This window comes from Priestia sp. VA7 (assembly GCF_055710015.1).
On sequence record NZ_JBVQPN010000003.1, the window covers coordinates 57,672 to 113,569 of the forward strand.

At 39.7% G+C, this 55,898-nt stretch carries 62 protein-coding genes (1 of these 62 only partly in view); 43 read left to right on the forward strand and 19 right to left on the reverse strand.

Annotated elements, in window-relative coordinates:
* Positions 1–40 precede the first annotated feature (40 nt).
* Both AC0C45_RS12695 and AC0C45_RS12700 read left to right on the forward strand, forming a co-directional pair.
* Positions 41–652 carry a transglutaminase-like domain-containing protein gene (locus AC0C45_RS12695; protein WP_257061782.1) on the forward strand — a complete coding sequence of 204 codons (612 nt, stop codon included), beginning with the start codon at positions 41–43 and terminating at the stop codon, positions 650–652.
* A gap of 128 nt (positions 653–780) precedes the next feature.
* On the forward strand, positions 781–915 hold the full coding sequence (locus AC0C45_RS12700; RefSeq protein ID WP_256656509.1) for a hypothetical protein: 135 nt from the start codon (positions 781–783) through the stop codon (positions 913–915).
* Positions 916–994: 79 nt separating this feature from the next.
* Here the strand turns inward: AC0C45_RS12700 and AC0C45_RS12705 are convergent, their stop codons facing one another.
* From AC0C45_RS12705 to AC0C45_RS12715, 3 genes are all read right to left on the reverse strand, one after another.
* Positions 995–1,435 (reverse strand): DUF5391 family protein, encoded by a 441-nt coding sequence (locus AC0C45_RS12705; RefSeq protein ID WP_034650129.1) that lies wholly within the window; start codon positions 1,433–1,435, stop codon positions 995–997.
* Positions 1,436–1,523: 88 nt separating this feature from the next.
* Entirely contained in the window at positions 1,524–1,709 is a 186-nt protein-coding gene (locus AC0C45_RS12710) for a hypothetical protein (protein ID WP_257061783.1), read from the reverse strand.
* A 153-nt stretch (positions 1,710–1,862) separates the two neighbouring features.
* Entirely contained in the window at positions 1,863–2,357 is a 495-nt protein-coding gene (locus AC0C45_RS12715; RefSeq protein WP_257062546.1) for a DUF2500 domain-containing protein, read from the reverse strand.
* 144 nt (positions 2,358–2,501) lie between these two features.
* On the opposite strand from AC0C45_RS12715, the gene AC0C45_RS12720 reads away from it, so the two are divergent.
* Entirely contained in the window at positions 2,502–3,467 is a 966-nt protein-coding gene (locus AC0C45_RS12720) for a 2-hydroxyacid dehydrogenase (protein WP_257061784.1), read from the forward strand.
* 116 nt (positions 3,468–3,583) lie between these two features.
* Here the strand turns inward: AC0C45_RS12720 and AC0C45_RS12725 are convergent, their stop codons facing one another.
* Positions 3,584–4,459, reverse strand: coding sequence for a Cof-type HAD-IIB family hydrolase (locus AC0C45_RS12725; RefSeq protein ID WP_016765012.1), 876 nt, complete (start codon positions 4,457–4,459; stop codon positions 3,584–3,586).
* Between the two features lie 164 nt (positions 4,460–4,623).
* Between AC0C45_RS12725 and AC0C45_RS12730 the strand changes: the two genes are divergently transcribed.
* Entirely contained in the window at positions 4,624–5,382 is a 759-nt protein-coding gene (locus AC0C45_RS12730; RefSeq protein WP_013084219.1) for a DeoR/GlpR family DNA-binding transcription regulator, read from the forward strand.
* A gap of 51 nt (positions 5,383–5,433) precedes the next feature.
* A complete protein-coding gene (locus AC0C45_RS12735) occupies positions 5,434–5,643 on the forward strand; it encodes a hypothetical protein (RefSeq protein ID WP_034650136.1) in 210 nt (69 codons plus the stop codon).
* A 38-nt stretch (positions 5,644–5,681) separates the two neighbouring features.
* Here the strand turns inward: AC0C45_RS12735 and AC0C45_RS12740 are convergent, their stop codons facing one another.
* Both AC0C45_RS12740 and AC0C45_RS12745 read right to left on the reverse strand, forming a co-directional pair.
* Complete coding sequence (locus AC0C45_RS12740; RefSeq protein ID WP_016765010.1) at positions 5,682–6,371, reverse strand: YoaK family protein; 690 nt, start codon at positions 6,369–6,371, stop codon at positions 5,682–5,684.
* A gap of 73 nt (positions 6,372–6,444) precedes the next feature.
* Positions 6,445–6,945 (reverse strand): GNAT family N-acetyltransferase, encoded by a 501-nt coding sequence (locus AC0C45_RS12745; protein ID WP_257061790.1) that lies wholly within the window; start codon positions 6,943–6,945, stop codon positions 6,445–6,447.
* A gap of 114 nt (positions 6,946–7,059) precedes the next feature.
* Here AC0C45_RS12745 and AC0C45_RS12750 point away from each other — a divergent pair, with 114 nt between their 5' ends.
* From AC0C45_RS12750 to AC0C45_RS12785, 8 genes are all read left to right on the forward strand, one after another.
* Complete coding sequence (locus tag AC0C45_RS12750) at positions 7,060–7,989, forward strand: hypothetical protein (protein ID WP_257061792.1); 930 nt, start codon at positions 7,060–7,062, stop codon at positions 7,987–7,989.
* A 104-nt stretch (positions 7,990–8,093) separates the two neighbouring features.
* Positions 8,094–8,723 (forward strand): CPBP family intramembrane glutamic endopeptidase, encoded by a 630-nt coding sequence (locus AC0C45_RS12755; RefSeq protein ID WP_237892668.1) that lies wholly within the window; start codon positions 8,094–8,096, stop codon positions 8,721–8,723.
* A 225-nt stretch (positions 8,724–8,948) separates the two neighbouring features.
* Complete coding sequence (locus AC0C45_RS12760; protein WP_013058211.1) at positions 8,949–9,644, forward strand: FadR/GntR family transcriptional regulator; 696 nt, start codon at positions 8,949–8,951, stop codon at positions 9,642–9,644.
* A gap of 283 nt (positions 9,645–9,927) precedes the next feature.
* Positions 9,928–11,487: a sodium:solute symporter family protein gene (locus AC0C45_RS12765; protein ID WP_257061794.1), complete on the forward strand. Its 1,560-nt coding sequence runs from the start codon at positions 9,928–9,930 to the stop codon at positions 11,485–11,487.
* Entirely contained in the window at positions 11,462–11,707 is a 246-nt protein-coding gene (locus AC0C45_RS12770; protein ID WP_029323294.1) for a hypothetical protein, read from the forward strand. The genes AC0C45_RS12765 and AC0C45_RS12770 overlap by 26 nt, the downstream gene beginning before the upstream one ends.
* A gap of 218 nt (positions 11,708–11,925) precedes the next feature.
* Positions 11,926–12,819, forward strand: coding sequence for a PEP/pyruvate-binding domain-containing protein (locus tag AC0C45_RS12775; protein ID WP_047931357.1), 894 nt, complete (start codon positions 11,926–11,928; stop codon positions 12,817–12,819).
* A gap of 22 nt (positions 12,820–12,841) precedes the next feature.
* Positions 12,842–14,476 carry a PEP-utilizing enzyme gene (locus AC0C45_RS12780; RefSeq protein ID WP_257061795.1) on the forward strand — a complete coding sequence of 545 codons (1,635 nt, stop codon included), beginning with the start codon at positions 12,842–12,844 and terminating at the stop codon, positions 14,474–14,476.
* Positions 14,463–15,785, forward strand: coding sequence for an MFS transporter (locus AC0C45_RS12785; RefSeq protein ID WP_236691095.1), 1,323 nt, complete (start codon positions 14,463–14,465; stop codon positions 15,783–15,785). Before AC0C45_RS12780 ends, AC0C45_RS12785 begins: the two co-directional genes overlap by 14 nt.
* Before the next feature lie 90 nt (positions 15,786–15,875).
* Here AC0C45_RS12785 and AC0C45_RS12790 read toward each other — a convergent pair whose 3' ends face one another.
* On the reverse strand, positions 15,876–16,343 hold the full coding sequence (locus tag AC0C45_RS12790) for a hypothetical protein (protein WP_047931359.1): 468 nt from the start codon (positions 16,341–16,343) through the stop codon (positions 15,876–15,878).
* A gap of 97 nt (positions 16,344–16,440) precedes the next feature.
* Positions 16,441–16,734: a spore germination protein gene (locus AC0C45_RS12795; protein ID WP_257061796.1), complete on the reverse strand. Its 294-nt coding sequence runs from the start codon at positions 16,732–16,734 to the stop codon at positions 16,441–16,443.
* Positions 16,735–16,970: 236 nt separating this feature from the next.
* Here AC0C45_RS12795 and AC0C45_RS12800 point away from each other — a divergent pair, with 236 nt between their 5' ends.
* From AC0C45_RS12800 to AC0C45_RS12820, 5 genes are all read left to right on the forward strand, one after another.
* Positions 16,971–17,456: a hypothetical protein gene (locus AC0C45_RS12800; protein ID WP_034650154.1), complete on the forward strand. Its 486-nt coding sequence runs from the start codon at positions 16,971–16,973 to the stop codon at positions 17,454–17,456.
* 79 nt (positions 17,457–17,535) lie between these two features.
* Entirely contained in the window at positions 17,536–18,018 is a 483-nt protein-coding gene (locus AC0C45_RS12805) for a GNAT family N-acetyltransferase (RefSeq protein WP_016765001.1), read from the forward strand.
* A gap of 2 nt (positions 18,019–18,020) precedes the next feature.
* Positions 18,021–19,100, forward strand: coding sequence for a DNA alkylation repair protein (locus tag AC0C45_RS12810; protein ID WP_472928176.1), 1,080 nt, complete (start codon positions 18,021–18,023; stop codon positions 19,098–19,100).
* 156 nt (positions 19,101–19,256) lie between these two features.
* Complete coding sequence (locus AC0C45_RS12815; protein ID WP_257061800.1) at positions 19,257–19,841, forward strand: hypothetical protein; 585 nt, start codon at positions 19,257–19,259, stop codon at positions 19,839–19,841.
* Positions 19,842–20,426: 585 nt separating this feature from the next.
* Positions 20,427–22,082, forward strand: a complete 1,656-nt coding sequence (locus AC0C45_RS12820) for a M14 family metallopeptidase (protein WP_237892664.1) — start codon at positions 20,427–20,429, stop codon at positions 22,080–22,082.
* 46 nt (positions 22,083–22,128) lie between these two features.
* On the opposite strand, the gene AC0C45_RS12825 is transcribed toward AC0C45_RS12820, so the two are convergent.
* Positions 22,129–23,058, reverse strand: coding sequence for an SDR family oxidoreductase (locus AC0C45_RS12825; RefSeq protein ID WP_047931362.1), 930 nt, complete (start codon positions 23,056–23,058; stop codon positions 22,129–22,131).
* Between the two features lie 103 nt (positions 23,059–23,161).
* On the opposite strand from AC0C45_RS12825, the gene AC0C45_RS12830 reads away from it, so the two are divergent.
* On the forward strand, positions 23,162–23,332 hold the full coding sequence (locus tag AC0C45_RS12830; protein ID WP_013084200.1) for a hypothetical protein: 171 nt from the start codon (positions 23,162–23,164) through the stop codon (positions 23,330–23,332).
* A gap of 47 nt (positions 23,333–23,379) precedes the next feature.
* Here AC0C45_RS12830 and AC0C45_RS12835 read toward each other — a convergent pair whose 3' ends face one another.
* Positions 23,380–23,535 (reverse strand): hypothetical protein, encoded by a 156-nt coding sequence (locus AC0C45_RS12835; RefSeq protein ID WP_169305194.1) that lies wholly within the window; start codon positions 23,533–23,535, stop codon positions 23,380–23,382.
* Positions 23,536–23,616: 81 nt separating this feature from the next.
* On the reverse strand, positions 23,617–23,955 hold the full coding sequence (locus tag AC0C45_RS12840; protein WP_257061802.1) for a YflT domain-containing protein: 339 nt from the start codon (positions 23,953–23,955) through the stop codon (positions 23,617–23,619).
* 234 nt (positions 23,956–24,189) lie between these two features.
* Here AC0C45_RS12840 and AC0C45_RS12845 point away from each other — a divergent pair, with 234 nt between their 5' ends.
* Complete coding sequence (locus AC0C45_RS12845) at positions 24,190–25,059, forward strand: SDR family oxidoreductase (protein ID WP_013058194.1); 870 nt, start codon at positions 24,190–24,192, stop codon at positions 25,057–25,059.
* A gap of 31 nt (positions 25,060–25,090) precedes the next feature.
* The gene (locus tag AC0C45_RS12850) at positions 25,091–25,315 is read left to right on the forward strand and encodes a hypothetical protein (RefSeq protein WP_047931364.1); all 225 of its coding nucleotides are present in this window, start codon (positions 25,091–25,093) and stop codon (positions 25,313–25,315) included.
* Positions 25,316–25,358: 43 nt separating this feature from the next.
* On the opposite strand, the gene AC0C45_RS12855 is transcribed toward AC0C45_RS12850, so the two are convergent.
* Complete coding sequence (locus AC0C45_RS12855) at positions 25,359–26,216, reverse strand: STAS domain-containing protein (RefSeq protein ID WP_472928177.1); 858 nt, start codon at positions 26,214–26,216, stop codon at positions 25,359–25,361.
* 164 nt (positions 26,217–26,380) lie between these two features.
* Between AC0C45_RS12855 and AC0C45_RS12860 the strand changes: the two genes are divergently transcribed.
* Entirely contained in the window at positions 26,381–27,322 is a 942-nt protein-coding gene (locus tag AC0C45_RS12860) for a magnesium transporter CorA family protein (protein WP_047931366.1), read from the forward strand.
* A 46-nt stretch (positions 27,323–27,368) separates the two neighbouring features.
* Here the strand turns inward: AC0C45_RS12860 and AC0C45_RS12865 are convergent, their stop codons facing one another.
* From AC0C45_RS12865 to AC0C45_RS12875, 3 genes are all read right to left on the reverse strand, one after another.
* The gene (locus AC0C45_RS12865) at positions 27,369–27,671 is read right to left on the reverse strand and encodes a hypothetical protein (RefSeq protein WP_016764991.1); all 303 of its coding nucleotides are present in this window, start codon (positions 27,669–27,671) and stop codon (positions 27,369–27,371) included.
* 17 nt (positions 27,672–27,688) lie between these two features.
* Entirely contained in the window at positions 27,689–27,991 is a 303-nt protein-coding gene (locus AC0C45_RS12870) for a hypothetical protein (RefSeq protein ID WP_016764990.1), read from the reverse strand.
* A gap of 133 nt (positions 27,992–28,124) precedes the next feature.
* Positions 28,125–29,336: an AGE family epimerase/isomerase gene (locus AC0C45_RS12875; protein WP_171776855.1), complete on the reverse strand. Its 1,212-nt coding sequence runs from the start codon at positions 29,334–29,336 to the stop codon at positions 28,125–28,127.
* Positions 29,337–29,683: 347 nt separating this feature from the next.
* Between AC0C45_RS12875 and AC0C45_RS12880 the strand changes: the two genes are divergently transcribed.
* Positions 29,684–31,018 carry an SH3 domain-containing protein gene (locus AC0C45_RS12880; protein ID WP_047931368.1) on the forward strand — a complete coding sequence of 445 codons (1,335 nt, stop codon included), beginning with the start codon at positions 29,684–29,686 and terminating at the stop codon, positions 31,016–31,018.
* Positions 31,019–31,411: 393 nt separating this feature from the next.
* On the opposite strand, the gene AC0C45_RS12885 is transcribed toward AC0C45_RS12880, so the two are convergent.
* A complete protein-coding gene (locus tag AC0C45_RS12885; RefSeq protein WP_047931369.1) occupies positions 31,412–31,627 on the reverse strand; it encodes a cold-shock protein in 216 nt (71 codons plus the stop codon).
* A 231-nt stretch (positions 31,628–31,858) separates the two neighbouring features.
* Here AC0C45_RS12885 and AC0C45_RS12890 point away from each other — a divergent pair, with 231 nt between their 5' ends.
* The 4 genes from AC0C45_RS12890 to AC0C45_RS12905 all read left to right on the forward strand — a co-directional run bounded on the left by AC0C45_RS12890 (position 31,859) and on the right by AC0C45_RS12905 (position 35,321).
* Positions 31,859–32,734, forward strand: a complete 876-nt coding sequence (locus tag AC0C45_RS12890) for an STAS domain-containing protein (RefSeq protein WP_047931370.1) — start codon at positions 31,859–31,861, stop codon at positions 32,732–32,734.
* Positions 32,735–33,103: 369 nt separating this feature from the next.
* Positions 33,104–34,258, forward strand: coding sequence for a ParM/StbA family protein (locus AC0C45_RS12895; RefSeq protein ID WP_257061805.1), 1,155 nt, complete (start codon positions 33,104–33,106; stop codon positions 34,256–34,258).
* A gap of 15 nt (positions 34,259–34,273) precedes the next feature.
* Complete coding sequence (locus tag AC0C45_RS12900; RefSeq protein ID WP_257061807.1) at positions 34,274–34,981, forward strand: hypothetical protein; 708 nt, start codon at positions 34,274–34,276, stop codon at positions 34,979–34,981.
* 184 nt (positions 34,982–35,165) lie between these two features.
* Positions 35,166–35,321, forward strand: coding sequence for a hypothetical protein (locus tag AC0C45_RS12905; RefSeq protein ID WP_162488940.1), 156 nt, complete (start codon positions 35,166–35,168; stop codon positions 35,319–35,321).
* A gap of 466 nt (positions 35,322–35,787) precedes the next feature.
* On the opposite strand, the gene AC0C45_RS12910 is transcribed toward AC0C45_RS12905, so the two are convergent.
* On the reverse strand, positions 35,788–36,315 hold the full coding sequence (locus AC0C45_RS12910) for a cupin domain-containing protein (protein ID WP_034650179.1): 528 nt from the start codon (positions 36,313–36,315) through the stop codon (positions 35,788–35,790).
* Positions 36,316–36,590: 275 nt separating this feature from the next.
* Between AC0C45_RS12910 and AC0C45_RS12915 the strand changes: the two genes are divergently transcribed.
* From AC0C45_RS12915 to AC0C45_RS12925, 3 genes are all read left to right on the forward strand, one after another.
* The gene (locus AC0C45_RS12915; protein WP_013058178.1) at positions 36,591–36,779 is read left to right on the forward strand and encodes a hypothetical protein; all 189 of its coding nucleotides are present in this window, start codon (positions 36,591–36,593) and stop codon (positions 36,777–36,779) included.
* 243 nt (positions 36,780–37,022) lie between these two features.
* Positions 37,023–37,199, forward strand: coding sequence for an aspartyl-phosphate phosphatase Spo0E family protein (locus tag AC0C45_RS12920; RefSeq protein WP_233334973.1), 177 nt, complete (start codon positions 37,023–37,025; stop codon positions 37,197–37,199).
* A 248-nt stretch (positions 37,200–37,447) separates the two neighbouring features.
* Positions 37,448–37,837, forward strand: a complete 390-nt coding sequence (locus tag AC0C45_RS12925; protein ID WP_016764980.1) for a MerR family transcriptional regulator — start codon at positions 37,448–37,450, stop codon at positions 37,835–37,837.
* 79 nt (positions 37,838–37,916) lie between these two features.
* On the opposite strand, the gene AC0C45_RS12930 is transcribed toward AC0C45_RS12925, so the two are convergent.
* Together AC0C45_RS12930 and AC0C45_RS12935 are read right to left on the reverse strand one after the other, a co-directional pair.
* The gene (locus tag AC0C45_RS12930) at positions 37,917–38,978 is read right to left on the reverse strand and encodes an NAD(P)-dependent alcohol dehydrogenase (RefSeq protein ID WP_280168618.1); all 1,062 of its coding nucleotides are present in this window, start codon (positions 38,976–38,978) and stop codon (positions 37,917–37,919) included.
* Between the two features lie 197 nt (positions 38,979–39,175).
* A complete protein-coding gene (locus tag AC0C45_RS12935) occupies positions 39,176–39,436 on the reverse strand; it encodes an HPr family phosphocarrier protein (protein WP_257061813.1) in 261 nt (86 codons plus the stop codon).
* 937 nt (positions 39,437–40,373) lie between these two features.
* Here AC0C45_RS12935 and iolE point away from each other — a divergent pair.
* From iolE to AC0C45_RS13000, 13 genes are all read left to right on the forward strand, one after another.
* Positions 40,374–41,267, forward strand: a complete 894-nt coding sequence (gene iolE, locus AC0C45_RS12940) for a myo-inosose-2 dehydratase (protein WP_237892658.1) — start codon at positions 40,374–40,376, stop codon at positions 41,265–41,267.
* A 20-nt stretch (positions 41,268–41,287) separates the two neighbouring features.
* The gene (locus AC0C45_RS12945) at positions 41,288–42,706 is read left to right on the forward strand and encodes a sugar porter family MFS transporter (RefSeq protein ID WP_045290907.1); all 1,419 of its coding nucleotides are present in this window, start codon (positions 41,288–41,290) and stop codon (positions 42,704–42,706) included.
* Between the two features lie 22 nt (positions 42,707–42,728).
* Positions 42,729–43,586: a 2-keto-myo-inositol isomerase gene (gene iolI / locus AC0C45_RS12950; RefSeq protein ID WP_221788059.1), complete on the forward strand. Its 858-nt coding sequence runs from the start codon at positions 42,729–42,731 to the stop codon at positions 43,584–43,586.
* A 46-nt stretch (positions 43,587–43,632) separates the two neighbouring features.
* Positions 43,633–44,472 (forward strand): class II fructose-1,6-bisphosphate aldolase, encoded by an 840-nt coding sequence (gene fba / locus AC0C45_RS12955; RefSeq protein ID WP_128820477.1) that lies wholly within the window; start codon positions 43,633–43,635, stop codon positions 44,470–44,472.
* 379 nt (positions 44,473–44,851) lie between these two features.
* Positions 44,852–45,607 (forward strand): DeoR/GlpR family DNA-binding transcription regulator, encoded by a 756-nt coding sequence (locus AC0C45_RS12960; protein WP_216875278.1) that lies wholly within the window; start codon positions 44,852–44,854, stop codon positions 45,605–45,607.
* A 595-nt stretch (positions 45,608–46,202) separates the two neighbouring features.
* The gene (iolD, locus tag AC0C45_RS12965; RefSeq protein WP_095379055.1) at positions 46,203–48,125 is read left to right on the forward strand and encodes a 3D-(3,5/4)-trihydroxycyclohexane-1,2-dione acylhydrolase (decyclizing); all 1,923 of its coding nucleotides are present in this window, start codon (positions 46,203–46,205) and stop codon (positions 48,123–48,125) included.
* 94 nt (positions 48,126–48,219) lie between these two features.
* A complete protein-coding gene (iolB, locus tag AC0C45_RS12970) occupies positions 48,220–49,038 on the forward strand; it encodes a 5-deoxy-glucuronate isomerase (RefSeq protein WP_128820153.1) in 819 nt (272 codons plus the stop codon).
* A 15-nt stretch (positions 49,039–49,053) separates the two neighbouring features.
* Complete coding sequence (iolC, locus tag AC0C45_RS12975) at positions 49,054–50,061, forward strand: 5-dehydro-2-deoxygluconokinase (RefSeq protein ID WP_095379058.1); 1,008 nt, start codon at positions 49,054–49,056, stop codon at positions 50,059–50,061.
* Positions 50,062–50,085: 24 nt separating this feature from the next.
* Positions 50,086–51,543: a CoA-acylating methylmalonate-semialdehyde dehydrogenase gene (locus AC0C45_RS12980; protein ID WP_472928178.1), complete on the forward strand. Its 1,458-nt coding sequence runs from the start codon at positions 50,086–50,088 to the stop codon at positions 51,541–51,543.
* 113 nt (positions 51,544–51,656) lie between these two features.
* The gene (locus AC0C45_RS12985) at positions 51,657–52,844 is read left to right on the forward strand and encodes an MFS transporter (RefSeq protein ID WP_472928179.1); all 1,188 of its coding nucleotides are present in this window, start codon (positions 51,657–51,659) and stop codon (positions 52,842–52,844) included.
* 64 nt (positions 52,845–52,908) lie between these two features.
* Positions 52,909–53,946 (forward strand): bifunctional inositol 2-dehydrogenase/D-chiro-inositol 1-dehydrogenase, encoded by a 1,038-nt coding sequence (iolG, locus tag AC0C45_RS12990; protein WP_095379063.1) that lies wholly within the window; start codon positions 52,909–52,911, stop codon positions 53,944–53,946.
* 102 nt (positions 53,947–54,048) lie between these two features.
* Positions 54,049–54,930 (forward strand): sugar phosphate isomerase/epimerase family protein, encoded by an 882-nt coding sequence (locus AC0C45_RS12995; protein ID WP_129703207.1) that lies wholly within the window; start codon positions 54,049–54,051, stop codon positions 54,928–54,930.
* 252 nt (positions 54,931–55,182) lie between these two features.
* Positions 55,183–55,898: the 5' portion of a LacI family DNA-binding transcriptional regulator gene (locus tag AC0C45_RS13000; RefSeq protein ID WP_257061827.1), read on the forward strand. It continues 334 nt past the right edge of the window; the window shows 716 of its 1,050 coding nt (coding positions 1–716); the start codon lies at positions 55,183–55,185; the stop codon falls past the right edge of the window.

Genomic DNA, 55,898 nt, shown 5'->3' on the forward strand with positions numbered 1-55,898 from the left:
TAAAAAAACATATGATGAATATAAGACGAGGAAAAAGTAAATGAAATTAATTTGTGAATCGTTGGAAAAAGAAGACTACACGCAAGAACTTCCAGAAGTGAACTTTACACATCCTTTGATTCAACAAAAGGTGCGTGAACTCAAAAGCGGCTTACCTCATTCTTCCCTAGCGTACATAAAAAAAGCATATGAGTTTGTGAGAGATGAAGTATCTCATTCCTGGGATATTCAAAGCAAAATCATCACGAAAACCGCTTCAGAGGCTTTAAAAGAAAAGGAAGGAATTTGTTACAGCAAGTGTAATCTATTAGCTGCTTTGCTGCGTGCAGAAGGGATTCCTGCAGGCTTTTGTTATCAAAGGCTGATACTTGGAGATACGATAGACACAGGCTACTGTATTCATGCTTTAAATGCAGTTTACATTAAAAGTAAAGATAGATGGATTCGATTGGATGCGAGAGGAAATAAAGAAGGAGTGCAGGCCGACTTTTCGCTAAAAAAAGAAAAACTGGCTTTTCCAGCGAATTCTATACGGGGTGAAATTGACTATCCAGTTATTTATACAAAACCTCATAAAAAAACAATGGACGTGTTGTCGCAGTATGAAGACTGCTTATATATGTATTTGCACTACTTGCCTACCGAGCTATAAAAAGAGGTTGCGACAAAAGTATGTTAGTTGAAACAAGATTAGAACGATGAATTGAGATTCTTGGTGGAGAATCCAACTCGTTGGAATTTTTTATTGAAAGGTTTCATGTATATGGCTGCTTCTAGCTGATGATTGGAGGGCAAGACGAAGACTCCTGCCGGGAAAACGGAACAGGTGAGACCCCGCAGGAGCGGAAACTACGAGGAGGCTCACCGGCCGCCCGCGGAAAGCGAAGTCTTGCACGGAAATCAACAGCGGTGTAACAAGCAGCTCAGCTCATCTCTCCAATTTGTTCGTATTTAAATGGAATGGACTTAGCTATGTCTCGCCTTGTTTACCATTTTAAACGCTTTCCTGTACGGTAGCTGACGGTCTTTTAAACGCAGCAACAAACCACACAATATTCGTGATCAGTAAGCCCAAACAAGAAATCATTACACCTATGATGGAAGCTGAGTTTCCTGAGAAGTCTTCTAATCCGAATAAAAACAGAGCCGGCATCAGTAATAGAGTACTAGCAGCGATTAAAAGGCCAATGCTGCAAAAAGCGGCCATGACAAATTTTAAGAAATGCATTCCCAACATATAAAAAGCTAAAGGCAATAGGTATAAAAATAGAACCATGCCAAGAGATAACCACATCCCAACTGAACCGAACGTGTTAACGTTGGGGCCAGAATCTGCTAAAGAAGAAAGCGAAGCAAGAACTATGATAGAGCAGAAAAATAGGGCGGAAAGCAAAGTGGTGATCGCCACACTATTTTTTGCTGTAGAATTGCGCACTGTTTTTAACCTCCTTTCCAAATAAAAAGTATATGGATTAATTTTATAATACAAAAGTTTGGGAATAACCATTTTTTTACAAAAACCTTTAATAGGGTGGATAATAATGAAGAGAAGCCGGGTTAAGATAATACACGTGTACATATTTTTTGTGTGGACCTGGATAGTGGGTTTCATGCCAGTATTGTGCCAGTATTGTTTGAATAGGGTGCGAATGAGGGGCTTCGCCGTAATGTCCGTAGTAGAGACCGCTGCCTGAATAAGGAGAATACATAAAATCACCTGCCTGTTTAAATGAATGTGTTACACGGTATGTTTTTGTATTGAATAACGTTCTTGTAGAATGTAAAAAGGGCACAAATAGGTCGTTTGCTGTATAAATGCCTCATTCCAGTAAAAAAGACCTCTAAAAGCAAGAGGTCATAAGCTAAGCATCTGTATGTTCTTCACTTGGATGTCTTTGAAAATCCAAAAAACGAGTTCCTTGAAACGTCAGCATTCCTTCATCGCCTTCTGCTAGCATGCCGTATTCGTGGCCTGAAACAGTAAATTCAGAGCGGTCGGTGCTTTCAAACTGAAAGGTTACGTAGTAAGTTGTAGACGTGTGAGAGTGATGATGTTCGTGAGCATGACCGCCATGGCGGTGGACGTTTGTCCGTTTGCCCGTAATTTTTGCTTTTACGGAAAGACGGGGAGACTGCTCATTTTTACTCCATGTGCCGATTCCTTTAAAAATAGAAAATAGAAAAATACCAATAACAATAACAATAACAAAAAATAGCATCACAAACGTAGGCATTCCGTTAAATAACGCGTCATCTGGAAAAAAAGCGCCTCCGCTTACGTCATCGGGCACATCACCTTCAAAAACAATGTCATCTCCGGACGGATCATCTTCAAATATCATTTCATCTTCAAACATCATTTCATCTTCAAACATTCGTATTCCCTCTTACTATAAATACATTTCCTGAATGGAAAAAGTTTCATCTTTATAGTAGTCTTATGATAGGATAGCTAGTTGCTATTCATACATATGAGTGAACAAGGAAAAGGAGAGATACACATGGGGAAATACAGAGTTGTTATGTCTGGAAAGACGTGGCCAAACGCTTACGAAAAGCTAGCGGAGCACTGCGATATTCAAATGTGGGAAGGAGAAGGAAAGATTCCGCAAGAAACGCTGCGCGACTGGCTTCGTAATGCTGACGGCTTTTTTAATATCGGCCACATCACAGTAGATGAAGAGCTGTTAGAAGCAGCACCGAACCTGCGCGTTATTTCTCAATCAGGCGTCGGGTATGACAGTGTAGATGTCGAAGCGTGTACCAAAAAAGGCGTGCCATTTAGTAATACGCCGGGCGTGCTAGTAGAAGCGACGGCTGATTTAACGTTTGGTCTCTTGCTGTCAGCAGCTCGACGCATTCATGAAGGCTATGAAAAAGTGAAACAAGGAAACTGGGAAACGGTATTTGGCGTTGATTTATTTGGAAAAACGCTTGGTATTGTTGGGATGGGCGATATTGGAAGCGCCGTTGCCAGACGCGCAAAGGCATCGGGTATGAACATCGTTTACCATAATCGAAGCCGCAAGCATGAAGCCGAAAAAGAGCTTGATGCCGTGTACCTTTCGTTTGAAGAGCTTCTTCACACAGCTGACTGTATCGTATGCTTAGTGCCCCTTTCAAATGAAAGCAAAGGCATGTTTGGAGAAGCGGAATTTAAAGCAATGAAAAACAGTGCGTATTTTGTAAACGCAGCGCGCGGAGGATTAGTGGATACGGAAGCACTGTACGAAGCGCTGAAACATGAAGAAATTGCGTATGCCGCACTGGACGTAACAGACCCAGAGCCGCTTCCGGCAGATCACAAGCTGCTGCAGCTTTCAAATGTGTTAGTAACACCGCATATTGGAAGCGCTACGTACGAAACGCGCAATCGCATGGCGGATTTAGCCGTACAGAACTTGCTGTTAGGCCTTGAGAAAAAGCCTTTAGTGACGTGTGTGAATGAAGAAGTGAACTACAAGTAAGGAAAGATTTTTTGTTAAAAGCCTTACAGCTTACTTTTTCGTTTCGCTGTTTATCTGGTTTGTTGGTATTTACCGCATGATCAGTTAAAAACGCTTGGCATACGCCAAGCGTTTTTTTAATGTGCTTCTAGCTGCGTTTCTAACACTTTTTCAATAACCGAAGCTACGCCGTTTTCATCGTTCGTTAATGTAACGTCATCTGCTAACGCTTTAATTTCTGCGTGCGCATTTGCCATAGCGATTCCTTTTCCAGCCGTTTGCAGCATCGATACGTCGTTAAAGCTGTCTCCAATGGCAATGGTATCGTGAAGAGAGCCGCCAAGCTCTTTTATAACGTAGGTTAATGCGTTTCCTTTTGACGCATCTTTGTGTTCGAGTTCAAAGTTATGATCAGCGGAAGAGACAAGCGTCATGTCGTGCTGCTTGCTAAAGTGATCCCAGCCTTTTTTTCGTTTTTCATCATCAAATGAAAAAGCTAATACGTTATAAAGCTCCGCGTTTGTATTTAAAATATCTTCATACGATGCAACAAAGGCAAATCCCGTTTGGCTATACTGCTTAGCGGCAGCGTGATGAAGTCTTTCTTCGTCAACATTTTTATTGGCGCTTTTTACTCTGTCAATTTCAATGGCCAGCAGCTCACGGCCTGAGTTTGGCGTATAAATCGCATGTTCAGCAAACACTTCATAATAAAATTCGTTTGCATCCAGCCACTGAAGCGCTTCTTTTACGTGGTGGGCATCAATTGGAACAGAATGTCTGAGCTGTCCGTTGGGGTCATGAATAGTCGCTCCGTTTGCGGCAATCACCCAAAGGTTGGAAAGCTCAGCTTTTTTTAAAATTTCCTCCACATCGAAATAAGCGCGCCCTGTAGCAACGACGACTTCAACTCCGTGTTTTTGCGCTTTTTTAATTGCTTCTGCATTAATTGTGCTAATTTCACTGCTGCTATTTAAAAGAGTACCATCTAAGTCTGTAAAAATCATCTTCATAAACTATCTCTCCCTTTGATTATCATTACTTGTTTTTGCGTGTTTTATCTTGTTTATCCTACAATAAACGAAAAAACACTGATAATCAAGCGTTTTTACATTGTTTTTACAAAAGAAACAAGTATAATAAAGTAAAAAGCAGAAAGAAAACAGGTGAACAAGCAATGTTAAAACAAGAAAGACGCAAACAAATTATGAATTTGCTTGAAAAAGAAGGCCGAATTGTTGCTACAACGCTTAGCCAAACGCTGAATGTTTCAGAAGATACAATCCGCAGAGATCTGCGGGAAATGGACGCGCTTGGTCTGCTGCAGCGCGTCCACGGAGGAGCACTGCCTCGTTCCACGTCTGCGGTTGATTACAAAGAGCGAAAACGTGAATTGATGGATGTTAAGCATTCACTTGCCGTTGCGGCGCTTCCGTTAATTAAAGACGGGCAGGTGCTCTTGATGGACGGAAGTACAACAAATATTCAGCTCGTCAAAGCTTTTCCAAAGAATTTGAAGGTTACCGTCATTACAAACAGTCCGTTAATTACCGTTGCACTAGCGGAACATGACTTTGTAGAAGTTGTTTCTCTTGGAGGAACGTTTCGAAAAGAATCAATGGTCACGGTAGGACAAAGCGTGGTTGATACGTTAAAACAAATTCGAGCGGATCTTTGTTTTTTAGGCGTATACGCAATCGATCCTAAAATCGGTATGAGCATTCCTTTGCTTGAAGAAATGCACATTAAAAGTCAAATGATTAAAAGTGCGAGTGAAGTAGCGGCTATTGTAACAGCTAAAAAACTCAATACGTCTTCAACGTACACGTTCAGTTCAGCAAACTCATTAGATTGGCTCATTACAGAAGAACATGTGAACGAAACCGTGTTAAATGCTTACCGCGAAATCGGCATTGAAGTAATCACAAATAAATAGTAGTTTTAGTAAGGAAGTATATGGTAATGTAGAGTAAAAGGAGCTTGAGCGATGAGCGAACAAATAGATGTTACGCAGGAATTAGCGAAGCTTCAGCAAAGAGTCGAACACCTAGAGGAAAGAGTGGAAAAAGCAGAGTCTAAGCAAGGTCCTTTGCGGTCATTATGGGAAGCCATACAATCGATTTTAATTGGACTATTCATTGTAGGGCCTGCAGCAGCAATCATTTTTGGCGTTTTAGCGGCACTGTCAGGAAAATAAAAGACCCGTTTCTTTATCGAAACGGGTCTTTATCATTATTATTTTTTTTCTGAATCAGAACGAAACTTCGTGCTGACAAAAATGATAATGGCTAACAAAATCACAATTGGCAGCCAAATAATTTCAAATTTATAAGCAGGCTCTGCAAGCGCGGCGATAACAGCACCAAAGCAGTAAAGCACAAGAGACAGGGCGCGAAGAATAGCATCGGTGTTAAACGTTTTGCGGTAGCGAGAACTGCGAAAACGTGCCGTTACGTCTTCAAAAAAGTTAGCAAGCGTGCCTGTCAATACAGTTGTGGAAATGCCGGCTACGCCAAGTTTTCGAGCCGCCGTTGTTTGAAGACCCATCGCTGAGCTTAATAAGAAAATAAATAAGTAAGTTACGTGTAAAGAAGGAGAAAACGAAGATAAAAGTGCAAAAACAAGTAAAATTAATCCTTCTATTCCAAGCGCGATCGTTACGGCTTTAGGCCAAAACGTTTTTTCTTTGTTTCCAACTAAAATTGCAGCTCCTACAACTCCTATAATGAAGCCTCCTAAAGCTGTCAGAGAGTGAAAAACAGTTGTTTCAAGCGAGTTTCCGATTGCTAATCCAAGCAGCACGATGTTTCCGGTCATGTTTGCAGTAAAGATATGGCCAAGGCTTAAGTAGCCAATCACATCGACGATACCCGCTGTGACACAAAGAACCAGCAGAATAATGTTTCGATAAGTAGAATTCGTCACGGTAAGTCATCCTTTCTTTTTATACCAACTAAACAGTTTACCGTGAAGAAAAAAATCTGTCGAGAGAGTTGTCTTACAAATTTTTAAGCGTTTCCCATCCAAAAGCCACTTCAGATAGAGATGTACCCTCAATAACAACCTCAGCACGATCGATTCTTTTTCCGCCAAGTGCTTCGTAAAACTGACAGGCGCCGTTTTGTTCAAAAGCCCATGTGAGCATCGTATGTATATGTTGGTTTGCTAACTCTTGCGCTATTTTATGCATAAGCGCTTTTCCAATTCCTTTTCGCTGATGCTCTGCGAGTAAATACATGGCATACAGTTCTCCTTTATAGAAAGGATGCTTGCTGGTTCTTTCTTTGCCATAAGAAGCAAAGCCTACGATTTGACCGTTTTCTTCTGCAACAAAAATAGAATTTGATTCCAGCTGCTTTTTCCAGACGGGCTTTCGCTTTTCAGCGCTCAATGAATCTAAAAAAGAATCCGGAACAAGTCCTTTATAAGTTGATTTCCAGCTTTCTACGTGTACATTTGCGATGCCTGCTTCATCGCCAATTCTGCCTTGACGTATCATATGCTCACCTCATTTTTTCTATATTTTAACATAATTTTAAAGCGGGCATCCCCGTTTTTTCGTTTTCTTTGTATATATATAGTAGCCATTTTACATAACAAAGGAGATGATATAATGAGTAAATTATTATTAAAAGATCAGCCGTTAATTGTACTGCCGGCGCTGGCAGTCAAAGTAGGAGTGAACGGAGCCCTGTTTCTTCAGCAGCTTCACTACTGGCTTGAAAAAAGCGTAAACGTGCAGAACGGATATACATGGGTATACAACACCAATCAGCAGTGGCTGCAGCAGTTTCCGTTTTGGTCGCTTTCAACGATTCAACGCATCATTTCAAAGCTTGAAAAAGAAGGGTTAATTATAAAAGGAAAGTACAACCGCTCTAAATTTAACAACACCGTTTGGTACCGGATTGATTATAAGAAACTAGAAGAGCTTATGCCAAGCGATGAGTTTGAAGAGCTCGAAGATGTCAATTTGACAGAAGGGGAGAGTCAAATTGAAGCAGCGGAGCCCGTCACAGTGAAGGCTTCATTAACAGAGACTACAGCAGAAAATACAAATCAAATAAAAAGAGAAGAAGCCGCGCATGACGCTTATGTACAAACGTTAGAAGCCGCTTTTATTGCTAGAAGAAACAGAGGGGTGTATCCTTCAGCTAGTGACTTGAAGCATATGTATGAAGTCGCCAAAAGCGAAATACCTATAGAAGAGGCGCTAGCTGGACTGCATGAAGCATTTGATCACTACGTGCCTAAATACAGCGGCGATACCATTCGAGCATTTGCCTACATTAAACAGCATCTTTTTCATAAGCATTATGTAACATCACAGCGCACGCTAGCGAGTCATCAGGCTGAAAAGCCGCTTTCCTACGCTAATAAAAAGCGCGTTGTTCGCAAGGAATTGACGCCGGATTGGCTAAAAGAAAATGAAGAGACAGAGCCTTCAGCTCCTGCTTTTAGAAATGATGCTCACTTTGAAGAAGAAAAGAAAAAGCTTGCTGAAAGTCTTCGTGAGCTGGAGCAGGAATTAAAAAATAATTGAAAATACCCCTGGACTTTTATAAGATAAAAGATAGTAAACCTTTTGAATACGAAAGGTTTACTAGGTAAAAGAAAAGCGGCTCTTAAAGAAGGTGCGCCATAAACGTGATAAAATTTTTGTTTTTGCTGTTTATGCCTACAATCTTTGTTTTTTTCGGTTTGTGGCTTATCCAAAATGTGTTGGTAACATTTGTGTGCTTTTACGGCTGGATGTTTATGATTTTATATGCAAATAATAAAATTAACTTGAAGGTAGCGCTTACAAAAAAATCTCTGTATGTGGGAACTCTGAGTGGAGTTCTAGGTGCCGCTGTGATAATTGGAAGCAGCCTGCTTTTTTCTGGTAAAATCTTTCATGTAGAAGATATGCAAGCGGTTTTGCAAATATGGGGATTTAGCGGATGGAAAGTGATCATTTTAGCCGTCATTTTGATTTTTATTAATCCTTATTTAGAAGAGATGTATTGGCGAGTCTATATACAGAATAAAGTGAAGAAGCACCTGTCCTTACCTGCTTCAAGTATTGTTACATCAAGCTTTTATACGCTTTATCACCTGTTTATTATTCTGCCCGTTTTTGCGTTTCCTTTTAATTGGATCTCGGCTGCAGCCGTTTTTTTAGCAGGTATAACGTGGGCGTGTATAAGGGAGCGATATGGTGTCGAAGCGGCAATTATTAGTCATGCGTTAGCGGACGCGGCGATTATGGTTGTATACGGATTATATGTAAGATAGTGGTATTATATCAAAAAACCATGAATCGCTATTCATTTATAACTTGTTTTCATGGTATAATAACAATAATAGTAAAATTTTATCAACACATTTGAATTGAAATAATGTATACTTGTAATACAAAGATTGAAGCGTTTACATAAATCGGAATACACACAGTTATACTGGAGCCGATGAACACTATAAAAAGAGAGAGAGATAATTACTTGGAGGAGGAATAGAAGTATGTTTGTACCTATTGAGCGTAAAAAAGTGTCTAGTCAAGTGCTTGATCAATTAAAAAAGATGATTAAAGAGAAAACGTTCCCGCCAGAGTCTCGTTTGCCGTCGGAACATGAGTTATCCAAAATGTTTGGAGTGAGCCGCGCACCAATTCGTGAAGCGCTAAGCGTTCTTTCTGCCAGCGGATTAATTGAATCACGACAAGGCGGAGGAAGCTACGTAAAACGTGTAAACTTAGTAGGCATGCTTGATCCAATGACGTTTGAAATGGTTGAAGCAGATCAAGTGCTTGAATTAATTGAAATGCGTATTATCATTGAGTCGCAGGCAGCAAGCTTAGCCGCGCTGCGCCGCACAGATGAAGAACTGATTGAAATTAAAGAATCGTTAGAAGCATTTAAAAAGACGGTTCATAACAGTGAAGAAATTGGACATGAAGCGGACTATCGTTTTCACCATGATATCGTGAAAGCAGCTCATAATTCATTCCTTCTTCATGCTGTAGAAGATTTAGGCCATTTGTATCGAAAAGCGCTTGCTTATTCGTTAAATAAAAGCCAAAAAGAAAATCGCAAGCAAACGGATGCCGACCATGAGCGCATTTTTGAAGCGATTAAAAATGGTGAGCCAGAAGAAGCAGCAGAAGCGGTTCGTGATCACTTAGAGCACGTTCGCCAAAAAGTAATGGTATCTCAATAATAAAAAAACGATAGCCTCAAGGGCTATCGTTTTTTTTATTTTTTTATTATTTCGTTCATGTAAGGAAATAAAACATGTTAAAAACGAAATTTTACGCTTAAGCCGGTACGAATGTGCCGGCTTTTTGTGTGTAAAAGGAGAAAACATCTAATTATACTCTTTAATAATCAGAAAATACAGTATTGTTAATAAATTTATGGCGTGGTATTTTATTAACAAATGTTACTTTTGTTTACATATTAATGTAAGTAAATATAACATTAAGAGGAAGGGGAGGGATAAGATGCTTTCATCAAGCGTGGGTTATTTGATTTTACTGATTTTTGGAGGAGGCTTTACGGCCGTTACAATCATGATGCAGCGCCGCCAAGGAAAGGAAATGACGGCTGAGCAGTTTAGTACAGCCGGAAGAAATGTAGGCGTTGGGCTGGGGAGTGCATCTATTATTGCTGCATGGACATGGGCCGCTACGTTAATGATGTCTTCTTCCACAGGCTATCAGTACGGAATTAGCGGACCGTATTGGTACGCAGCGGGAGCAAGCATTCAAATTTTGCTGTTTGCCATTGTCGCGATTAACCTGAAGAAAAAAGCACCGAACGCTCATACGTTTTTAGAATTTATTGCACAGCGTTTCGACGTGAAAAATCATCGTTTAATGCTTGGCTTTGCTCTTATGACAAATATTATTGTGACCGCGATGGTTATTTTAGGAGGAGCCATTGCTTTAAACTCTCTTACCGGGATGAATATTTTTGTTGCCGCTATTTTAATTCCTCTTACGTTTACAATCTACACCATGATTGGCGGTTTAAAAGCCTCATTTGTTGCTGATTATTTTAACACCGTTTTTATTTTCGTTATTTTATTTATTTTTGCTGCTGCCGTCTATTATAAGTTCGGCGTAACAAGCGTGTACGAAGGGTTGAAAAATCTGCCTCAGTCACAGCATATGCTTACGATGGCATCGGTGCCGGGCCTTTTGTTTGGGATGATTAATATTATCGGGAACTTCGGTACGGTCTTTGTGGATCAAGCTTACTGGCAGCGTGCTATTGCAAGTAAAAACAGCGCTGCTTCAAAAGCGTATATTTACGGCGGAATTGCCTGGTTTTCGATTCCCTTTGCCGTTGCCACTTTCCTAGGTGTAAGCGCGGCTGGGCTTGGAATTGCTGTAGATTCACCAGATTCTATTGCACCGGTTATGGCGTCACACGTGCTTGGAAATCTAGGTTCTATTTTGTTTTTAACGATGCTGTTTATGGCAGTAATGTCGACAGGAGCAGCTGAATTAACGGCGATTACCAATATTATCGTAACGGACATTTACCTGCGTTCTATCAATCCGAAAGCAAGCAGTAAAAAAATCTTAAGCACATCGCGAAAAGTGACGCTTGGCTTCGGGCTGGCGATGGGCGTGTTTTCCATTTTATTGTTTTATTTAGGAATTAGCCTTGGGTTTGTTTATATGGCCATGGGTATTTTCGTCAGCGGAGCCGTTATTCCCGTTACGCTTGGACTGATGTGGAAAAAAGCGACGAACACAGGTGCATTCTATGGTGCGCTGTTAGGAATGATCGGAGGCGTTGTCGCATGGAACACATCTGCTTACTTGATTAACGGTCACATTAACGTAGAAGCCCTTGGCGGACTGTATCCAATGCTTATTGGAAATTCTACCGTTTTTATCATCAGCGGGGTTATATCAATTGGACACGGCTTACTTGCTAAAAAAGAATTTGACTTTGATGAACTAAAAGATAAATTTAAAAGCTTTGATGAACATGGAGATGAACCATTAAGAGAGGAAGTGGCATATGGATCCACAACAACAGTTAAATAAAGACGCAAAGCTTTGTACGCGCTGGGCGCTTGGACTTACATTTTTGTTTGTCCTCTTGTTTCCAGGCGTGATGTTTTTAACGGGCTATCAATACACGCTTTCCTTTTTTAAAGGCTGGACGTATCTTGCGTTTGGCTGGCTGATTATCGCAGGGATTTGTATTATTGTGGGGCCTGTGGTGGAGTTCGTGAGGGAGAAGAAGGAGAGAGATACAGTTTAATTTGTCAAAACGATATGAATTTCAAATGTGTTAGTTATAAAAAAAATCACAAATCATATTCTAGTGAATATGATTTGTGATTTTTTTGTAAAGATATTTAAAATTATGTTAATTTTTGGTAAGATGGAATTAGTTCCATAAAATTACATTGTGGTTTTAAATGCATTTTCCTATCTTATTTGATTGTCTTTTGACATAAATGAAAGGAGGTGAAGTGATTGCACATCGTCTCTTTAGAAAAAGCATGTTATGCAGAACTTCAAGCAGTAGGTTCAAAAGCTTACAATCTCTCAAAAATGATTCAGCACGTTTCTCATATCCCTACAGGATTTGTTTTAACATCTCACGCATTGCTTTCCTTTTTAACGTTTAACCAAATAGAAATAAAAGCAGAAGGTAGCAGGGACATAGAAAAGAAGATTCAAAACGGCACGTTTCCTTTAGCTTTGCAAAAAGAAATTGTTTCTTCGTACGCCAATATTCAAGGTGCTGGTGTAAAAGCCGTAGCCGTAAGATCTTCTTCCGCACTTGAAGACTTGGAGAATGCGTCTTTTGCCGGACAGTATGAAACGATATTAAACGTAAGAAACAGAGAAGAACTTTTGACAAGTATAAAAAAATGCTGGGCTTCTTATTTTTCATCCGTTGTTCAAGCGTACGCCGAAAATAAAGAAATTTCGCTTTCTAATCCCCAGATGGGTGTCCTCGTACAAGGAATGGTTGAAGCCGATGTATCCGGAGTGATTTTTAGCGTAAACCCTATTACAGAAAGTGAAGATGAAGTAGTCATTAACGTGGCGTACGGCTTAGGAGAGGGAATTGTATCAGGTGGTGTTACACCGGATTTATTTATCATTCATAAACAGACAAAAAATATAATGAAAGAACTAGGGTTAAAAGAGTATAAGCTAGTGTCAGGTTTTACAGGAATAACAAAAGCTGTGACAACGGATAAAGAAAAAAATGAATTTTCTTTATCAGATGAAACAGCACTACAGCTGCTTCGTTTAACGAACCAAGTAGAGCATTATTGTCAGTACCCTGTAGACATTGAATTTGCCATAAAAAATGAACGTATTTATTTGCTTCAAGTGAGACCTGTTACTACATAATGAAAAGGAAAGGGGAAATCAAATGAACATATTATCTGCATTTCAAAACGACCTATTTTTAAGTGAGGAAGAAAAACAAACGGGATTTTGGGTGCAAGACAACCTACATATCGCACATGCACTAAGTCCTTTATACGCTTCCTTTCAGCTTCCTGCAATGACTTATGGGACGAAGCACGGTTTTGAAACGTTAAAACTGCCTATCTATCAATTTGTAGTGAAATTAGCCGATGGAAAAATGTACCAGCTAAATATCCCGTTTCCCGGTGATGTAAATGAGCGCTTAAAAGAGCACCAAGAAGCAGTGAAGCCGCTGTTACCTCGACTTAAACCTAGATTATACGAGTACGTTAATGAGGTGTTTTTACCTTTTTATACGGAAGTCAAAAGAAATGCAGAACGTCCTTTATCTTTAAAAGAAGCAGAAGAAAAAGTAAAAGAACTGCATGATTTCTATAAAAAAGCTTGGCAGCTTCACTTTGAAATCGTCATGCCGAGAAATGATTTAGGAATGATTTTAGAAGAGGTATATGGAGCCTTGACCGGAGACACGAATACGGCTTATGTATATGATTTGTTGGAAGGCGTGATGAATAAGTCACTTGAAACAGATCAAGCACTGTGGGAACTAACTGACAAAGTCAAAGATTCTAATCAATTAAAACAAGCTTTTACGGAGCAAAAGTCAGAAGACATAGAAGCAAGTCTATTAAGCACATCCCAAGGCAGAGAATTTTTAAAGAATCTGCAAAGCTTTTTGGATGAGTATGGCTATCGTTCGGCAAATTCGCACGAGTTTATTGATGAGACGTGGGTAGAGAACCCTTTACATGCGCTATCGATTATTGCTGGCTACGTGCGTAAAGACTACGACTTCAAGAAAAATTATGAAGACGTCGTAAAAAAGAGAGAAGAAAACTATCGTGATGTACTCGCAAAAATGCCGGAATGCCAAGAAAAAGAGCAGTTTAAGCTGTTTTATGGGTGGGCTTTAGACGCTTGGGGAATAGATGAAGATCATCATTTTTATATTGACGCAATGCTGCCTGCTACAGCAAGGCTGTTTTTGCTGAATGTAGGATCTCTTTTAGCTGACCACCAAGTGATTCATCAGCCTCAAGATATTTTTCATTTTTATTACGATGAATTGCTGGAAGTATTAAAAACGCCCGTGGCATTCCATGAACTTATCGTCAATAGAAAGCAGGAGTTTGAAGAGAATCGTCATAAAAAAACGCCGCCTGCCTACGGAACGCCTCCTCAAGCAGAAGAAGATCCTCTATTAGAGCGGGTATTCGGGAAAATGGGACCTCCAGAAGTAGATGAAACGCAAAAAATCTTTAAAGGAAGTGCCGCTTCAAGAGGCGTTTATACAGGAACAGTAAAAATCATTTCAGATCCAGGTCAATTTTCTAAACTTGAACAAGGAGATATTCTTGTGTGTGAAACAACAGCACCCGCTTGGACCACATTATTTTCTCTAGCTGGAGCAATTGTAACCAATGCAGGGGGAATTTTATCTCATGCAGGAACAGTGGCTCGTGAATATAAACTTCCAGCGGTTCTCGGCACAAAAGTAGCCGTGGATCTACTAAAAGATGGAGATGTTATTACCGTAGACGGAACTAACGGAGTGGTGACGATTGAACAACAGTAAGCCGTCTTTGATTATCTTTTCTATTTTAACGGGAACTTTTTTAATTCCCGTTAATTCCACTATGATTGCGGTAGGCTTACCGTCTATTGCCAAAGCGCTTCATCTTTCCATCGTACATGTATCAGTAGTGGTAACTATCTACTTAATTGTGATGGCAGTTGCTCAGCCCATCGCGGGGAAACTTGGCGATTTATATGGAAATAAAACGATGTTCGTAGCTGGAATGATTATTTTTTTAGTGGGATCTTCCGCCTGTGTGTTTTCATATAACTTACTTTCGCTCACCGTTTTTCGAACGCTCCAAGCATTAGGGGGCGCACTAGCTACGCCTAACGCAACAGCCATTATGAGACACAGTTTGCCAAAAGAAAAGCTTGGAAGAACGCTTGGGTTATTTGGATTATCAATGGGGCTAGGGGCAGCTGTAGGGCCTGTATTAGGTGCGTTTTTAATTAAGTATCTTGGGTGGACGTCGATTTTTTGGTTTAACGTTCCTTTTGCTGTTCTATCGTTAATTTGTTCATTTATATACGTGCCGTCTACCGTAAAACAAAAAGCAAAAATGCTGGATATAGGGGGCGCTTTTTTACTTGGAGTAAGCATGACGAGCTTTACGCTAATGCTGACGCACCGTGATTTGTTTAATGCTTGGACTATTTTTATATGCATAGCGTCTATCGTTCTTTTTATTGTGCAAGAACGCAAAGTCCAAGAGCCGCTGGTTGATTTTAAGCTTTTTAAGGTTCGGCCTTTTTTTTCTTCAAATCTTTCCATTCTATGCAGTAATTTTATGATGTATAGTACCATTTTGTTTGTTCCGCTTTTGCTAGAGAAGCAGTATGATATTCGTTTAATTGGTTTGCTTCTTTTCTTTTTTTCATTAGCCATGTCTATTTCTTCTTGGGTGGGAGGACTGTTAGCAGAAAAGGTAGGGAAAGAACATCCGATACGATTATCGTTTCTTATTTCACTGCTTGCGGCGATGCTTTATTTCCACTTAGTGAATGCATCCATTTCTTATACCATTGTATCTTTATTAGTAGGAGGAGTGGGAGCAGGAATCGGTGTTTCATCTATGCAGGCTATGAATATTCAATCTGTCAAAAAAGAGCAATCAGGCACTGCATCGGGCATTTATTCCACTTTTCGTTATATTGGAGGAATGTTAGCGTCAGCTGCGGTGAGCTTGTTAGTAGGCACTACTGGTCTATTGGTGGTTCTATGTATAGCGGGAATAGCAGGATTCCTTGTGTCGTTAGTTGGAAAAGAAAAAGAAAAGCAAGTTACCTTGTCCAAAGACGTTTTTTAATAAAAAAAGAATAGCCAGCGGAGAAGCAGACATTCATTTCATTGCCCGTGCTGAAAATGATGATGTGCTGGTCCAAAGGCTATTCTATTTTTAAGTAATCGCTCTTTTTTCAATTTTACACACCCACCGGTAATACTGCACAACCATCCAAAACAACAGCGGATTTAGCAGAAGCGAATACCACCACGTCCACCATCCGTAGTGAAAATAACCCCATGGAGCAGGGAGAAGGGCCACTACTTCATAAAGTAAAACAGCAACCGACCAAAGTAAAATATAGGCGGCTTTTTTTGTGAGCTTTCCGGAAAAAGGATAGTAGGTAAGAAAAAGCATGTTTACAGGCGGAATGAGAACAGTATAGGCGAAAATACCTTGCCAGTCTGTCTCTTGTGTAAAATACCAGTAGCCGCGAAATTTGAAATTAATGAAGACATCAAAGATATGCTGAGCAGCAATGGTGAACATCCAAATGTGTACAATTTGATTTGTCGTGAAGCGCTTGTTTGTTTTAAAAGCAAGAACGTTAAATACTAAAATAGAAAGAATTAATCCAATCATATTGGTTCTCCTTTTGGCTTCTTACCTATATTGTATAATTTTAGGGGATTAAATCCAATAGAGAAATGGACATACTACGAATTTTCTGCGGTATTTTTCATAGGGACGGACTGTATTTTTTTCGATTTCTTAAAAATGCGATCACGAGTAAAAGAGCAGGAATGACAATTTGAAACGGAAGATGTAAAGTGAACGGAATGATTTTTAACCCTTCATATACGTGTTCGAAATAGTTTTGAGTAAGAGACAATGAATAAAACAAAATGACTAAGCCGATTGGAAACACAAGCGGTGACGGGTTTTTAAGCTTAAAAACGTGGGAAAGGCTCAGCACAGTGGCATACAAAAACAGACCGATTTTAAAGAAGCCGCCAGTGATTAAAGCCAGCATAAAAAGTGGCGTATGGGGCTAGACGAGGGTGAGAAGCATTGCTGCGAGATCACGCAGCACTCGCGCGGCTCCGTTAGCAAAATATAATACATAAAGAAAAGCAAGTATGCGCTTTTTAACGTGTAGCATATGCATCATGTAAGTAAAGAGTTGGAAAGAAAATAGGAATATTTTGTTAAAAAACAAGTCCGCTAGCCGAAGATATAAGAGAGAAGTACGTAAAAGGAGAGAGCACGTTGGATTTATTTGGAGTTATATTAAGTATCCATATTGGACTGGGCATGATTTGTTTGCTTTCAGGAATGGTGTCTATGCTAGCGGCTAAGAAAAAAGGACGGCATACAAAATGGGGAGAAGTGTATCACGCTTCTTATGCAGCACTAGCTGCCACAGCTATCATGTTAGCGATTTGGAAATGGAATGAAATTGCTTATTTATTTTATATTGCCGTGTTTTCATACGGATTAGCGATTTATGGCTATGCAGCACGCAAGCGAAAATGGAAGAACTGGCTTCAGCATCATATTCGCGGTATGCTGGGGTCTTATATCGGAGCTGTTACCGCACTGCTTGTAAATGTTGGAGACAGTATTCCGCTGTTAAACAAGCTTCCGGCACTTTCTTATTGGTTTTTGCCGACGATTATTGGCAGTCCGCTTATTTACATAGTCGTAAGACGCTATAGAAAAAATGCTTCTGTTTCTAAAAAAATATCATACTAAGCAAAAAAGCCTTTTACAGAAAAGGCTTTTTTCTGTTGCGAACATTTGTGCTATGATAGAGAAGCAAGGAGGATGCAGCATGAAAGAAAATCATCAGTTTACCATACATACGAATAAAGAAAAGCTTGATATAGATGTCATCTACTCGTACCTTCATCATGAATCATACTGGGCAAAAGGAATTCCGCTTCACCTTGTTCAAACGTCCATTGAACACTCCGTTTGTTTTGGCGTGTATGATGAGTGCGATGAACAAGTAGGGTTCGGACGAATTATTTCTGATTTTGCGACGTTTGCTTATTTGGCGGATGTGTTTATTCTTCCGCACGCACGAGGCAATGGGCTTGGAAAAGCGCTGGTACAAGAAATGATTCGCTATCAGCCGATTCAACACGTACGAAAAATTTTATTGGCAACAAAAGATGCTCACGGTTTGTACAGTCAGTACGGATTTAAAGAAGTTAAAAATAAGCAGCTGTTCATGCAAATTTTTAAAAAAGGGATGTACGAGCGGGCGATTTATTCAAAAGAAAATAAAATACTGCCTGGAAAAGAGGGATAAGTATGGCTGAAGAATTACGTAAAAGCGTGTTTAATGAAGAATTGATTACGCACTTAAGCGACGCTTTTTCACGTGAAATGAGTTCATTTGATAAAAAAGCATTTCATGAGCTTGTTTTTCAACAAGATTGGCAAGACTTGGCGCTGAAAGAGCGCATGAGAAGAATTACGCTTTCCATGCATGAAGTGCTGCCGGGAGATTATGAAGAAGCACTTCATATCCTCTATAAAGTGGCTCCAACGGTAGGAGGACTTCAAGGCACGATTTTTCCAGATTACGTTGAACTGTATGGATTGGACGATTGGGAAGCTTCAATAAAAGCACTCGCTTTTTTTACGCCGTTTTCCACATCAGAATTTGCGGTGCGTCCGTTTTTAATTCAAGATAAAAATCGAATGCTCCAGCAAATGATTGAATGGGCAGGAGATGAAAACCATCATATTCGCAGATTAGCAAGCGAAGGGAGCCGGCCTAGACTTCCGTGGGGACAATCAGTACCTGCGTTAAAGCTAGATCCAAAACAAACGCTGCCGATTTTAGAACAGTTAAAATGCGATGAATCGCTCTATGTCCGAAAAAGCGTAGCCAATCATTTAAATGATATTTCTTACATAGAAAAAGACTGGATGCTTGATGTGGTGAAAAGCTGGTACGAAAAAGACGTTAAAACCGACTGGATCGTTAAACATGCGTGCCGCTCACTTTTGAAAAAAGGAGATCCTGAAGCTCTGTCTCTTTTCGGCTATGGAGATGATCCTGGCGTGACTGTCACAGGGCTTAGCTTACAGCCGCATACTATTACAATCGGTGATAGCGTTGACTTTTCCTTTGAACTATCCGTGGAAAAACCCATGCCGCTTCGCATAGAGTACGGAATTCATTACGTAAAAGCAAAAGGAAACCGCACTCAAAAAGTGTTTATGCTAAAAAATGTTCAAGCAAAAGCAGGTCAAACGCTGACAGTTACAAAAAAGCATGCGTTTAAAGATTTAAGTACAAGAAAACATTACAGCGGCAAGCATACGCTTTCTGTTATTGTAAACGGAGTAGTAAAAGCAGAAGCGGACTTTGTGATAGAGTAGCTCTTTCCTTATGGAGAGAGTTTTTTTATGTTTCTATAGAGTTGATAAGGAAACTTAAGTCAATAGGTTGCTGCCTCTTTACTTATTTACAAAATCGACTGAGAAACATCCATTTAAATTCCTTTTATGGTATATTAATCCTCAGGGAGTGATAAAGTGAAGAAATTTATGGTGGGCACATTGAGTGCTTTTTTGGCAATGTCATTGGTAGCGTGCTCAAACTCTGCTAGCAAAGAAGAGAGCGGCTATAGCATTCAAAAAGTGAAAGTCAAGATAACAGATGATGCCAATTTAATTGGAAAAGTTGGTATACAAGATAGCAAAGGAAAAATGGTCGATGTAAAACCCAAAGCGCTGTATTACGAGTTTAAAATGAAGCAGCAAGGCAAGCGTAAATTCTATCAAAATGATAAAGACGAAATAGAAGCTAAAATTATACCGAATGAAGATTTAAAGAAAGCATCTATCAATACAGTAGGCGTTAATGTATTTGATGAGGGGCATGAGAAGTTCGGTACAGGTATGGGAATTGAAGAGTTTGACTATATGAAAAAAGGAAAAGTCGATGTGCACTACGATCTGGGCGCGACTGTTAAAAACAAAGAAATGCCTATGGCTCCATCTGATCAGAAATTAAAAAAACTCCAAAAGGTAGCGAGACACGGAACACTCGTTATCACGAGAAACAACAAAGAAATCGGCCGATATGATTTAGAAACGCTAGAATCCGTAAAGAAATGAACATAGGAGAGATAGCTGCATGGAATATGAAACAGCTAGACTAGCACAATACAAGCTCAAGGAAGTCCTGATTTTTATAGCAGTTCATACATAAAAAAAGGCTGAGACAAACGTATGTTAGCTGAAGTGAAAAGTGAACCATTGATCAACATGTTTGATTAGGGGTTCATTTTTTTTAGGGTGAACATAAATTTCATTTGTGTAGCTGCTTCTAGCTGTCGATTGGAGGACAAGGCGAAGACTCCTGCGGGAAAAGCAGGACAGATGAGGTCCCGCAGGAGCTTGAGCGACGAGGAGGCTCATCGGCCGCCCGCGGAAAGCGAAGTCTTGCATGGAAATCAACTGCGGTTGGAAAAGCGGTTTAGATCATTTACCCTGATTGGTCGTCTTCATATGGAGTTGATTTTGTTATGTCCCAATCTCTTTGTTGTAAAACCGCGCTCGTCTCCTACATTAAAATAGTCAAAAAGGTTCAGCTCCCTTATCTTGAAGTTATTTCCTCAAACGGTATAATTATTTATGTAACATTTTAAATATTTTAAAAATTTAAAATGTCTAATCAAGGGGATAGGGAGGAGTAAATGAATGAAAAAAACTGTAAAACGATCAGCCGTGCCGGGTCTTTTGTCGATTGGATTATTGCTGTCGCCGCTTGCGGTACAAGCTGAGATGCCTTATTACGGAAAAGACTATAGCCAGCCGGAAAAAATTAAAGCGCTTTATCCGGAAATAAAGGTGAATGAAGCAACGCCGGCATTTCTGAAAGGACAAGACGCATTTACGACTCAAGAAGAAATGATGAGCTATGTTCAAAAGCTTGCTCATAAAAGTCCGTACGTAAAGCTGAAGATTATCGGTAAATCACAGCAAGGGCGTGAAATTCCGGCTCTGTACTTTTCGAAGGAAAAGAAATTTGCGGATGGAAAGATATCCAAAAAGCCGACAATTTGGCTTCAAAGTCAAATTCATGGTAATGAACCGGCAAGCGGTGAATCGGTACTGGCCGTGGCGACGCGTTTGACAGAAGACTTTGGAAAAGATGTGCTAAATAAAGTGAACATTGTCATTGTGCCGCGTATTAATCCAGACGGATCTTATGCATTTAAGCGTCAGCTAGCAAATAATTTGGATGGAAACCGTGACTACATAAAGCTTGAAAGTCCGGAAGTGCAGAGCATACGAGCTGAATTTAACCGTTTTTCACCAGAAGTGGTCATTGACGCTCATGAATATACGCCTTACAGCAGCGGATTTAAAAATATTGGTAAAGAAGGTGTGTGGAAATATCACGATATTTTACTGCAGTCCGGGCGAAACTTAAATATTCCGCAGAACATTCGAGACGTATCTGATGAGTTGTTTGTGAACAGTACGCTTACAGCAATTGAAAAGCAAGGATATTCAGGAGAAGTATACTATACGTCTCAAGTGAATAAACAAGGGCAGCTTGAAGTAGAAGAAGGCTCAGTTGAACCGCGAATCGGCCGAAACTCACTAGGCTTGTATCCATCGTTTTCGTTTTTAGTGGAAAGCAGAGGGATTGGCATTGGACGAGAAGATTTTCCGCGGCGAGTGAGTGCGCAAATTGCTACGCAAGAAAAGCTGATTACGCAAACAGCTGCTCATGCCAAAGAAATTAAAGCGCTGATTGCAAAAGAAAAAGCGGCGCTTGTCAAAAAAGGAAAAAATGCAAATGACCATGACTCAATTGTTGTGAACAGCGAAAATAAAAAAATACCAAACTCCACGTTAGAAATAGTCGATGTGGAAAGTGCGTCTGTTAAAGAAATTCCCGTGACGTACTACAGTGCAAAGAAAGCAACGCCGACGCTTGTCCGCGAACGTCCGACTGCATATATTTTAAAATCAGGACACGAAGATGTAGCAGCAAAACTGCAGGGACAAGGAGTGAAAGGTTTCAAATTAACGAAAGAAACGGTTCTTTCAGTAGAAGCTTATAACGTCAGCAGCCGCATTGAAAACGAAGCCTACGAAAACAAGCCAAATGTAGACGTGCAAACAATCGTGAAGCAAAAAACGGTGACGTTCCCAAAAGGAAGCTACGTCTTTTTAACATCTCAGCCGCAAAACAATTTATTGTCTTTATCACTTGAACCGGAATCCGTGGACAGCTTCACAACGTTTGGGTATTTGCCTTCAGAGGTAGGACAAGAACTTGATGTTTACCGGTTTACGCGTTCCATTGAAAAATCGCCTTTGCAAAAAGAAGTCCATAAATGATAAAAAAGCGTGAAGCTTAGCTTCACGCTTTTTTAGATCCAGCTGCTTAAGAAGAAACCCACTCTCCGCCGTTTACATGCAGCGTTTGCCCCGTGACAAACCGTGAGTCGTCGCTTGCGAGATACACATAAGTCGGAGCAAGTTCAAACGGCTGCCCTTGGCGTTCCATCGGATTGTCCACTTGCGTTACTTGATCAGCTGAAAAGCTTGCTGGAATGAGCGGTGTCCAAATGCGCCCCGGCGCTACGGCGTTTACGCGAATGCCATCTTTAATCACGCTATTGGAAAGCGCACGAGTGAAACCGACAATGGCTCCTTTGGTTGCCGTATAGTCAATTAACTGTTCATAGCCTTTATACGTCACTATTGAAGCGGTATTAATAATTGAGCTGCCGGCTTTTAAATGAGGCAGAGCGGCACGCGTTGTGTAAAAGTGCGAGTAGATATTCACTTTGAACGTATGATCAAACTGCTCATCGGTGATGTCTAAAAGACTCATCTGCTGAAACTGAACGCCTACGTTATTGCACAAAATATCAAGCTGGCCGAACGTTTCTACCGTTTTTTCGACGATGTCTTTACAGTGGTGTTTGTCCCGCACGTCACCGGGAAGCAGCACACATTTTTGACTCAGTTCTTCAATGCGTGCTTTCGTACGGTTCGCGTCTTCATGTTCATCTAAATAAGCAATCGCAACGTTTGCTCCTTCTTTAGCGAAGGCAATGGCAGTGGCTGCTCCGATTCCGCTGTCACCTCCTGTAATGAGAGCAACTTTTCCTTTTAGCTTGCCGCTTCCTTTGTAATGTGGATTTTCGATAATGGGACGCGGAACCATCAAACTTTCTAGCCCGGGCTGGCGAAGCTGCCGCTGTTCAGGAACCGTAATCGGAACATCTTCATAGCGCGTAATTTTGCCGTAATTCGGCTGCATCGGATACCCTTGCTTGTCCGGATAAAATTCATTGTTTGGACACATAAAACAACCTCCTCAAAAAGCATCACTCTTTTACTCTATGACATAGATCGATCTCTCATGCATACGTATAAAGAGTGTAGAATGCGAGAAAGAAGGTGTGTTTATGCGATATTACTACAGTGAAGAAGTGAAGCTATTGCTAATGGACGGGTCAAATCAGACGGTGGAAGTAATCTATAACTCTGACGCTCAGCCTTTTCTGCTGCCGCTTTTAGGACCTCGTCCGCCTTTTTATGTAAACCCGCGCTATGAGAAGTATCTGCCTGTTTTGTAGTACAAAGAGCCCTTCTGCATGAAGGGCTTTTAGATTGACATTCTCTTTTATTTTCCTCGTGATTGCTCACGTGATTCATGGCGGTTTTTTCTTCTTCTAGAGAGGAAATAAATAAAAAAGCCGATTAATACAAGAAACGTGATAAGCAAAATACTAGTAGGAAAGTAAAGAGAGCCTATCTGAATTCCCAAATAATTTAACATCGTTATAACTTCCTTTCTTGATAGACAATGGTTTATTTTAATAAATACCCTTATAAGCTAATAAAAAACGTTTCCGCTGTTTTAGTAGGGAATTGATTGACTCTGTGCGCCAATAACCACGATATGCCCTTGTTTCATTTCTTCTTTATACCGATTTGCTTCTTGATTGGATAAGCCAAGCGAAGCCATCTTTGAAAGAAGCTCATCTTCTCTTGAAAGAAGCTTATTTACCGCCGTTTCAAACATACCTTGCTCAGCCATTCTGTACTTTTTTGTATGTGTTGCCTCCGTTAAATGCTGAGCCCGTTCTTTATCGTAGGCCAGCAGATAAATATCTTTGCTTGTAAATCCTTTCTTTAAAAAAGAACGGATGACGCAGACTGCCTCCTCTTGGTTTTCTGCTATTTGAATGTGTTTCATACACGAACCAAACCTCCTGATAAAAGATATTATAAAAGATATTTCTGAAATACATCTTCTACTTCTCATATAACCTTTGCTTCCAACTTTAAACTTGTTTTCTATGAATTTTCTCAGATAGTAAAAGAGAATAGAAACATCATAAATTTTTAAAAAAAGATGTTTGAACTTCGAAACAGAAGGCTAAACCTAGACTATACTAAAAAGTTCCATCAAAAATAGGAGGAGATTAAAATGAATTTACAAGATCAACAAACACAAGGTCAGCCCCAACAAACGCAAGACCGCCAGCCGGGTATCGAAAGTGAGATGAATCCTCTCCCTATTTATGAGGATGACAATTACATTGGTACAGGAAAATTAAAAGGAAAAGTAGCGCTAGTTACTGGGGGAGACAGCGGAATTGGACGAGCTGTATCCATTGCTTATGCGAAAGAAGGAGCGGACGTAGCCATCGTTTACTTAAACGAACATAGCGACGCCGAGGAAACAAAAGCCCGTATTGAAGAAGAAGGTGTAAGATGCCTGCTGATTGCAGGAGACGTAGGAGATGAATCGTTCTGTAACGAAGCGGTAGAAAAAACAGTGAGTGAGCTTGGAAAGCTTGATATCCTTGTGAACAATGCAGGAGAGCAGCATCCAAAAGAAAGCATTAAAGAAATTACGAGTGAACAGCTTGAACGAACGTTCAAAACGAACTTTTATTCATACTTTTATTTTACGAAAAAAGCGCTTGATTACTTAGGAAAAGGCAGTGCAATCATTAATACAACGTCGATTAATCCTTACCGTGGAAATCCTCAGCTTATCGATTATACGGCGACAAAAGGAGCAATTAACGGCTTTACGCGCAGTATGGCCCAAGCCCTTGTTAAAGACGGGATTCGCGTTAATGCCGTAGCACCGGGACCAATCTGGACACCGCTTATCCCGTCTACTTTCTCAGGTGATAAAGTAGGAGAATTCGGTACAGATACGCCGATGGGCAGACCTGGACACCCTGTGGAGCACGTGGGCTGCTATGTGCTGCTAGCTTCAAATGATTCATCTTATATGACGGGTCAAACGCTTCATGTCAACGGCGGAGATTTCATGAACACATAATTGCTTCAATTATATAAAGGAGGAGAAAAAGATGGGAGAACGCCAGAAAAGATCTATTTCAAATACACCAAAAAAAAGAGATGAAACAGAACAGCGTGTAACAGATCAAGACGAAACGTTGTTTGAACGTTTTAAAGAAGAAGAAACGGTCGATCCTATGCCAACGGAAGACATAAGACTTGAACAAAAAGAAGAGAAAAATAAAACGAAAACGAAAGATGAATCAGGTTCTGAAAAAATTCATCATAGAAAATAAAAAAACAGCCTTCTCGGGCTGTTTTTTTGTTAGTATCACGCTATTAATAAGTATTAGAAGCAATTACAATTTTTGAATCATCTTCTAGTGCCTGAGCGAGATTCGATTTAATTCGTATATGGTCAAAACTTAAACCAAGCTGCATTGCAGTAGTGGCTAATTCAGGACGAATGCCCGATAAAATTGATTTAACGCCGATTAAATCAAGCGCATTTATCAGCTGAAACAGCTCGTGTGCGACCATTGTATCGATCATCACAACTCCTGACACATCAATATACAAATGAGAGATTTGTTTCTCTGCACACTGTTTTAACGTGCTTTCTAGGATCATTTTGGCTCTTGCCGTATCAATATCGCCGACTAATGGTAAAAGAGCCACGTCTTTTTTTATCACAATAACAGGTGAACTTAATTCATGAATCATTTCCTGCTGAGAGCGGAGGCGGTTTGATGCATATTCCTGCGCTTCTGTAATGAATTTCAAAATAATAATATCAAACACTCTTATTATTTTTTCATTCCATACATCGATGTGCTGCTGAGTGATGTCATCATGAAGCTCTGCAAATCGGCGAATATACTCACAGTATTGTTTGCGGACGTTCATAAATTCTTTAATAATACTTTGAATGGGGGTTCTGAGATGCTGTTGGTCTTTGGCAACTTTATTTAGCCACGTGTTAAAAGATTCAAAAAAGCTTTTTTCATCTTCTATAAAGACGTTGCTAATATATAAATGAAATTCATAGTTTTGCGCTTTTAAGCGTTGAATGACGTCGGGATCATTAGAGGTATATACGCCTTCAGAAGATTTTTTGTCCAAAGATGCATACCATTCTTCCGTCATAGTTGGTGCACTTTCTAGCAGATAAGAACGTAAAGCGATATCTTTCTTCACTGTTATTCTCCTCTCAAACTTATAAAGCATGCGCAGGTGCGCAACGTATTTATTATAGCATCTTTTTTATAAAGATGGATATGAAATGTATGTTTATTTTTATGTTAGGTTTTAAGTGATTGTATATAGGGAAAAATTCTAATAAAAGGGGAAAGAGGGAAAGTATGAATACTGTGACGAACGATCAGTGGAAATGGTATCAGTTTGATTTAGAAGAAGCAGATGGAATAGCTGATATAATCAAAGACTATCAGTATCCAAGAGATGAATGGTTTTGCCAGCAGCTTCAAAAGAAAAATTCCAATCATATTCAAGTAGATGTGATAGGAGAAAGCGAGCTTATTTATGGTTCATTAATTTATCATAAAGAGTCGTTTGATCAAAGGGATTACGATTCGTTTCATTTTTATATTACCGAGGAGTTTATTATAACGGCAGGAATCGATTTGAAAATCCTTGAGAACACTAATCATGAACGAATGATTGAACGCATGAAGCAGTCTGCTAACACGGCGGAAAGTTTTTTTATCCTTTTAGGCGAAATTATGAAAAAACACTTGAATGGGTTTGATCAGTTTGAAAGTCATTTTAGAGAGCTTCTGTGGGAAGTGCGCCATAATAATAACATCGACGTGTTGGATGACATTCATAAAGCGCGGTATGACCTGCTTATATGGACAAATTTAATCAGTTCTGTTCAAGAAGTCACCATGGGAATAGAAGAAGCGTTTCATAAAAAAATTAACCAAACGCTCGAATATCAGCGAATGTGTAAAAAAATTGAAATTGGCTTAACGCTGATTGAACAATATCAAAAAGAATTTGACGCGTTAATTAAATTAGAAGAAGTTGTGTCTACTCATCGAGGAAATGAGATTATGAAAGCTTTAACGCTGCTGACAGCAATCAGCACGCCCTTAACGGCTTTTGGAGCACTGTGGGGAATGAACTTTAAAGGGATGCCTGAGCTTGACTGGAAGTTTGGCTATGTCTATGCGCTCATTTTAATTGTTCTTTCGACCGTTGCCATTTATCTTTATTTACGAATGAAAGGGTGGACGGGCGATCTGTTAAAAGGAAGAAAAAAGAATTCATTTTTTAAATAAGCTTTAATAAAAGCAGCCGCTTAATAAGCGGCTGCTTTGTTATTTGTTATCCTCGCCTCCACGTCGTAGGCTCACCTGAACGAAGGCATCTTGGAAATAAATCGTTTTCTTTTAGCTTTACTTGATTGCCGTTTTCGTCGGTATAGCGACCGGTTTGCGGAACCAATTCTCCGGTTGAAAAGGCGTCATCTACGGGCTTCCACGTCGTTGATTCACGTGTGTGTGGGCAAGGTGTAAAAAGATCATCTTTTTGAAAGAGTTTAATTTCACCTTCCGCACAAATGTAAGCCCCCGATTCTGGTACAGCTTCACTCGTTCGATAAATGTTTTGTACGGTCTTCACACGCATCCAACCTTTCTTTTTAATTAGTTGTATTTTAGTGTTCCTGTCGTGGCGTCCATGTACGTGCGGTCTTCTATAATATCTGAGTCGTCTAGCTTTCTAAACGGAGCGCAGTAGCATACAACACCCGTCTCGATTTCAATTTCTTGAAATCCGTACGCACGGCAAAGGTATTCACCGACGTCGCTTGGAGATGGATGCGTATCCAACTCATCTAATGCTTCATTAAACATTTCTAAAAATTCTTTTTTCGAAAATTGCTTCTCATGGTGCAGTGTTACTGGATCTCCAGAATCTGTTCCTTGTGCTAACGCGTAAAAATACATCGTCCTCACTCCTTGCATATATATAGTCGAGCTTTTTCTAAAATGTGTAAACAATGATTGTTAGTAAGTAAATTCCCTTAAATAAAAGAAATAAACGCATTTGGAAGAAAACGGTTTCTTCATGATCATTCTCTCAAAGAGAATTCAGTGCTATCAGCGTTTGATAGCAAGCTGCCACAGGGTGATAATCGGCTTTAGGAGCCGGGCTTTTTTTCGAGCTGTAGCGTTCGTTTTGCTGATTTAACAGCTGATACCAGCCTCCATATGTGTGATCGATAAAGTGTTTCTGACAGTAGGAGAACAGGGCATCGTATGCTTTCCAATATCCGCTGTCTCCAGTTTTTACCCCGAGCAGTGAAGCCGCAGAAATGGCTTCAGCCATCACCCAGTAGTTTTTATCCCGGTCAATGACCTCTTCTTGAGGCGACAGCGCAAAGTAAAGACCTCCGTACTTAGCATCCCAGCCCCGGTTCCAGGCCTTATCAAACAAATCTTTTGCACGTTCTGTCATCCAGTTTTCCGAACGGTGCCGATCAAGCCATAAAAGCAGCTTGCTCCATTCAAACTGATGTCCTGGTATAAAGCCGTACGGACGAAATTCATCTTTTGGATTGTTTTTATTGTAGTCCCAATCTGGCTGCCAGTCTGTATCATAATGCTCCCAGATCATGCCGCCAGATCGTTCAGCAAGCTGCTGAGTAACGCCTTTTGCAAGCGTGTACGCTCGGTCTAAGTATTTTTTATCTCTTGTTGCTTCAAAGGCAGAAAGCATCGCTTCACACATGTGCATATTTGCATTTTGGCCGCGATAGAAAGAAGCAGCTGACCAAGAAGCGTCCCATTCGTCTCGGTAAAAGCCGTGCGCATCTTCCCAAAAGTACTTTTCCATCACGTCATATACCTGTTCAATTGTTTCTTTTGCTTCTGAAATGCCGGCTTGATATGCGATGGAAGAAGCTAAAAGAGCAAAAGCGTGGCCATATGCTTGTTTCGAATCATCTTTTACTTCTCCGTCATCGGCTACTTCAAAAAAATACCCGCCGTGCTTTCTATCATAATGGTTGTTTTGTAGAAAACGAATGCCGTGCTGAGCTGCTTCTTTGCACCAATCCGGTCCGTCTAAAAGAGCCCCTACACTGAAGATATAAATAAAGCGCGCCGTACTTACTAAGTGCTTTGAATGCGTGTTGTTGACGGTGCCGTCGTCGTAGTATTCATGGATATATCCGCCGTTTTTTTTGTCAATACAAGCGGGGTAGTAGAAATGAAGCGTATCAAAAATATGCTGTTTTAATGTGTGAGGTTCTCGAAACGCAGTTGAGGAAAAATCCGTTGCCGTGTTCATTTTATCACCATCTCAATCTTTGTATTTAGTTATTTTCTACCCTAAGCAGTTGAGAGTAAACGTAAGGGTTTTTTTGCTGTTTCTGCTCTATTATTCTATTTTTGTTGAAAATGTATCAGTTTGGAAACAAGTTTGAAATATTTTGATATACTTTTGACACGATTATCCGGTATTCTAAAGATACGTGCTAGCTGGAACGAACAAATGTATAGAGCCTCTAGACGTCAAATGATTTTATTTAATGTAGCTAGTTTAAGGTTGAGCTTAAACATCGGATCCTGTTTTCACTTAACCTATTAAACTAGCAGCATATATTTCTATTATATTTTGCAAATGAGGTATAAAAAATGACAGAAGTGAACAAACAAAGATTTTACAAAAAATTAGCGGTAACAGGTCTTGCTTTTACCCTTGTAGGGGCAGGAACTCTAGGTCTTCATTCTTTACATTTTACGGGTGAGCCAACTGTCGCAAGCGCAGCGGCGGAAACATATACAACAACGGCGAATTTAAATATTCGAAGCGGCCCATCGACGTCCAACGCGATTATTGCAACGGTCAAACAAGGCACGCAGCTAACGGTAGTTGGACAAGCAGCAAGCGGCTGGCTGAAGGTAAGCTATCAAGGCAAAACGGGTTACGTAAGCAGTGAGTATGTTAAAAAGTCAGCGAGTTCAACGACCAAAACCTATGTAACAACGGCAAATTTAAATATTCGAAGCGGTCCCTCGACGTCAAGCGCGATTGTTGTAACGGTCAAACAAGGCACGCAGCTAACGTCGACAGAACAAGCAGCGAACGGCTGGCTAAAAGTAAGCTATCAAGGCAAAACGGGCTATGTGAGCACGCAGTACGTAAAGGAATCAACCAGTTCTTCTGAACCGGCTCCAGCTCCTACTCCGGCAGCTTCTGTCTATGTGGCGACAGCGAATTTAAATGTTCGAACAACTGCTTCAACATCTGGTGCTGTCATGGCAACACTTAAAGCCGGCACACAGCTCGACGTGACGGCTAAAGCAGCAAACGGCTGGCTGAAAATTACGTATCAAGGTAAGGTTGGCTATGTAAGCGGTCAATACGTACGAGCATTAGCTGGCATGAAAGTGGTTTCGAACCCTGAAAGCATCCAAGTTGTTGTGAATAAACAAAACAAGCTTCCGGAAAACTACGTTCCGAAAGATTTAGTATATACAACGATTCCATTTACATTCAAAGAACAAACGGAAAAGAAAAAAATGCGAAGTGAAGCAGCCGCTGCTATTGCACAGTTGTTTGCGGGTGCGAAAAAACAAGGCGTTACGCTTCTTGGCGTATCGGCTTACCGTTCACATGCAACGCAAAGCGCGCTTTTTAGTTCGTATGTTCAAAGAGACGGTTATGATAAAGCGGCAACTTATAGCGCATTGCCAGGCACGAGTGAACATGAAACGGGTCTTGGAATTGATGTAACAAAAGGAGACGGCACATGTGCTGCTCAAGACTGCTTTGGCGGAACTAAAGAAGCAACTTGGCTCGATGCCCACGCGGCAGAATACGGATTTATTATTCGTTATCCAAAAGGAAAAGATGCGGTAACGGGCTATAAATATGAACCGTGGCATTTGCGATATGTAGGCAAACCAGTGGCGCAGGCGATTAAAAGTAAAGGCATTACGCTTGAAGAATATTACGGAATTAAGTAGTTTAAAAAAGAAGCTAGAATAAAAAGCAGCTTAGTTGAAGGAAGATCCGAACGCGTTTGATTCTTGATAGAGAATCAAACGCGTTCGGATTTTTTTATTGTTTTGATGAAGGTAGGTTTCATATATGCAGGGACTTATAAGTGCTGAATAGAGGGCAAGGCTCATCGGCCGCCTGCAAAAAAATTAACAGCGTTGGAACAAGTGATTCATACTAGCTGCTTTATCCCATTTGTTCGTTTTTAGATTGGATGGATGTAGTTATGCCTCAATTTGAATGTAGAATTATTTGCATCATATAAAAAAACCCTCGTTCGAACAAAAGTCGAAGAGGGGTTTTTATTCGAAGAGTATTTGATTGGGCAGTCTACCCATAGCCTGTATGTAAATCTCACTCTAGCAGTCAACTGGGTGTACTTTTATAGCGCTGGGTCCTTTGGCTCCTTCTTGGATTTCAAACTCTACTTTTTGTCCTTCTGCCAGGTTTTTATATTCCTCACGGTCAATCGCATTGGAGTGAACGAACACTTCTTTTGATCCGTCTTCGGGTGTGATAAATCCAGATCCTTTTGATTCGTTGAATGATTTAACGGTTCCTTTATGTTTGCTCATTGAAAAAGCCTCCTTATAAGTATAGAAATAAATTTATAGTAGTTTTTTACCCAAACGCTGAAATTTCAATCATTTTATGGTAGGTATACCGATTAGAAGAATAGGGATAAAAGTAAATAGGCAGGGCCTAACAATTTTTTATTTCGGTTATATTTTTATATTGTATGTGATATAACTATTGTTATAAAATGTAATCGTTAATTCTGCTAACTAAAGGAGATAAAGAAAAAAATGAGGGATGAGTTGTTATATATAGGGAAGAAAATTATCGATAATAAACAGGAATTAGCGATACAATTTTCTGATCTGATGGACTCTGAATATAAGCGGAAGCTGGTTTACCACGAAGAAAGCGAAGTTTTAAAATGGAGAGCAGAACTCATTGAGTATTTAGGCGAGTCGTTATTCGAAGAGCGCTCGGTCGTTTTAAAAAAAATCGTTCAGTGGGGTACAGATATAGGAAAAGTGGCTGTGGAAAACGGACTTTCTTTGAGTCAAACGTTAAAATCGCTCGCGCTGTTTCGAACAGTGATATGGGGCGTTTTTACAGAAGAGCTGCAGCAGAAGCAGTTTGCTCCTATTACGATGCTTGATGTAAGTAAAAAAATTGATCCGATGCTTGATGAGCTTAATCATATATTTGTCGAAATCTACGAAGAACATAATACGGACACCATAAAACGCGCTTATGCAGCGCTAGAAGAATTATCAGTTCCCATCGTTCCTCTTTCTGAAGGAATCGCTGTGATGCCAATCGTTGGACAAATTGATACACATCGTTCGCAGCTTATTATGGAAACGGCTTTAGAAAAAAGCGCTCAGCTGCAGCTGAGTTATTTAATATTTGATATTTCAGGTGTTCTTATCGTCGATACGATGGTAGCGGACAATATTTTTCAAATTGTAAAAGCCTTACAGCTTATCGGCACTAAAACGATGATTACCGGAATACGTCCGGAAATCGCACAAACCGTTGTGGATTTAGGCGTCGATTTTGGAACAATTAAAACAAGAGCGACGTTAGAAAAAGGTCTTGAAGAAATAGGCTTTAGCAAACTGCCAGAAAATTCGCAAAGAAAAAAGACAAATGGCGTTATTAATAAATAAAAAAGCCCAAAGGCTGGGAAAAATATTTTAGTTGATGTTAAATCCGAACTATTAATCTGATTGATGGTTCGGGTTTTTTGTTGTTAGGATGAACGTAGGTTTCATGTATGTGGCTGCTTCTAGCTGTTGATTGAATGGTTTATATTGCAAAAAAATAAGGGAAAGTCACAGCGTTACATGTTACATTCCTTGTAAAAATGGGTACTGGTAAAAAGAAGCATTCCAAGTGCTTTTCAATTACATTAGCCGTCTGAAATTAATTAATTGTGAATTTAGAATAACATAAATTATTTAAATACTTAGACAAACAAATGAGGAAAATATATACTTATTAGTGTTGTCACGAAAAGATAAAGGGGAGAAACAAGGATGGATATCAAACGTCAAAACGTTGATTTTGGTAACTCAATTTTTCAAACGCTAGTGGATGGTTATTACTATGAAATTCCTACAAACGTAGTAGAAATCACAAAAGATCAGGCAGAGGGTCATTTTCCTTCAAGTGTAAATGAACCGGAATTACTTCTTCAAAATTTACTGATTTCTACAACAATCGAAGGAGTAGAAAAGTATTATCTAGTAGGAGACGCAGCAGAGAAACACGTGCTAGGCAATATCCATATTAATAAGTTACATAATAAAACTGAATCTGATATTCCTTATGTGATGTTTTTAGCTTCAGTTGCTTATTACAACATACTTAAAGGAAAAGACAAAGAGAATAATCATGTGACGATTAATTATTTCTCGACTATGCTTCCGATTTGGCTGCTTAAGAAAACAAATAAATTCAGTGAAATGCAGCAGAAGATGGCCGAACGTTTTCAAGGAGAGCACACGGTTACGGTATTGACTCCTGGATTAGAAAAAACGCTCACTGTGAACATTGAAACGAGCAAATGCCGTATTGAAAGCGAAGTTGCTCGCTGGGCGATCAAAAAAGATTTTGAATTACAGGATAGAGAAGAAGCAAATGCATTCAAAAATTTTGAAACATTAATTGTCGATTTGGGCGGAGGCACGGTTGACCTTGCGCTGCTTCCTGCAGGACTTCAAGCACCTAAAAGCAGAAATTCGTTGAAGTGTCTTACGGACATTTCATATTTGAAGCATATTGAAAAGCTAAGAAATGAAAAACTGCTTGAGTATTTTGATGATGTTCGTTCATTAGAAGAGTTTATTATTGCCAATATCCATAAAGTAAAAATGGAGCAAAGAGACGGCAATAGCGGGAAAAAAGTAGATCTCACGGAGCCTATTCACGCTTCGCTTAGAGAATATACGCAAATTTTATTAACGAAAGTTGAAAATCTATTTCCATCGCCAAAAGATAAAGTCTATAAATATATTTATATTGGAGGATTGGCTCCTATTCTTCAACAGTTTATTGCAGAGCAGATTGATAACATGTACGGGGAAGAAATCAGAGAAGAAAATCATCTTTTCTTGCCGGAGACACGCAAATTAAATTTATACGGTCTTGAAATTTTAAGTAGACATGAAACAAACGCAGTTCACGTTTAAAAAGGGGGAGCAGATATGAGTCATCAAAACACTCGCCTTAAGGAAGCAATAGATGATTGGTACGGTCAGCTAAGCTCCCAAATGGCTGCACCATTTTACTTACTATCAAATGCGTTTCTGACAGCTGGCAATCTATCAGCAGATATGATGGGAGCAAGACAAAAGACCGTAAGTAATAGAGATGAACGTGCAAATTTTACAATCGAAACTGCTGACATTCCGTCAGAAGTGTCTTCATTTCTGAAAGAAAAACAGCAGGCAAACGAGCTGCAGGACTATGTAGTAAGACTCATACAGCAAGACTTGCAAAAAATGAGCAAAGAAAATGAAGTGGAGACGTTAGTTCATTCACTTCGAAAAGAGCTGTTGGTCGAAATTGACTTACTAAAAAAAGAAATGAATTCACGTCTTGCTGCAAATCGTGAGGAGTATGAGGCCTCGCAGGCAAAGGAACTTCAGGATTATGTAGCGAAGCTTGTGGAACAAAACGGGCAGAAAGACAGCCGGGAAGAAGATTTTCAATCGTTAATTCATTCATTAAGAACCGAGCTGTTAGGCGAAATTCATTTGCTTAAAAAAGAGCTTGGCTCTGCGTCAGCTCCTTCCTATAAACAGCTGAAACGCGTTAAAAATGAGGAAGAAGAAACATTTAAAGAAGGTCAATTAATTAAAAGTGAAAAAGTGACCGGAACCATTCAAGAAGATATCGATGTAGATTTCTAAACAGAAAGTAGAGGTGTAATATGCCTCTACTTTTATTATTTTTCTATTAAACATGAGGCAGGGGCAAAAGTGTTTTTGCTAAAGGAAGATCCGAACGAGTTTGATTCTTGATTGTGAATCCAACTTGTTTGGTTTTTATTGGTATGCTGAATGTAGGTTCCATGTGTTTAAATGCTTCTAGCTGTTGATTGGAGGGCAAGGCGAAGACTCCTGCGGGAAAAGCGGAACAGGTGAGACCCCGCAGGAGCGCAAGCGACGAGGAGGCTCATCGACCGCCCGCGGAAAGCGAAGCCTTGCACGGAAATTAACAGCGGTCCAATGTAAAAGCTTTAGCGTATAAATCATAAAGCTCTTTTGTTTCTTTTTAGCTTTTTTCGAAAGTATAAGCACATATCGAATGTAGCGATGGTACAAATACTGCATTTTATTATAAACCAAAATAACGATTCGTTTATGCCAAATCCGCCAATCGAAGCTTTTAGTTCATTTAGCTGCCTGAGAATTAAATTTATGTCGTTTTCATAGGCCACAGTAAAAGATTTAATCACAAGCATGGTCATAATGACTGCTTCTACAGAGATATATATAATTTTTCTTGCTAGTTTAAGAGAAGGATTTACGTTTGATTTGGGAATTTTATAAAAAAATTTCATTGTCTGTTTGCCTTTCAGTTATTTTAAGCGGTTTAAAAAGATTAGTTTATTCTATAATTCTTTCCTTGGCTACAAAATCCTTTATGTATAGCAAGTTTAAAAAAAGCCCGCTAGAAAAGGTCATACACCGATTTTCTAGCAAGCTTATATTAGTTAATGTTCTTCAGCTAAGGCATTTGCTTTTGTCACATGAACCGTACCAAATGGGTGGTTTGGGGGAGCGTATATGGAGTAAAGCTTTAGCGGAGTGGTACCCGTATTGGTGACATCATGCCACGTTCCAGCAGGGATAAATATCGCATCATCATCGTAGACTTTTCGTTTAAAGGTTAGATTGTTTTTACTCTTGCCCATTTGAACAACGCCTTGCCCTTGTTCAATGCGCAGAAATTGATCAACGTTAGGGTGGATTTCTAAGCCGATATCTTCACCGGGCTTAAGACTCATTAGCGTCACTTGTAAATGTGTTCCCGTCCATAAAGCAGTGCGGTACGTATTGTTTTGCTTTGACGCTTCATTAATGTTAATAACAAACGGCCTTGGTCCGTAGTCCTTTAATTTACCGTTTCTTTGCTGAAACTGTTCGCTGGTGTGATAGTGACTCGGCACATAATAACCATATGGCTGCCAGCCGTAATACACTGGAGTCTGCCACTGATGATAATAAGGTGTATAGTGCATACTCATTCTCCTTTTCTCGTTTCATTTTTCTTTTCATCCTATGCTTTTGTCAAAACGGTTGATACCATTTGCCTTTTTGTCTGTGGTCTTTATCCACTTATTTTTTGCTGAAATCATGTGATTAACGATTTATCCCAGCTCTTTGATTGTTTTATGGCAGTTAAAAAATACTTTCATCACTTTAATACGATAATTCAGTAAAAAATATATCGTATGAAAACGTTTTATTTGATATAATTTTAGAAGATGAAAATTATTTTAAAGGGTGACGTTCATTGAAAGAAAAAAAACTTCAAGAATTAACTGAACATCTTAATAATTTATTCAACAATTTAATTCATGGATCTATCACAGAAGGTGAATTTAACGAGCTGTCCGAAGAGCTTTACAGAAAGCAAACGAGGCTGCGCTATGAGATAGAGTGTGAGAAAGGTTCGTATTATAGAGAATATTTTAGAGGCTAAGGCTTTGTATTAGACTGCTTTATAAGAAATAAGAAAAGGCCTCTTAAATGGAGGCCTTTTCTTAACTTCTAACAGAAAGTGGAGTGATACTTTCTATTTCAATAAGTATATTAGTATATTGACTTTATAAAAAATAAAACTGTTGAAGCTATAAAACTCGCTATTCACCCCCAAAAAACCTGTATGATAGGTTTAAGATTACCCCATATGAGATTTATGCATAGTAAAAAGGGGTGATGAGCTGTGAAGTGGTATAAAGGAGTTGTCATGCAAGTCTTAATGACAGAAATCGAAACAGAAAGAGAGCAGATGGTTATGTTAGGACTTACAGAAGGTTTTACAAGCCGTAATACAGTTCGAATCAGTCAAACCCTTGATTATTTATTAAATGAACTAAGTAAAGTGCTGGCCGCAGATTAATCGTATTTTATATAAAAATGAAAAGAGCTGCTGACTTCACGGCAGCTCTTTATAAGTTGCCTTAACGTTTACTTTAATGTTTATGATACTATTTATACAGTTACCTTATAGCAAAGAAAATAGCGGAATCTATTATATATATCGTATAGTAGAAATCTAAAAGATGAGTTGAAAGCACCCTTGAAAAGGGAAGCTTAGATACATAAAGCAAACGCCGTACTAAGAATGGCGATGGAGGGTATAGTGGAATGGAATATCATATTAAAGAGACCGCTGCAAAGGTAGGGCTGCCTACGCATACGCTTCGATACTACGAACAGCAGGGGCTTTTACCTTTTATAAAAAGAGATGAAAACGGAAATCGTATTTTTAGCGAGTCTGATATCGAGTGGCTAGAGTTTATTATTTGCTTACGAAAAACGGATATTGCCCTTTTAGAATTACGTAAAATTGTTGAATTAACACAAGAAGGCGATGATACAATCGGTTTGCGCAAGCAGATATTTGAAAAGCATAGAGAGAAAATGATGGAAAAACAAAGAGAGCTGGACGCAGCTTTTAGAAAAGTGGAAACGAAAATTGATTACTATGATAAATTAGAACAAAAGTATCAGGAAGAACTTTCATCTAAAGCCTAATTTACCGGTTGTTTTTCGTATTTTATAAAGAAATAAAAAGCGGGCAGCTCATCCAATTAGCTGCCCGCTTTTTTCTAATTTACAGTGTAGAAATGTCAATAACAAATCGATAGCGAACGTCGCTGCGAAGAACGCGTTCGTACGCTTCATCTACTTGATTTGCATCGATAACTTCAATCATAGGGGCAACGCCGTGTTCAGCCGCAAAATCAAGCATTTCTTGTGTTTCACGAATGCCGCCTACAAGTGAACCAGCAATGCTGCGACGTCCCATGATAAGTGAGAATACGCTGTACTGATCTGGGTTAGCCGGTGCGCCAACGTTAACAAGCGTTCCATCTACGCGAAGTAATGATAAATATTGATCCACGTTCAGGTTAGCCGATACTGTGTTTAAGATAAGGTCAAAGCGACCCGCTAATTCAGTAAATGTTGTCTCATCACTTGTTGCAAAATAATGATCTGCGCCAAAGCTTAGAGCTTCTTCTTTTTTATTGTTAGAACGGCTCAATACCGTCACTTCAGCACCCATTGCATGTGCAAATTGAATCGCTACATGTCCAAGACCGCCCATTCCCACGATCGCCACTTTTTTGCCAGGACCGGCATTCCAGTGCTTTAACGGAGAAAATGTTGTAATCCCTGCACATAGAAGGGGACTTGCTGCATCCATACTTAAATTATCAGGAATACGAACAACGAATCCTTCTTTTACGACGATTTTTTGGCTGTAGCCCCCGTATGTACGGTTTCCGTCATAATCCAATGAATTATACGTTTGAACAACGCCTTTTATACAGTATTGCTCATCACCGTTTACACAGTACTCGCACTCTCCGCAAGAGTCAACGAAACATCCAACGCCAACGCGATCGCCAACCTTGTATTTTGTTACGTTTTCTCCAACCGCTTCAACTACTCCTGCGATTTCATGACCAGGAACCATCGGGAACATTCCGCCGCCCCACTCATCAAATGCACTATGAATATCAGAGTGACAGATACCGCTAAACTTAATATCAATTAAAACGTCGTCTGCTCGCAGTTCTCTGCGTTCAATTGTCGTGTTCTCAAATTTTGCCTTTGCATGCGGCGCACTTAAAACACGTGATGTTGTTGTATGTTGATGATTATTACACATAAGTAAAAACACAATCCTTTCATATTAAACATAACCAGTTGCTAATGCACTTGCATTCACTGACTACGCTTGATGTATTTAAAAACTACAATACTAGCTTAAACGTTAAAGTCGACTTTAAAGCAAGACCTTTTTGAAAAAAATTTCTTTCTATGACTTTATGAAAAAAGGAAAGGAAGGAATAGCATGGGAGCTTTCTATCTTTGTTTAGTTAAAAGAAATTCTTCAAGGGTGCAAGCGGCAGCTTGTTTATCAACTCCATTTGTCAGCAGTGTTATTTCATCTCCTTTCTTAACAGCCAAAGCCATTACCTTCATGATGCTTTTTCCACTTACACATTTTCCATCTTTCGAAAGAAAAATATTACTTTGAAACGAACATGCTTGGCGTACAAACAAAGCTGTATGTCTCGCTAGAAGTTCACCGGAAAGCTGCACCGTCATTCTTTTAATTAGCATAGTGTTTCCCCTTTTTTGTAGTTTAAAAACTATAAAACTAGCTTAAACGTTAAAGTTAACTTTAAGGCAAGAGGTAATTTGGATAAAAAGTGGAAAGGGAAGAAAGGATAAGCCTACTGTTAATGCACATAGTGATCCTGTTGTTAGTACGAGGGAATGTGAACGAAGTGTAAAGCCGATTTTAAAGGAGAGTTCTCGTAAATCCTTTTGTTGGATAAGCAAAACACGGAAGAAGAGACCCTAAAAAAGAAAGAAAAATGATGAAATACTAAGCAAATGAGAAGATTTGCCTCTTTTAACAGATATGTGTACGTTTTCATGCGGAATGTTTCCGTTTCCACTGACTTTGTCAAACAGCAGACAATTGTTGATAATAGAGCTATATAAGAGCCAAAGGGGACGATAAAATGAAAAAATCTATTTCAAAAGTAGAGAAGTTCATAACTGAATTTAAAACGTCAATGACAAGCTACGGAGAAGCAATTATAAAGGTAAAAGGAAACTGATTCTAAAAAGATGCAGGTTATTTTTTATAAATCTATTCCATAAATTCATACTAAATAATCATACTATTAAAATAAGAAATATATCTTTGTTCATAAAAGCTTTGTCTATTGTTGAAGTAACAGTAGCTAAAGCTTTTTGTGTGGTTACATAAGTGGATATGATATCTTTTATAACTAGCATTTTTAGAAGGAACAAGCTTTTAGGCAGTTGCAGTATATAAAAAATTCTGAAATTTTATTGTTGACTGAAAGCGTTTTTAATATTAATATTAATTCAAACTTAACCAATATTTAACCAACACATAACAAACGAGTTTTTTTATTTACAAATGAAATCGATTTCATTTGTAAAGTTATAAGATTGGTAAGTTTTATCACTATCTGTTGCTAGTGAGGCAGCATTACACAATAAGGGGAAAAGAGGAATCAAAATGGGAAACGAAAATATTCTGTGGGGAATTGCTCCAATCGGGTGGAGAAATGATGATATTCCTGAAATTGGTGCAGAAAACACAGTGCAGCATCTGTTAAGCGATATCGTCGTAGCGGGCTTTCAAGGAACGGAAGTGGGAGGTTTTTTTCCTGAACCAAGCATATTAAACAAAGAGCTTGAGCTGCGAAATTTAAGAATTGCAGGTCAATGGTTTAGCAGTTTTATCATTCGTGATGGGATAGAGGAGACGTCAAATTTATTTCACAAACATTGTCAGTATCTGCAGGAAGTACATGCTGATGTGGCGGTCGTATCTGAGCAAACTTACAGTGTTCAAGGGATTGAAAGAAATGTTTTCGCTGAAAAACCTTATTTCAGCGATCAAGAATGGGAAGCTTTATGTGCAGGATTAAATGAGCTGGGAAAAATCGCAGCAGAATACGGTTTACGTCTTGTCTATCATCACCATATGGGAACAGGTGTACAAACATTAGCTGAAATTGATCGGTTAATGGAAGGAACGGATGCAAATCATGTTCATCTCCTATATGATACGGGACATATTTACGTTTCTGACGGAGACTATATGGAGCTATTACATAAACATATAGATCGTATTAAACACGTTCACTTTAAAGATGCAAGAAGAAACGTGCTGGAGCAGTGCAAAAAAGAAGGAAAGTCATTTTTACAGTCATTTCTAGCCGGTATGTTTACCGTGCCGGGTGATGGGTGTGTAGATTTTACAAACGTGTATAAAGCGTTAGTTGATTACAATTACAAAGGATGGATTGTAGTGGAGGCGGAACAGGACCCTTCTATTGCACATCCATTGGAATATGCTTTAATGGCCCGAAAGTACATTAACGAAAAGTTAGTTATTCATTCTTAAAATAAGACGGGGGAATTAGCATGGGTAAACAGGGAAATCAACATTCATTTTTACGTACGATCATTTTAGTTTCTACGTTTGGTGGACTGCTTTTTGGATATGATACAGGAGTTATTAACGGGGCCCTGCCTTATATGTCTGAATCTGATCAATTGAATCTCAACTCTTTTACTCAAGGTCTTGTAACGAGCGCTCTGTTATTTGGTGCTGCGTTTGGTGCGGTAGTAGGCGGCAGGCTAGCAGATTATAACGGGCGTCGTAAAACGATTCTGTATCTTGCCATTCTATTTTTTGTTTCCACAATTGGATGTACAATTTCGCCAAACGCAGCCGTTATGATTCTTTGCCGTTTTCTATTAGGACTTGCTGTAGGGGGCGCATCTGTTACCGTACCGACATATTTAGCAGAAATGTCACCAGCTGAAAGCCGGGGGAAAATGGTAACTCAAAATGAACTTATGATTGTTACTGGTCAACTTCTTGCCTTTACGTTTAACGCGATTATCGGAAATATGCTAGGAGAAAACCCTCATGTTTGGCGATATATGCTGCCAATCGCTGCCATTCCAGCTGTCTTTTTATTCTTTGGCATGCTTAGAGTACCAGAAAGTCCGCGCTGGCTTGTGTCAAAAGGGAAAAATAACGAAGCGCTAACGGTTCTTCAAAAGATACGGGAAAGTAAAAGAGCAAAATCAGAGCTGCAAGAGATTGAGAGCGCTTACGAGCAAGAAGCAAAAATGGAAAAAGCAACGTTTAAAGACTTAACAACTCCGTGGGTTCGAAGAGTCGTTTTCCTTGGTATTGGAATTGCTGTCGTACAGCAGATTACCGGCGTAAACTCCATTATGTATTACGGAACTGAAATTTTAAAAGACGCAGGTTTTCAAACAGAAGCTGCTCTTATTGGAAATATCGGAAATGGAGTCATCTCCGTTTTAGCCACGTTTGTAGGAATTTGGCTGCTAGGTAAAGTTGGACGCAGACCAATGCTTATAACAGGATTGGTAGGGACGACTACTGCCCTGCTGCTGATTGGTATATTTTCTCTTGTATTTGAAGGGTCCGCGGCACTTCCATATATCGTATTAGCACTAACGATTACGTTTCTCGCGTTTCAACAAGGAGCTATATCTCCGGTAACGTGGCTAATGCTTTCAGAAATTTTCCCTTTACGATTAAGAGGCTTAGGGATGGGTGTTACCGTATTTTGTCTGTGGGGAATTAACTTCCTTGTAGGTTTAACGTTTCCTGTTTTATTGGCCAGCATTGGCTTATCCACTACGTTTTTTGTCTTTGTTGTACTCGGCATCGGAGCGATTTTATTTGTTAAAAAGTTTTTGCCGGAAACAAAAGGGCTTACACTTGAAGAACTGGAACAAAGGTTCCGCAGCTATGATAATGAAGACGCTGACGTCATGAATGACAATAAAATTATTTAAGTAAAGAATGGAGAGAATCATTATGAAACTATGTTTTAACGAAGCAACAACATTAGAAAATTCAAATCTTGTAAAGGACCTTGAATATTGCAACAAGCACGGATATGACTATATTGAAATTCGTACAATGGATAAACTTCCTGAGTATTTAGAAAGTCACTCAATGAATGATTTAGCGCAGTTTTTTAATACAAATCATATTAAACCACTAGCGTTGAACGCTTTAGTTTTCTTTAATAACCGCAGTGAAAAAGAGTACCAGGAAGTGATAGAAGAGTTTAAGAGTATGCTAGAAACCGCTCAAAAGATAGGCGCTCAGTATATCGTAGCCGTTCCTTTAGTAACAGAACAAAAAATCGTAAAAGCAGAGATTAAAAATAGCTGCGTACAAGTGCTGAATGAATTATCGGAATTGGCTGAACCTTACGGAGTCAAAATCGCCGTTGAGTTTGTAGGTCATCCTCAGTGTACGGTTAATACGTTTGGTCAAGCGTATGACATTGTTCAAGCTGTAAACCGCGATAACGTAGGATTAGTACTTGACTGCTTCCACTTCCATGCGATGGGCTCAAAACTAGAAGACTTAAAACAAGCGGATGTTTCCAAAATATTTATCGTTCATATTGATGATACAGAAGATTTTCCTATTGGCTTCTTAACAGACGAAGACCGAGTATGGCCAGGTCTAGGAGCAATTAATTTAGATGCTATTTTCTCAACATTAAAAGAAAAAGGCTATAATGACGCGGTATCTGTAGAGCTATTCCGACCTGAATATTATCAATTAAACGCGGAAGAAGCAATTAAGACGGCTAAAGAGACAACCGTTAAGGCTATCTCGGAATACTACAGTTTTCAAACAACAAAATCATATTCATAATAAGGAGTGTCAGTCAGTGACGTTAGTATCTTCAAAACTAGTATCAATGAAAGATATGCTTCAAGCAGCTAAAAAAGGAAACTATGCGGTTGGTCAGTATAATATTAACAGCCTGCAGTGGGCACAGGCTATTTTACAAGCTGCCGAAGAGGAAAAAGCCCCTGTCATTGCCGCCGTTTCAGACAGGCTTGTGGACTATTTAGGCGGATTTAAAACCATTGTAGGCATGATGGAAGGCTTGTTAGAGGAAATGAATATTACCGTTCCTGTTGCGCTTCACTTAGATCACGGTATGAGTGTAGAAAGGTGTAAAAAAGCTATCGACGCTGGATTTAGCTCGGTCATGTTTGACGGTTCTCATTACCCAATTGATGAAAATATTGCCATGACTAAGCAAGTAGTAGACTATGCTGCTGCTCAGTATGTCTCCGTTGAAGCCGAAGTTGGAACAGTCGGAGGGATGGAAGACGGACTTGTTGGCAACATCGTGTACGCTGATCCCGGTGAATGTCTGCGTCTTGTAAAAGAAACGGGAGTCGATGCTTTGGCGGCCGCTTTAGGATCAGTTCACGGACAGTACCAAGGTGAACCGCAGCTGGGCTTTGATGAAATGAAGGAAATAGCTGACTTAACAGATGTACCGCTGGTTTTACACGGTGGTTCCGGTATACCAAACTATCAAATTCAAAAAGCAATAGCTCTTGGACACGCGAAAATTAATGTGAACACCGAGTGCCTTCAGGCCTGGACGCGTGCGGTTCGTCACACGTTGGAAAGGGACAGTGACGTGTATGATCCCCGAACCATTCTTACACCGGGAAAAAAAGCGGTAATGGCGACTGTAAAAGAGAAAATGAGAGAGTTTCATACAAGTCATAAAGCTTAATAAAAAAGAGGCTGGAATAAAAGCATTACAGTTGAAGCAAGATCCGAACGATGAATGGAGATTCTTGATAGAAAATCCAGCTCGTTCGGATTTTTTCTTTGGTAGGAATTTAATCGATTGAGTTGCTTCTAGCTTATGATTGGAGGGCAAGGCGAAGACTCCTGCGGAATGCGAAGCCTTGCACGGAAATCAACAGCGGTGTAACAAACGATCCCTACTAGCTTATGTATCTAACTTGTTTGCCTTTAGCTGGAATTGATGTAGTCATGTCTCAATCTCTCTTTGTTTTAGCGGTTACACTTCTAGAAAATGCCTTTTGTAAAGGTTATAATAGTAAGTAACAAAAAAGCGAAAAGAAAGGTAAACGGGGGAGGTAGAAATGTTAAAAACGAAGCGAATTCAACAAATTCAAGAGTATGTTTTTGAACATGAATCTGTCTCATTAGATGATTTGGTTTCAGTGTTTGAAGTCTCCAAAAACACGATTCGACGCGACGTTCAAAAGTTAGTGGATGAAGGGCATATTAAAAAAGTATACGGCGGAGTAGCCGTTAATCATGTGAAGCTTGAATCATTTAATGAAAGACAAACAAGAAATCAGTTTCAAAAGCGTTTGATTGCCAAAACGGCAGCTCAGTATGTAGAAGACGGAGACGTGATCTTTATTGATTCAGGAACCACTACGTTAGAAATGATTGAATTTCTAAAAGACAAATCGATTACGATTGTTACCAATAGTTTAGATGTTATAGTAAAAGCCTTGCCTTTTGATGCGTTAAAAGTAATTTCTACAGGCGGCTACCTTGAACGTGAAACTCAATCATTTTCAAGTTTTAACCATGCCAATCCTGTAAAGAACTACAACTTTGATAAAGTATTTATGGCTTCTACGGGTATTTCCATATCAAATGGGGTTACCAATTCATCGCCCGTTGAAAGTGAAATTAAAGAAACCGTCATAAAAAGAAGTACGAAAGTGTTTTTATTAGCAGATTATACAAAATTTGATAAGTATGCAATGATTACGTATTGTCAGTTGCATGAAGTGGATTATTTAATTACAGATAAAGTGGACGTCAGCTATCAGCACTATGCAAAAGAAAATGGGATTACGTTTATCCTTGCGGAAGAATAAGTGTTTTTGAGTGATTGTACATATTCTTAGACTTAGAGCCAGCAGGTATACCAAAGAAGTATGCCTTTTCTTTTTTCTTCACATTGAGCTCCTTTAGAAAGCGATTACAGTGAATAAAAAGATAAACTAACAAAATTTTTAAAAAGTGTTTACAAAGTAAACTGAATATTATAAACTAGGTTCATAGATAAGAAAGCGCTTTTAAAACTAGATAAAATCGATTTCATTAAACGAAGCTACATGTATAATAAGATTGGTTTTACAAGTAAGACAAAGCATAAAAAAATGATGGGGAAGTTAAGGATGAAGTTTGAAAAATATTTTTTTAACACCAAATGAAATCGATTTCATTTGAAAGTGGAATTTATGATGGATTTTCGAGCTTTTCTCCATCTTCAAGCATTAAAAAGTGCAGGGGTTGAAAGTATTTGTCTCATCGCTAAATAGCAGCTGAACAAAGGAAAGAGCTAGGAAGTAAGAGTATAGAACCTCATTTATTACATTGAATGAAATCGATTTCATCTAGAAATGTGAAAAAAGGGTAGAAAAATCAATCTGATGGTGATTAATTTCAGAAGATAAGGTAGGAAGGTATATGAAAACGATAAGGTTAACAACGAGTCAAGCTTTAGTAAAATTTCTAAATCAGCAATATGTAGAGTTTGATGGGAAAAAAGAGCGTTTCATTAAAGGAGTATTCACCATTTTTGGACATGGAAATGTGGTGGGGATCGGGCAAGCGCTGCAAGAAAACCCAGGCGAGCTTGAAGTGTATCAAGGCAGAAACGAGCAGGGGATGGCTCATGCTGCAGTAGCTTTTGCAAAACAAAAACATCGAAAGCAAATCATGGCCTGCTCTTCTTCCGTTGGCCCAGGTTCAGCGAATATGGTTACATCGGCTGCGACAGCTACTGCAAACAATATTCCGGTGCTGCTTTTGCCAAGCGATGTGTTTGCAACACGCCAGCCGGACCCGGTACTTCAACAAATTGAACAAACGCACGATTTATCTCTTTCTACAAATGATGCTTTCCGGTCCGTCAGCAAGTACTGGGATCGAGTCAGCCGTCCAGAACAGCTGATGTCGGCTATGATCAATGCGATGCGTGTATTAACAGATCCGGCAGATACAGGAGCCGTTACAATCGCGCTGCCGCAGGATGTACAAGGGGAAGCGTGGGATTTTCCAGAAAGCTTCTTCCGCGAGCGTACCCACCTGATTGAACGCCGCGAGCCTTCGCAAGAAAGTATCAGAAATGCAGTGAAGCTGATTAAATCAAAGAAAAAGCCTCTTCTTATTTTCGGCGGCGGCGTTCGTTATTCAGAGGCTGCGGATGCATTTGCTGCATTTGCTGAAAAGTTTCATATTCCATTTAGCGAAACACAAGCTGGAAAAAGCGGGCTTGAAAGCAATCATCCTTTAAATCTAGGGGGAGTTGGCGTAACGGGTAACAGCGCTGCTAATAAAATAGCGCAATCTGCGGATTTAATTATTGGCGTGGGTACACGTTTTACAGATTTTACGACTTCTTCAAAGCTGTTTTACGCTGAGACGGATGTATTAACCATTAACATTTCTGAATTTCACGCATCAAAATTGGAGGCTACTAAAATTGTCGCGGATGCCAAAGTGGGTCTTGAAGCTCTTTCGTCTGCATTAGAAGGCTATAAATCAGGCTATGAAACTGAAATTGAAGAAGCCAAATCAGAGTGGAATCAAGAGCTGACTCGACTAAAAAATATTGCATACACAGGCGAAGAATTTATTCCGGAAATTAAAGGGCATTTTGATCACAGCCTGTCGGAGTATAAAGATAGCCTAAGCACCGAACTTGTCCAAACGACTGTGCTTGGTAAAGTAAATGAACTTATTGCACCTGATTCTATTATTACATGTGCAGCGGGAAGCCTCCCGGGTGACCTTCAGCGCATGTGGATCTCAAATGAACGTAACACGTATCACCTTGAATACGGATATTCATGTATGGGCTATGAAATTGCTTCTGCCTTGGGCGCTAAGATGGCTGAGCCGGATAAAGAAGTGTATGCGATGGTAGGAGATGGAAGCTACTTAATGCTTCATAGTGAGCTGGTAACGAGCATTCAAGAAGGAATTAAAATAAATATTGTTCTTTTTGATAATTCCGGCTTTGGCTGCATTAACAACTTGCAGATGGATAATGGAATTGAGAGCTTTGGCACAGAATTCCGCGTTCGTAATCCGCGAACAGGGCAGCTTGATGGAGATATTATGCGCATCAACTTTGCTCAATCTGCAGCTGCGTACGGAGCCAAAACATACGAAGTGTATACGATGGAAGAGCTTGAATATGCCGTTGAAGATTCAAAAAAACAAAGTGTTAGTACACTGATTGACATTAAAGTTCTTCCAAAAACAATGACGGACGGCTACGATTCTTGGTGGCATGTAGGAGTAGCAGCCGTATCTGAAAGCTCAGAAGTTCAAACAGCGTTTGAAGGCAAAGAAAGCCAGTTACAAAAAGCAAGAAAATATTAATCTTTTAAAAAGCTAGAAGATCCAGTTTGCTTGATTAAAGAGTGTCCCTAGCATAAACCGTTAAAAAACAAGAAATAGAAAGGTGTGGAAAGAAATGGCTGATTTAATCGTACCGACAAAAACAGCTGACAGCGATGGTAACGTACTAAGCATCACGCCGGAATCTGCGGGATGGGAGTACATTGGCTTTGACGTTTATTCATTAAAAAAAGGTCAAAGACTTAAAAAGAACACGGAAAATCAAGAGGTTTGTATTGTAATCTTGACCGGTAAGTCCAACGTTTCTACAAAAGAAGAGAAATGGGAAAACATCGGACAGCGAATGAATATCTTTGAAAAAATCCCTCCGTACTCCGTATATGTATCGAATGATGATCACTACGAAGTAGAAGCTGTAACCGACTTAGAAATTGCGGTATGCGCAGCGCCTGGAAAAGGTACATACCCTGCTCGTTTAATTACGCCGCAGGATGTGGGCGTAGAGCATCGCGGAGCAGGAAATATCGCGAGACAAGTCCATAACATTCTTCCAGAACAAAAGCCGGCCGATAGTCTGCTAGTAGTGGAAGTGTTTACGCCGGAAGGAAACTGGTCAAGCTACCCGCCTCATAAGCACGATCAAGACAACTTGCCGCATGAATCGTATTTAGAGGAAACGTATTATCATAAAGTCAACCCAGGACATGGATTTGCGATTCAACGAGTATATACGGACGATCAATCTCTAGATGAAACAATGGTCATCAAAGATGGAGATGCAGTCTTGGTTCCTAAAGGCTATCATCCGGTATCTGCTCCTCCAGGTTATGAAGTTTATTATTTAAACGTCATGGCTGGTCCTGTGCGAACATGGAAATTTAATAATAGCAAAGATCATGAATGGATTATGGAAGAAAAATTAGCATTAAAGTAAGGAGACGACGTGATTATGAGTTATTTAACATTCGATTCACAAAAGCGATTTGACCTTCTTGCAGTAGGAAGGCTTTGCATCGACTTAAATGCAAATGAATTTAATCGCCCGATGGAAGACACGATGACGTTTACAAAATACGTAGGAGGATCTCCTGCTAACATCGCTATTGGTCTTTCGAGACTTGGCATGAAGACCGGCTTTATTGGAAAAGTGTCAGATGATCAAATGGGCCGCTTCAGCACCAGATATTTAAACCAAAATAACATTAACACTGAAGGCATTGTAGTTGATCAAACAGGGGCCGTAACGGGACTGGCCTTTACTGAAATTAAAAGTCCTGAAGAGTGCAGCATCCTTATGTACCGTGATAATGTGGCAGACTTAAAGCTCCATCCAACGGAAGTTTCTGAAGAGTATATTAAGCAATCAAAAGCGCTGCTTATTTCTGGAACGGCTCTTGCTAAAAGTCCTTCAAGAGAAGCCGTGTTTCTTGCTCTTGAATATGCGAGAAAACATAGCGTGGTTGTATTCTTTGATGTTGACTACCGCCCGTATACGTGGGAGTCAGAAGCTGAGACTGCCGTCTATTATAATTTAGCAGCAGAAAAATCAGACGTGATTATTGGTACGCGAGAAGAATTCGATATGATGGAAAAACTTTTAAATTATGAAGAATCAAATGATCAAGTTACAGCTGAACGATGGTTTTCGCATCATGCTAAGATTGTCGTCATCAAGCACGGAGGGGAAGGCTCGATTGCTTATACAAAAGACGGTCAGTCTCATCGAGGCGGCATCTTTAAAACAAAAGTGCTCAAAACATTTGGAGCTGGCGACTCTTACGCATCTGCCTTTATCTACGGGTTAATGCAAGGGTTTACAATTCCTGAAGCGATGAGATTTGGCGGCGCTTCTGCTTCTATTGTTATTTCAAAACACAGTTCTTCAGATGCAATGCCAACGATAGAAGAAATTAAGCAGTTTATGGATACAGCTGAAGAGGTTCTGCAACAAGCATAATCAAAGATTGAGAGGAGAATGAACATGACACAAACAACAGTAAAAACAGTAAAAAACTATATTGGCGGTGAATGGGTGGATTCATCTACAAGTCTAATAGAACCAGTTTATAACCCTGCAACGGGTGAAGTCATTGCAGAGGTGCCTCTTTCAACAAAAGAAGATGTAGATCAAGCGGTACAAGCTGCGAATGAAGCATTCAAAGGATGGTCAAAAACTGCGGTGCCAAAACGTGCGCGTATTCTATTTAAATATCAGCAGCTATTAGTAGATAACTGGGACGAATTAGCGAAACTTGTGACGCTTGAAAACGGAAAGAGCTTTAATGAAGCGCGCGGAGAAGTACAGCGCGGAATTGAATGCGTAGAATTTGCAGCGGGTGCTCCTACGTTAATGATGGGTAAACAGCTTCCTGATATTGCGACGGGCATTGAGTCTGGCATGTATCGTTATCCAATCGGTGTTATTGGCGGGATTACGCCGTTCAACTTCCCGATGATGGTGCCTTGCTGGATGTTCCCTCTTGCAATTGCTTGCGGTAATACATTTGTATTAAAGCCGTCTGAGCGCACGCCGCTTTTAGCAGCAAGATTAGTAGAATTATTTGAAGAAGCTGGATTGCCAAAAGGCGTATTAAACATTGTCAACGGCGCGCATGATGTGGTAAACGGCCTTCTTGAACATAAATTAGTGAAAGCAATTTCGTTTGTAGGTTCACAGCCAGTAGCTGAATATGTGTATAAAAAAGGTACGGAAAACTTAAAGCGTGTTCAAGCATTAGCGGGTGCTAAAAACCACTCAATCGTATTAAACGATGCGGATTTAAACGTAGCAACAAAACAAATTATCGGAGCTGCTTTCGGTTCAGCAGGTGAACGCTGTATGGCAGCATCTGTCGTAACGGTGCAAGAAGGAGTGGCAGATGAATTAATTTCACGACTTGTTCAAGAGTCAAACAACATCGTCATTGGAAACGGATTAGAAAAAGATGTTTTCTTAGGGCCAGTGATTCGTGAAAACCATAAAGAACGTACGCTTAGCTATATTGAATCTGGCGTAGAAGAAGGAGCTCGCTTAGTTCGTGACGGCCGTGAAGATCATGCGGTAAAAGAGAACGGCTATTTTGTGGGACCCACTATTTTTGATAACGTTACACAAGAAATGAAAATCTGGCAAGACGAAATCTTTGCACCGGTGCTTTCTATCGTGCGTGTAAAAACGTTAGAAGAAGCAATTGATGTTGCCAATAATTCCCGATTCGCAAACGGAGCTTGCATCTATACAGACAGCGGCGCAAGCGTACGCGAGTTCCGTGAAAATATTGAGTCAGGCATGCTAGGAGTGAACGTAGGGGTGCCAGCACCTATGGCATTCTTCCCATTCTCAGGCTGGAAAGACTCTTTCTACGGCGATCTTCATGCCAACGGCACGGACGGCGTAGAGTTCTACACAAGAAAGAAAATGGTTACGGCACGCTACTAAGAATTCACTTATCGTACTATGGGATACTAGCGACATTTGCTAGTACCCCGTAGTACAATCGTATAAAAAAATAAAAGTCGTTTTTTTCGCAGTAACAAAATGGAAGTGATTAGTTGAGTGCTATAAGTACCGTCAAAGATAAGTATCTTTTTGCAGCCGTTTCATTTATCTTTTGGTTCTCGCAGTTTATTTACGTACCTATTTTGTCTCCTTATATGGAAGGGCTAGGAGGCAAGTATGCCTTTATTGGTTTGGTGTTAAGCAGCTATGGACTCATGCAGCTATTATGTCGCCTTCCGCTCGGGATCTTTTCAGACTTTGTACAAATGAGAAAACCGTTTGTTATATTCGGCATGATAGCCAGCATGTCAAGCTGCCTGCTATTTTCGTTGACCGATAGCTTAATAGGGGTGTTTATATCACGCTGCTTGGCTGGATTGGCAGCAGCAACGTGGGTTGCCTTTACGATTTTATATTCAAGCTACTTTGAACGTGAAAAAACGACTCGTGCTATGAATATCATTTCGTTTATAGTAGTTTTGGCTCAGCTTTTGGGTATGAGTTTAAGCGGTTACATTGTAAGTAAGTGGGGATGGCATGCTCCGTTTTGGATAGGGACGATTTTGAGTGTCATAGGCACTATTCTTTCTCTTTTCATTTGCGAGCCCAAAGAGAATGTAAAGAGATCGCCTATGAAGCTTAAAGAATTAATGAGCGTAATAAAAGAGCCGTCGCTATTAAAAATTTCACTGCTGTCTATTCTAGCACACAGCCTTATTTTCACGACCATGTTTGGTTTTACTCCTGCGTACGCATTAAGCGCAGGATTTAAAGAGAGCGAGCTGAGTTTGATTGTCTTTTCCTTTATGATCCCTCATGCAGCTGCTCCTCTTATTATGGAAAAGCTATTTGTTTGGCGCTTTGGAAAATGGAGCATCTTAAAGGCCGCTTTTTTTCTGGCTGCATTCTTTACCTGTATGATTCCTATGACGGAAAATAAACTGTTGCTTTGTATCATTCAAAGCGTGAACGGGTTTTCATTAGGATTAGTGTTTCCTCTTATGCTAGGAATGTCTATTGAAAGAATAGATGCAGAAAAAAGAGCTACGGCAATGGGAGGCTATCAAGCGCTGTATGCGTTAGGGATATTCGGGGGTCCCTTTGTTGCAGGAATATTAAATTCTTGGATGGGACTTAAAGCAGGCTTCTTTTTTGCAGCAGCCTTAGGGTTAACCGCTACTGTTTTTGCAGTGGCATGGGATAAGAAAGAAGCGTCATATAAAGTTTTTAAAGCAAAATAAAACGTATGGAAGCAAGCATCTATTTCTATTTTTAAAGCTCACATATTAAAGGAGGCCATAGATTATGGTGTTGAAAATTGGTGTTATTGGAACAGGAGCAATCGGACAAGATCATATTAGAAGAATTACAAATACGTTATCAGGCGGAAAAATCGTTGCGGTTACGGATGTAAACCAAGAACAAGCAAAAGCTGTGGTAAAAAATCAAAGCTTGGATGCCGTTATTTACGATGATGGACATGAGTTAATTAAATCAGAAGATGTAGATGCAGTTGTTGTTACTTCTTGGGGACCGACGCACGAAGAGTTTGTGCTGGCGGCCATTCAAGCCGGAAAACCTGTATTTTGCGAAAAGCCGCTTGCTACAACGGCAGAAGGCTGCAAAAGAATCGTTGATGCTGAAATTACACACGGCAAGCCGTTGGTGCAAGTTGGCTATATGCGCCGCTATGACACAGGGTATCGCGCTTTAAAGAAAGTGATTGAAAGCGGACAAATTGGTGAAGCATTAATGGTTCACTGCGCACACAGAAATCCTACGGTACCTGATACATATACAGGCGATATGTCAATCGTTGATACGTTCATCCATGAAATTGATGTTTTGCGCTGGTTATTAAATGACGATTATGTATCTGTTCAAATTGTGGCACCGCGAAAAACGAGCAAGGCGCTTGAACATTTGCAAGATCCAATCATGGTGCTGCTTGAAACAAAGCAAGGCGTTCGAATTGATGCTGAGGTCTTTGTAAACTGCCAGTACGGCTATGATATTCAATGTCAAGTAGTAGGAGAAACAGGAATCGCTAATTTACCTGAGCCTTCAAGCGTCGTGTTACGCAGTGAAGCAAAAAAATCTACTGAGATTTTAGTAGATTGGAAAGATCGATTCATTGACTCTTATGATACAGAGCTGCAAGACTGGATTGATTCAACGCTTAAAGGCGAAGTAAATGGACCAACTGCTTGGGACGGTTATGTTGCGGCCGTTACTTCAGATGCTTGCTTAGAAGCAAAAAAATCAGGAAATATTGTTCCAATTTCGTTAGGCGAGCGTCCTAATTTCTATCATAAAACGTTAACCGCAGCAGGCAAAATGTAAGCGTAGGAACGTTCTGTTTATGAAACAGCTTACTCATGGACCACATTAAAATACTGGGGGATGGGCACATCTAGTGTGCATAAAAGAAAGGGGAGCTTTAAATTGCGTTTAGCATATGATCCGTCACATTACCGTGATAATACAAGTTTAAAAGATACGATTGATACAGTTGCAAGATTAGGTTATGAATACGTAGAGTTATCTCCGCGCAAAGATTTTATTTGGTTTTATGAATACCCAAAAGTTGATAAACAGCGTATAAAAGACTTAAAAAGATACTGTGCCGATGCTGGAGTGAAAATTTCTTCTGTGCTTCCGGTGCAGCAGTGGTCTTCACCAAATGAGCAGGAACGTGAAGCGGCAGTAAGGAACTGGAAGCGTACAATCGAAATTACTTCTGAGCTGGAAGTAGATTTAATGAACAGTGAGTTCAGCGGCGACAAGAGCCGGCCTGTTGAAAGCGAAGCGGCTTTTGTTAAATCGATGGAAGAGCTGATGCCGATTTTTGAAAAAGAAGGAATTAAGCTTAACCTTCAATCGCATCCAAATGATTTTATTGAGTTAAACACAGAAGCTATTGCAATGATTCGGGCGCTGGACAAAGACTGGATTAAATTAGTTTATTCTGTTCCTCATGCTTTCTTTTATGACGATGGCATTGGCGATGTAGCAAAGCACATTGATGAAGCAGGTGATTTGCTTGCACACGTTCTGATTGCTGATACGCTTAACCATAAAGCAGCGTTTGGACTGCGCTATATTGTAAATCCGCCTGATGCAAAGGTAACGATTCACCAGCATTTAAATCCTGGTGAAGGAGAAATTGATTTTGACGCCCTGTATCGCAAATTAAGAGAAATTAAATTTGACGGCATCGTAACAAACTCTGTATTTGCTTACCCTGATCGACCGGAATGGTCAAACGAAGTAACGTTAAAGTCAATTAGAGAAGGATTAAATATTAAAGAAAGCCTAAACATTTAACGTGATCCACTGAAGTGATGCGAAGCATAAAAAGATATGTTTTGCATCACTTTTCATGGTTTATGCTTGAAAGAAGATCAGAACTTGTAGGCATAGCTAGTTTAAAATAGTCTTAATTGTTCTATTCGGCCCCCATCATAATGATAAAGAGAGGCTTTATTATGCTAGTAATGTATAATAAAGATAGATGCAAAACGGATAGAACTTTTTATTATAAAATGTTAATTACTACAGATAAAGGTGAGTGAACGTATGTCAGTTAAAATGATTGATGTGGCCAAACTAGCTAATGTAGCTCCAGCTACTGTCTCGCGAGTTCTTAGTCAGCCCCACCTAGTAAGCAAAGAAACGCAGGAAAAAGTTTTAAAAGCCATTGAAGAATTAAATTATCAGCCCCATATCATCGCAAGACAGTTTAGAAAAAAAGAAACAAAAACCATTTTAGTAGTTGTTCCTGATATTACCCACCCGTTTTTTTCTGAAGTTCTTAAAGGAATTCAGCATACCGCCATTAAAAGCGGTTACCGAGTGATTTTAGGAGATACAGAAAATGACATTGAGCGAGAAGGAGAGTTTGTTGATTTATTATTCCAAAAGCAAGCGGACGGCATGATCCTTCTAACAGCCCGCATGGATAAAGACAGAATTGAACAAGTCTCCAGACAGTTCCCTACGGTTCTTGCGTGCGAATACATTGATGGCTTAGATATTTCTACCGTATCTATTGATAATATTAGCGGCGCGCGAAAAATAACGGAGCATTTAATAAGCCTTGGGCATACCAAAATCGCCCACATCACGGGCCCTATGAATGTTATCTTAAGCCGTGATCGATTAAAAGGGTACCGCCAAGCGATGATTAGTCACGATTTACCCGTGGATTCCGCTTTTATTCAAGAAGGGGATTTTAGCTTAGAGTCCGGTTATCATCAAATGATTCGACTATTATCGTTAGAACAACGCCCAAC

What these genes read in the sequence shown, in the direction of transcription:
- AC0C45_RS12695 (WP_257061782.1), top strand. Translation starts at nt 41, where the DNA reads ATGAAATTAATTTGTGAATCGTTGGAAAAAGAAGACTACACGCAAGAA.
- AC0C45_RS12700 (WP_256656509.1), top strand. Translation starts at nt 781, where the DNA reads ATGATTGGAGGGCAAGACGAAGACTCCTGCCGGGAAAACGGAACAGGT.
- AC0C45_RS12710 (WP_257061783.1), bottom strand. Translation starts at nt 1,709, where the DNA reads ATGTATTCTCCTTATTCAGGCAGCGGTCTCTACTACGGACATTACGGC.
- AC0C45_RS12715 (WP_257062546.1), bottom strand. Translation starts at nt 2,357, where the DNA reads ATGTTTGAAGATGAAATGATATTTGAAGATGATCCGTCCGGAGATGAC.
- AC0C45_RS12720 (WP_257061784.1), top strand. Translation starts at nt 2,502, where the DNA reads ATGGGGAAATACAGAGTTGTTATGTCTGGAAAGACGTGGCCAAACGCT.
- AC0C45_RS12725 (WP_016765012.1), bottom strand. Translation starts at nt 4,459, where the DNA reads ATGAAGATGATTTTTACAGACTTAGATGGTACTCTTTTAAATAGCAGC.
- AC0C45_RS12730 (WP_013084219.1), top strand. Translation starts at nt 4,624, where the DNA reads ATGTTAAAACAAGAAAGACGCAAACAAATTATGAATTTGCTTGAAAAA.
- AC0C45_RS12735 (WP_034650136.1), top strand. Translation starts at nt 5,434, where the DNA reads ATGAGCGAACAAATAGATGTTACGCAGGAATTAGCGAAGCTTCAGCAA.
- AC0C45_RS12745 (WP_257061790.1), bottom strand. Translation starts at nt 6,945, where the DNA reads ATGATACGTCAAGGCAGAATTGGCGATGAAGCAGGCATCGCAAATGTA.
- AC0C45_RS12750 (WP_257061792.1), top strand. Translation starts at nt 7,060, where the DNA reads ATGAGTAAATTATTATTAAAAGATCAGCCGTTAATTGTACTGCCGGCG.
- AC0C45_RS12760 (WP_013058211.1), top strand. Translation starts at nt 8,949, where the DNA reads ATGTTTGTACCTATTGAGCGTAAAAAAGTGTCTAGTCAAGTGCTTGAT.
- AC0C45_RS12765 (WP_257061794.1), top strand. Translation starts at nt 9,928, where the DNA reads ATGCTTTCATCAAGCGTGGGTTATTTGATTTTACTGATTTTTGGAGGA.
- AC0C45_RS12770 (WP_029323294.1), top strand. Translation starts at nt 11,462, where the DNA reads ATGGATCCACAACAACAGTTAAATAAAGACGCAAAGCTTTGTACGCGC.
- AC0C45_RS12780 (WP_257061795.1), top strand. Translation starts at nt 12,842, where the DNA reads ATGAACATATTATCTGCATTTCAAAACGACCTATTTTTAAGTGAGGAA.
- AC0C45_RS12790 (WP_047931359.1), bottom strand. Translation starts at nt 16,343, where the DNA reads ATGATTGGATTAATTCTTTCTATTTTAGTATTTAACGTTCTTGCTTTT.
- AC0C45_RS12795 (WP_257061796.1), bottom strand. Translation starts at nt 16,734, where the DNA reads ATGCTGGCTTTAATCACTGGCGGCTTCTTTAAAATCGGTCTGTTTTTG.
- AC0C45_RS12805 (WP_016765001.1), top strand. Translation starts at nt 17,536, where the DNA reads ATGAAAGAAAATCATCAGTTTACCATACATACGAATAAAGAAAAGCTT.
- AC0C45_RS12810 (WP_472928176.1), top strand. Translation starts at nt 18,021, where the DNA reads ATGGCTGAAGAATTACGTAAAAGCGTGTTTAATGAAGAATTGATTACG.
- AC0C45_RS12820 (WP_237892664.1), top strand. Translation starts at nt 20,427, where the DNA reads ATGAAAAAAACTGTAAAACGATCAGCCGTGCCGGGTCTTTTGTCGATT.
- AC0C45_RS12825 (WP_047931362.1), bottom strand. Translation starts at nt 23,058, where the DNA reads ATGTGTCCAAACAATGAATTTTATCCGGACAAGCAAGGGTATCCGATG.
- AC0C45_RS12830 (WP_013084200.1), top strand. Translation starts at nt 23,162, where the DNA reads ATGCGATATTACTACAGTGAAGAAGTGAAGCTATTGCTAATGGACGGG.
- AC0C45_RS12835 (WP_169305194.1), bottom strand. Translation starts at nt 23,535, where the DNA reads ATGTTAAATTATTTGGGAATTCAGATAGGCTCTCTTTACTTTCCTACT.
- AC0C45_RS12840 (WP_257061802.1), bottom strand. Translation starts at nt 23,955, where the DNA reads ATGAAACACATTCAAATAGCAGAAAACCAAGAGGAGGCAGTCTGCGTC.
- AC0C45_RS12845 (WP_013058194.1), top strand. Translation starts at nt 24,190, where the DNA reads ATGAATTTACAAGATCAACAAACACAAGGTCAGCCCCAACAAACGCAA.
- AC0C45_RS12850 (WP_047931364.1), top strand. Translation starts at nt 25,091, where the DNA reads ATGGGAGAACGCCAGAAAAGATCTATTTCAAATACACCAAAAAAAAGA.
- AC0C45_RS12860 (WP_047931366.1), top strand. Translation starts at nt 26,381, where the DNA reads ATGAATACTGTGACGAACGATCAGTGGAAATGGTATCAGTTTGATTTA.
- AC0C45_RS12865 (WP_016764991.1), bottom strand. Translation starts at nt 27,671, where the DNA reads ATGCGTGTGAAGACCGTACAAAACATTTATCGAACGAGTGAAGCTGTA.
- AC0C45_RS12870 (WP_016764990.1), bottom strand. Translation starts at nt 27,991, where the DNA reads ATGTATTTTTACGCGTTAGCACAAGGAACAGATTCTGGAGATCCAGTA.
- AC0C45_RS12875 (WP_171776855.1), bottom strand. Translation starts at nt 29,336, where the DNA reads ATGAACACGGCAACGGATTTTTCCTCAACTGCGTTTCGAGAACCTCAC.
- AC0C45_RS12880 (WP_047931368.1), top strand. Translation starts at nt 29,684, where the DNA reads ATGACAGAAGTGAACAAACAAAGATTTTACAAAAAATTAGCGGTAACA.
- AC0C45_RS12885 (WP_047931369.1), bottom strand. Translation starts at nt 31,627, where the DNA reads ATGAGCAAACATAAAGGAACCGTTAAATCATTCAACGAATCAAAAGGA.
- AC0C45_RS12890 (WP_047931370.1), top strand. Translation starts at nt 31,859, where the DNA reads ATGAGGGATGAGTTGTTATATATAGGGAAGAAAATTATCGATAATAAA.
- AC0C45_RS12895 (WP_257061805.1), top strand. Translation starts at nt 33,104, where the DNA reads ATGGATATCAAACGTCAAAACGTTGATTTTGGTAACTCAATTTTTCAA.
- AC0C45_RS12900 (WP_257061807.1), top strand. Translation starts at nt 34,274, where the DNA reads ATGAGTCATCAAAACACTCGCCTTAAGGAAGCAATAGATGATTGGTAC.
- AC0C45_RS12910 (WP_034650179.1), bottom strand. Translation starts at nt 36,315, where the DNA reads ATGCACTATACACCTTATTATCATCAGTGGCAGACTCCAGTGTATTAC.
- AC0C45_RS12925 (WP_016764980.1), top strand. Translation starts at nt 37,448, where the DNA reads ATGGAATATCATATTAAAGAGACCGCTGCAAAGGTAGGGCTGCCTACG.
- AC0C45_RS12930 (WP_280168618.1), bottom strand. Translation starts at nt 38,978, where the DNA reads ATGTGTAATAATCATCAACATACAACAACATCACGTGTTTTAAGTGCG.
- AC0C45_RS12935 (WP_257061813.1), bottom strand. Translation starts at nt 39,436, where the DNA reads ATGCTAATTAAAAGAATGACGGTGCAGCTTTCCGGTGAACTTCTAGCG.
- iolE (WP_237892658.1), top strand. Translation starts at nt 40,374, where the DNA reads ATGGGAAACGAAAATATTCTGTGGGGAATTGCTCCAATCGGGTGGAGA.
- AC0C45_RS12945 (WP_045290907.1), top strand. Translation starts at nt 41,288, where the DNA reads ATGGGTAAACAGGGAAATCAACATTCATTTTTACGTACGATCATTTTA.
- iolI (WP_221788059.1), top strand. Translation starts at nt 42,729, where the DNA reads ATGAAACTATGTTTTAACGAAGCAACAACATTAGAAAATTCAAATCTT.
- fba (WP_128820477.1), top strand. Translation starts at nt 43,633, where the DNA reads ATGAAAGATATGCTTCAAGCAGCTAAAAAAGGAAACTATGCGGTTGGT.
- AC0C45_RS12960 (WP_216875278.1), top strand. Translation starts at nt 44,852, where the DNA reads ATGTTAAAAACGAAGCGAATTCAACAAATTCAAGAGTATGTTTTTGAA.
- iolD (WP_095379055.1), top strand. Translation starts at nt 46,203, where the DNA reads ATGAAAACGATAAGGTTAACAACGAGTCAAGCTTTAGTAAAATTTCTA.
- iolB (WP_128820153.1), top strand. Translation starts at nt 48,220, where the DNA reads ATGGCTGATTTAATCGTACCGACAAAAACAGCTGACAGCGATGGTAAC.
- iolC (WP_095379058.1), top strand. Translation starts at nt 49,054, where the DNA reads ATGAGTTATTTAACATTCGATTCACAAAAGCGATTTGACCTTCTTGCA.
- AC0C45_RS12980 (WP_472928178.1), top strand. Translation starts at nt 50,086, where the DNA reads ATGACACAAACAACAGTAAAAACAGTAAAAAACTATATTGGCGGTGAA.
- iolG (WP_095379063.1), top strand. Translation starts at nt 52,909, where the DNA reads ATGGTGTTGAAAATTGGTGTTATTGGAACAGGAGCAATCGGACAAGAT.